Raw genomic sequence first — 57,671 nt, 5'->3', positions numbered from 1 at the left:
GTCAGCGGCGTGCGCAGCTCGTGGGCGACGGTGGCCAGGCCCGCGCCCAGCCCGGCCAGCTTTTCCTGCGCCAGCACATTGCGGCTGATCTTGGCCGCCGACAGCACCGCGATGGTGAACCAGTGCACCGGCAGTTGCTGCAGCACCGGCTTGCTGAGCAGGGTGGCGGTTTCACCGAGCGCGACGGCGGCGGCGCAGGCCAGCGCGGTACCGATCACATAGGCCCGCAGCGCCAGGCTGGTATCGAAGTGGAACAGCACAACCAGGCCGATCAGCAACGACTCCCCCCACACGCCCGAGGCGTGGTTCATCACGAACATGAAGGTGAAGAAGAACGGAAAGATGTAGCTCAGCGCGACCAACAGGTACAGGTCGAGCATGCGGCGGGTGAACTGGCGCGCGAACAGGCCCAGCGCGCACAGCAGGATGCCGACCATGCGCAGCGGCAGGCTTTCATATTCCTGTGGAAAAAAATGCTGCCAGATCACGTAGTACAGCGGCATGCCGACCGTGCCGATGCAGGCGAGCAGCAGCACGCGCACGGTCGCATGGTCCTCACGACCATGATAAAGCAGCAGCGACTGGACCAGTCCGTGTTGCCAACGTTTCCAGCGTGCTTGCAGGGGATGCTTCATGGCCGATGTGACGTGTATCAAGTTTGCATCATCGCCTGAAATTGAACCGTGCTTAGCCATATCAAATCACAAGTTGATCTGTATCAATCTCCGACTCTTTAATTGCTGCAAGGTGCGACATGAGATTCACAAATAGCAACCTTTCAACTTCTAAGGAGATAACAAGATGTCAACCGCTATTGCTGATAATTCCATCCGTGGTAATTCCGCCGTGCTCTCCCATGGCTCGGCCATGTCCGCCGAGCAGGCGATGCCGGACTATGTCAACGCCCGCATGGACGAGCATTACGTCACCCGCATCGCGCAGTTGCTGGGCGGCGAGCATCCGCATGCCTGGCAGCCGACGCCGCGCGGCGCCGTCTTTTTGGCCGGCAACGACTACCTGTGCCTGGGCGGCGAGCCGGCGCTGGTGCGCGCGCAGATCGCCGCGCTGCGCGACAGCCAGGGGGAAATGCTGATGTCGGCCGTGTATTTGCAGGAGGGCAGCGCCCAGCATCGGCTGGAGCGCAAGTTCGCCACGCTGATGGGGGCGCAGGACGGCATCCTGGCCCAATCGGGCTGGGCCGCCAATGTCGGCCTGGTGCAGACCCTGGCCGCGCCAGGCATTCCGGTGTACCTGGACATGCAGGCCCATGCGTCGCTGTGGGAGGGCGTGCAGTCGGCCGGGGCGACGCCGGTGTCCTTCCTGCACAATGACATGCAGCATCTGCGCAAGCAGCTCGCGCGCCATGGACGCGGGTTGATCGCCGTCGATGCGCTCTACAGCACCAACGGCAGCCTGGCGCCGCTGCGGGAGCTGGTGGAGATCGCGGAAGCGCACGGCTGCCTGCTGATCGTCGACGAATCGCATTCGCTGGGCACGCACGGTCCGCGCGGCGCCGGGCTGGTGGCGGCGCAGGGGCTGAGCGGACGCGTCCATTTCCGCACGGCGTCGCTGGCCAAGGCGTTCGCCGGGCGCGCCGGCTTCATCACCTGTTCGAGCAAGTTCAAAGGGTACTTCCTGTCCGAATCGCGACCGGCCATTTTCAGCTCCTGCCTGCTGGGCCACGAGCTGGCGTGGTTCGACGCCGCCATCGATTTTGTGGCGGCGGCCGACGACCGCCGCGCCGCGCTGCACGCGATCTCGCTGGAGTTGCGCGAGGATTTGGGCGCGCTCGGCTACAACGTCGGCGAGGGCAGCGAGCAGATCATCGCGCTGGAGCCGGGGCCCGAGCCGAAGACGCTGGCGCTGCGCAAGTTGCTGGAGACGCACGGCATCTACGGCGCCATGTTCTGCGCGCCTGCGACGGCCAAGAACCGCTCGCTGGTGCGGTTGACGCTCAATTCGGGTTTGGACGGTTCGCAGCTGGCGCGCATCGTCCAGGCGTGCGAGGATATCCGCTCGCAGGTCGATCTGGAGAGCTGGTCGTCGACGCGGCGCCTTAACCGGCTGGCGCTGGTGTAGGGCACGCCGGTCCGCGTCTCCGCACGGGCGGCGCGGTGCGGCAACGTACGCTATGGTGCGTTATCATGACGGCTATGACTGAACCACAAACCCTCTACGAAGTAATCGGCGGCGAATCGCGCGTGCGCGACATGGTCGACCGATTTTATGATCTGATGGAACTCGAGCCCGAGTTCGCGCTGCTGCGCGCGGCCCATCCGCCGACCCTGGACAACGCGCGCGAGCGCCTGTTCATGTTCCTCAGCGGCTGGATGGGCGGGCCGGACCTGTACATCGAAGCGCACGGCCATCCGCGCCTGCGGATGCGGCATATGCCGTTCGCCATCGGCACCCAGGAGCGCGACCAGTGGCTGCGCGCGATGGCGTGGGCGATGGAGGACGTCGGCATCGACGAGGCGCTGCGGGTGCGGCTGATGGAGTCGTTCTACCAGACCGCCGACTGGATGCGCAACAAGCCGGATTGACGCCATGACCCAGACCGAATTTTTTGTCCTGCTGGCGGCGCTGGCGATGGTGTTGGTGCTGCAGGTCGTGGCGCTGCTGCGCGGGCGCGCCGGCGGCGCCCAGGCCGACGCCGGCCTGGCCGAGCGTATCGAGCGGGTCGAGCGCGAGGTGCGGATGCAGTTGCAAACGACCGCCCAAACCACGCACGCGGCCACAGTGCAGCAGTTCGAGGACATGCGCCGCCAGCTGCAGGCGCAAGGCCTGGTCGGGCGCGAGGAGCAGAGCCGGGGCCTGAAGCAGTTCGCCGACAGCATGAACCAGGCGCTGGCCCGGCTGACCGAGTCGAACGCGGCGCGCATGCAGGAGGTGCGCGCGACCTTGGAGGCCAAGATCAAGGATCTGCAGGCCGACAACGGCGCCCGTCTCGAAGAAATGCGCAAGACCGTCGACGAGAAGCTGCACGCGACGCTGGAGACGCGCCTGACCGCCTCGTTCCAGCAGGTGTCGGAGCGGCTCGAACGGGTCCACCAGGGCTTGGGCGAGATGCAGCAGCTGGCGCTGGGCGTCGGCGATTTGAAGCGGGTGCTGACCAACGTCAAAACGCGCGGCACATGGGGCGAGGTGCAGCTGGAGATGCTGCTCGAGCAGGTGCTCACGCCGGAGCAGTACGCGAAGAACGTCGAGACCATCGCCGGCAGCGGCGCGCGCGTCGAATTCGCGCTCAAGCTGCCGGGCCAGGTGGAGGGCGGGGCGCCGGTGTGGATGCCGATCGACGCCAAGTTCCCCAAGGAGCAGTACGAACGCCTGCTGGACGCCGCCGACCGCGCGGACGCCGAGGGTGTGGCGCTGGCCGGGCGCGAGCTGGAGCGGGCGGTGCGCGGCGAGGCCAAGACGATCTCGGAAAAATACGTGTCGCCGCCGCACACCACCGACTTCGCCATCCTGTTCCTGCCGACCGAGGGGCTGTACGCGGAAGTGATGCGCCGTCCGGGGCTGGCCGATGAACTGCAGCGTATCCACCGCATCAGCATCGCCGGGCCGTCGACCTTGTCGGCGCTGCTCAACAGCCTGCAGATGGGCTTCCGCACGCTGGCGCTGGAGAAGCGCTCGTCGGAAGTGTGGCAGGTGCTGGGCGCGGTGAAGACGGAGTTCGCCAAGTTCGGCGATGTGCTGGCCGCGACCAAGTTGACCCTGGAGCGCGCCGCCAAGAACATCGAATCGGCCGAAACCCGTAGCCGCCAGATGGCGCGCAAGCTCAAGACGGTGGAGGCGCTGCCGAGCGAGGCGGCGCAGTTGCTGCTGGGCCCCGAATTAGATAAAACCGATCCTGAAACGGACTAAAAAACGGAGGCGATCATGCCAGGACGTAGCCTTGATTTTTCCACCGTCGGCATGCCGGCCGTCCAGCGCAACAAGATCGTCAGCGCGGCCGACGCGGTCGGCCTGATACGCGACGGCGACACCATCGCCACCGGCGGGTTTGTCGGCGTCGGCTTCGCCGAGAATATCGCGGTGGCGCTGGAGCGGCGCTTCCTGGCGCCGGCGTCCGATGGCGGCGGCCACCCGCGCGACCTGACCCTGGTCTACGCGGCCGGCCAGGGCGACGGCAAGGATCGCGGCCTCAATCACCTGGCGCACGAGGGCATGCTCAAACGGGTGGTCGGCGGCCACTGGAGCCTGGTGCCCAAGCTGCAGCAACTGGCCATCGGCGGCAAGATCGAAGCGTACAACCTGCCGCAAGGCGTCATCAGCCAGCTGTTTCGCGACACCGCCGCCGGCAAGCCGGGATTGCTGACGCACGTCGGCCTCGGCACGTTTGTCGATCCGCGCCACGGCGGCGGCAAGATCAACGACCGCACCACCGAGGAGCTGGTGGAGGTGGCGACCATGGGCGGCAATGAGTACCTGTTCTACAAGGCGCAGCCGTTGCACGTGGGGATCATCCGCGGCACGACGGCCGACGCCAACGGCAACGTCACCATGGAGCGCGAGGCGCTGACGCTGGAAGCGCTGGCGATCGCGATGGCGGCGCACAATTCCGGCGGCATCGTCATCGTGCAGGTCGAGCGGATCGCCGAGCGCGGCACGCTCAATCCGCGCCAGGTCAAGATACCGGGCATCCTGGTCGACTGCGTGGTGGTGGCGGAAAAGCCCGAGTATCACATGCAGACGTTCGCCGAGCCTTACAACCCGGCCTTCGCCGGCGAACTGCGCGTGGCCTTGTCGGCGATGGCGCCGATGCCGCTGTCGGAGCGAAAAATCATCGCGCGCCGCGCCCTGATGGAACTGCGGCCGAACAACGTCGTCAATCTCGGCATCGGCATGCCGGAGGGCGTGGCCAATGTCGCGGCGGAGGAGAAGCTGCTCGACCTGGTGACCTTGACGGCGGAACCGGGCGTCATCGGAGGCCTGCCCGCCGGCGGCTTGAATTTCGGCGCGGCCACCAACGCGGACGCCGTCATCGACCAGCCCTACCAGTTCGATTTCTACGACGGCGGCGGGCTCGATGTGGCTTTCCTCGGCTTGGCGCAGGCCGACCGTCACGGCAACCTGAACGTCAGCAAATTCGGCAGCAAGCTGGCCGGCGCCGGAGGTTTCATCAATATCAGCCAGAACGCGCGCAAGGTGGTGTTTGTCGGTACCTTCACCGCCGACAAGGGGCGCACGCGCAAATTCATCGACGAAGTGGAGCACCGCACCTACAGCGGCGAGTATGCCGCGCGGCGCGGCCAGGAAGCCTTGTTCGTCACCGAGCGTTGCGTGTTCAAGCTGGTGATGGAGGGCGGTATGTCGGGGCTGGAGCTGATCGAGATCGCGCCCGGCGTCGACCTGGAGCGCGATATCCTGGCGCAGATGGATTTCAAGCCTTCGATCAGCGCGGAGCTGAAGTTGATGGACGCGCGGATTTTCGGGCCGTTGCCGATGAACTGGCGGGTCGACTTCCTCGCGCAGCCGCTGGAGCGGCGGCTGGTGTACGACGCGCAGCAGGAGCTGTTCTTTGTGAACTTCGAAGGTTTCGAGGTGAGCGACGCGGCGACCATCGAGCGCATTTGCGGGATGGTGGCGGAGCGCCTGGCGCCGTTGGGACGCAAGGTGCCGGCGGTGATCAACTACGACAATTTCTCGATCGCGCCTGACTTGATGGACCAGTATGTGGAAGCGGTCAACCAGCTGGCGGAGCGCTATTACAGCAAGGTCACGCGCTACGCGCACAGCACCTTCATGCGCGCAAGCTTGGGACGGGCGTTCCGCCGCATCGAGAGGGACGCGGCGTTGTTCGCCAACTCGGCGGAGGCATTGTTGCGGTTGCGGCAGGACGACGATACAGGGGATGCCCACGCGTGATGGCCTGCTGGGGCTATCGGCGTTAAATCAAACCATCGAACAGAATGATGTCGACCGTGTCACCTACGGCGACGTTGGTCTGCTCATGCCCCAACACGACAATGCAATTCGCCTCCGTCATGGAACTAAGTATGCCCGAACCCTGCGCCCCGGTGAGCCGCACCCGGGCCTCGCCATCGGCGCCGGTCGTCACGATACCGCGCTGATATTCGGTGCGGCCGGGACGCTTGCGGATCGCCTCCGTGGTCCGCGCCCGCATCGTTTGCGGCGCCGCCTGCGTCTCGCCCACGCCCATCATGCGCAGCAGCGCGGGACGCGCGAACATATAAAACGACACCATCACCGCCACCGGATTGCCCGGCAATCCGAACAGCCACGCGGCGCCGTCGTCCGTCCGCACCTCGCCGAAGGCGAGCGGACGGCCCGGCCGCATCGCCAGCTTCCAGAAGGCGACGTCGCCGAGCAGCGCCATGATGTCGCGCGTGTAATCGGCCGCGCCCTCGGACACGCCACCGGAGGTGATGATGGCGTCCGCATCCCTGCACGCCGCGCGCAGCGCCGCTTGCAGCGCCGCCGGATCGTCGCGCACGATGCCCAAATCGACAACCTCGCAGCCCAGGCGCGTCAGCATCCCGAACAAGGTGTAGCGGTTGCTGTCGTAGACACAGCCGGTATCGAGCGGGTCGCCCAGTGAGCGAAGTTCGTCGCCGGTGGAGAAGAACGCCACGCGCAGGCGGCGCCGCACCGTCACCTCGGCGATGCCGAGCGAGGCCACCAGACCCAGGTCGGCGGGCCGCAGGATTTTACCCTGCGCCAGCGCGACGCCGCCGGCTTTCAAGTCCTCGCCCGCGAAGCGGCGATTGGCGCCGGGGCGGATCGTGCCGTGCGTGATGGTGATACTCGATTCGCCGATCGCGGCCGCCAGTTCCTGCGGCAGCACGCTGTCGCAACCGGGCGGCATGGCGGCGCCGGTCATGATGCGGACGCATTCGCCGGCGGCCGCCGTTTGCTCGAACGGGCGGCCGGCGTAGGCGGCGCCGATGACCCTCAGGGTGACCGGTCCCGAACCCGCGTCGAGCGGCAAGTCGGCGCCGCGCAGCGCGTAGCCGTCCATCGCCGAGTTGTCGTAGGCGGGGACGTTGATCGGCGAGATGATGTCTTCCGCTAGAACGCGGTCCAGCGCGGCGCATAAAGCGACTTTTTCGGCCGCCGCCACCGGGGTTATGCGCTGCGCGATCAGGCGCCGCGCCTCGTCGACGGGCAGGGCGTCCGGGTCGCCAGCCATGCCCGCATTGAAGGCGGCGGGGGCGGGCGTCGCGGCGGGCGTGGCTGGTTCGGGCTCGTGCCGCTTCAGCTCTTCCAGCGTATTGATATTGCGGAAAGCGGAGGCGTCGTCGAACATCACCTCGGCCACGCGCAGCGACTTGTGCCAGCCCTCCACGCGGCGCGCGCCGGTGGCGAGGTAGGCCTCCAATTGCGGCAGCAGGCTGGCCTTGAGCAGGCTGAATACGGGATGCGGCTGGCGATAGGGGGCGCCGCCTTCCTGCTCGTCCGTTTCCATGGTCACGGCGACGGCCAGGTCGGCGTCTTCGCTTTCCAGCGCGGCGTACAGGCGCGCGGCCAGGTCGGCCGGCAGGAAGGGCGAGTCGCAAGGCGTCGTCAGCAGCAGCTCGGTGGCGCAGTAATGCAAGCCCGCTTGCAGGCCGGCCAGCGGGCCTTCGAAGCCGCTCATCCGATCGGGCATGACGACGGTGTCTGCGCCGGCGGCGGCCTGGTACTGCGGCAAATTGCGGTTGGCGTTGATGGCGACGGTGTCGACCTGTGGCGCCAGGCGTTGCAGCACATGGGCGATCATGGTCGTGCCGCGGAACGGTTGCAAGCCCTTGTCGACGCGGCCCATGCGGGTGCCGCGCCCCCCCGCCAGTATCAGCCCGGTGATCTTGCTCTTCACAGACCCTATCCTCCGATGTAAGACATTTCGACCTTGTTGGCGCTGCGTGGCAGGCCGTCGGTATTGTTGGTGCGCAGTTCGGAATAGCGGTCGCCGCGCGCGCGCCACAGGTGCGCCAGCACGGTGCTGATTTCCTCGTCGCTGCGGCCCTCGCGCAGCAGCGCGCGCAGATCGTGGCCGCTGGTGGCGAACAGGCAGGTGTAGAGCTTGCCCTCGGTCGACAGGCGCGCGCGCGAGCAGTCCGCGCAGAATGCCTGCGTGACGCTGGAGATCAGGCCGATTTCGCCGCCGCCGTCGCTGTAGCGCCAGCGCGCGGCCGTTTCGCCGGCGTAGTTGGCGGCGACCGGCTCGAGCGCCATCTCGGCCTGGATGCGGCGCACCACCTCGGCCGACGGAATCACCTCGTCCATCTTCCAGCCGTTGGAGGCGCCGACATCCATGTATTCGATGAAGCGCAGGATGTAGGGCGTGTTCCGGAAGTGGCGCGCCATCGGCAGGATCTGGTCGTCGTTCATGCCGCCCTTGACCACCATGTTGATCTTGATCGGTCCCAGCCCCACCTGGTGCGCCATGTCTATGCCCTTGAGCACGTCGTCGACCGCGAAGTCGACATCGTTCATGCGCTGGAAGGTGGCGTTGTCGAGCGCGTCGAGCGAGACGGTCACGCGTTGCAGGCCGGCGTCCTTGAGCGACTGCGCCTTGCGCGCCAACAGCGAGGCGTTGGTGGTGAGCGTAAGGTCGAGCGGCTTGCCGTGGATGGTCTTGAGTTCGGCGAGCATGCCGATCAGGCGCTCGAGGTTTTTGCGCAGCAGCGGCTCGCCGCCGGTCAGGCGGATCTTCTCGACGCCGTGGGCGATGAACGTTTTGGCCAGCCGCGTGATCTCCTCGAACGACAGCAGGGAGGTGTGCGGCAGGTACTGGTAATCGTTGTCGAACACCGCCTTCGGCATGCAATAGACGCAGCGGAAGTTGCAACGGTCGGTCACGGAGATGCGCAGGTCGTGCAGCGGCCGGGCCAACTGATCGCTCAGCAGGCCGGTTGGCGCTTCCAGGATCGCGGGAATGGCGGGCGCGTCGCGGCGCTGCGCGGCCATCATGATGATTTTTTCTGCCATGACTCTACAATATTGCTGTTAAGGAAATTCGCTTACCACCGAAGGAGCTACGATAGCACGATGGCGCCGACCGGGTTTAGCGGCCATATCAAACAACTCCGGGGTCAGGTCCACCAATGCTACACGGGCTGGACCGTATCGGCCGCCGGGTGGTGCTTATTCCGCCTGCACAGCCGGGGCCGTGTAGAAATGGTGGACCTGACCCCGGATGAAAAAAGGGAAGCGCGCGGCTTCCCTTTTTTGTTCGCTACCTGACCGGGTTAGCGGCGGGTGTCGACTTGAACCAGCGGTTCGTCAGCTTGCGGTGGCAGTGGCTTGCGTTCGCGTGGAACGCGCACCGGGGCCGCGACCTTGGCGGCGGCTTCCTGTGCAGCGCGCAGCTTGGCCGGATCGGTGGCTGCCAGGGTCAGGCCGGCGGAGCCGAGCACTGCTTGCAGGTCGATCGGCGCGGCTGGCGCGGCGGCTACCGGGGCTGGCGCAGGGGCCGGCGCTGCCACCGGTGCCGGGGCGGGCACGGGTGCGGGCGCGGCGGCGACTGGCTCGGCAACGACTGGTGCCTCGACAACCGGCGCTTCAACCGGAGCTTCGACCTTGGCTTCAACCGGGGCGACCTCGGCTGCCACTGGCGCGGCGGCTTCGGCAACCACTGCCGGGACCAGCGTTGGCTCGGCGGCCGGGGCCGCGAAGGCGTCCTCGGTTTGAACCGGCGTCGCCGCTTCGACAGGCGCTTGGGCTTGCATGACCACGGTGCCGTCGAGCGAGGCCGCGGCCGGCTCGGCCACTGGTGCCGTTTCGATCACTGGAGCAGGAGCGGGGACTGGCGCAGGAGCAGCAGCCGCCTCAACCACCGGCGCCGGTTCGGCCGCTGCAACTTTCGCGGCAACCGGCTCGGCGGTAACGGACGCTTCGACCGGCGCCGGGGCGGCGTCGGCGATCGTTGCCACGGCAGCCGCCTCGGCAACCGGAGCGACGTTGAAGCTCGGCGCTTTGTGCTCGCCGTGCTCGCCAGCTACTTCGGTTTCTTGGCCGTCAACACCTTCGACGCCCTCGCCGCCTTCGCGGTCGCGGCGATTGCGGTTGCGACCGCCACGACGGCGGCGGCGGCGCGGTTCTTCGCCGTCGGCCGTCACTTCGTTCTCATCGCCCTCGGGACCGGCGTTCGGCGCGGTCTTGAGGATGCTGGTGGCGGCGTCGACACCGGTCAGCGGGCCGGACGATGCCAGACCCGCGTTCAATGCCAGCTCTTCCACTTTGGCTTCGACCGGGGCCTTGTCGGCGCGCGGTTCGCGTGGCGGACGCGGGGCGCGCTCTGCACGTTCCGGACGCTCGCCGCGTTCAGGACGCTCGGCGCGCTCGCGCGGCGCCTGGCCTTCGGCGGCGCCGATGGCTTCACGCGGCTCGCGCGGTTCGCGCGGCGGACGTGGCGGACGGGCAGGGCGGCCGGTGGCGTCGACCGGTTTGGCTTCGTCCGCTGCCGGACGGGCCGCGCCCGGTTCGCGCTCCTCGCGCTCGCCACGGGTGCCCTTGCCGTTACGGCTGCGGCCGCGCGGGCCGCGGGCGTTGCGGTCGCCACGGTCCGGCGACGGCGCCTTGACGACGATGGTTGGTTGTTGCGGCTGCGCGACCGGGGCCGGTTTCGGGCTCAGGAAGCTGAACAGCTTGGCGAAGAAGCCTTGCTCGGCCGGAGCCGGCACGGGGGCCGGCGCCGGCGTGATGACGGTTTCGGCCGGCTTGCGCTCGACCAGCGGGGCCGGCTGGTCAGGGGTGATGGTCTTGACCATGGCTTCCTGGCGCGGCTTGGCTTCTTCCTTCTGGCGCTTGCTGTAGGCCATGTCGGTTTCGGCGGTCTCGGCCAGGGTGTAGCTGGCCTGGCTGTCTTCCAGACGCGGATCGTCGTGCTTGATGCGCTCGAGCTTGTAGTGCGGCGTGTCCAGATGCTTGTTCGGGATCAGGATCACGGCGATGCGGTGGCGGTTTTCGATCTTCAGCACTTCGCCGCGCTTTTCGTTCAGCAGGAAGGCGGCGACGTCCACGGGCACCTGCACGTGGATGGTGGCCGAGTTTTCCTTCATCGCCTCTTCCTGGATGATGCGCAGCACTTGCAGGGCCGACGATTCGGTGTCGCGGATGTGGCCGGTGCCGGAGCAGCGCGGGCACGTCACGTGCGAGCCTTCCGACAGCGACGGGCGCAGGCGCTGACGCGACAGTTCCATCAGGCCGAAGCGGGAAATCTTGCCCATTTGAACGCGTGCGCGGTCGTGGTGCAGCGCGTCTTTCAAACGCTGTTCCACTTCGCGTTGGTTCTTGGCCACTTCCATGTCGATGAAGTCGATCACGATCAGGCCGCCCAGGTCGCGCAGGCGCAGCTGGCGGGCCACTTCCTCGGCCGCTTCGCAGTTGGTGTTGAAGGCGGTCGTCTCGATGTCCGAGCCGCGTGTGGCGCGGGCCGAGTTGACGTCGACCGAGACCAGCGCCTCGGTGTGGTCGATGACGATGGCGCCGCCCGACGGCAGCGGCACGGTGCGCGAGTACGCCGTTTCAATCTGGTGTTCGATCTGGAAACGCGAGAACAGCGGCACGTCGTCGCTGTAACGCTTCACGCGGTGCACCATGTCGGGCATCACGTGGCTCATGAACTGGTGCGCTTGTTCGTAGATATCGTCGGTATCGATCAGGATCTCGCCGATATCGGGCTGGAAGTAGTCGCGGATGGCGCGGATCACCAGCGACGATTCCTGGTAGATCAGGAACGCGCCGGAGGCCGACTTGCCGGCGCCTTCGATCGCGCGCCACAGTTGCATCAGGTAATTCAAGTCCCACTGCAGCTCGTCGACGTTGCGGCCGATGCCGGCGGTGCGGGCGATGACCGACATGCCTGGCGGCAAGTCCAGCTTGTCCATGGTTTCGCGCAATTCCTGGCGCTCTTCACCTTCGACACGGCGGGACACACCACCACCGCGCGGGTTGTTCGGCATCAAGACCAGATAGCGGCCGGCCAGCGAGACGAAGGAGGTCAGGGCGGCGCCTTTGTTGCCGCGCTCTTCCTTTTCGACTTGGACCATGATTTCCTGGCCTTCGCGCAGCGCTTCCTTGACGGAGGCGGTACGGACGTCGACACCTTCGCGGAAATAAGTGCGGGCTACTTCTTTGAAAGGGAGGAAACCGTGGCGATCTTCGCCGTAACTGACGAAGCACGCTTCCAGCGACGGCTCGATGCGGGTGATCACGCCTTTGTAGATGTTGGACTTGCGCTGTTCGCGTCCGGCGGTTTCGATGTCGATATCGATCAGTTTCTGACCGTCGACAATCGCTACGCGCAGCTCTTCTTGCTGCGTAGCATTAAACAACATGCGTTTCATTTTTATTAACTCCGCGACCCGTGGGCCATCTCTATGCCGTTCGCCCTGAAGCGGAACGGCGAGGTACAGGGATATACGCGAGAATTAAGACGATTGCGGTGGGTATGCCCATCCTGTGCGGCGCAGCGACGCGGAGGCGTCACGGCCGCAACTGGGCGCATGAGGTCGATCGACATGCCGAGTGCTCGCATCACCTGCAACTCTTCCATGCGGCCCGTAAGGGAGGCAGAGAAATGCAGGCGGTGAGCAGCGTCGTTGAAAGCCAAATCCTGACCAGGCTTACGTACTACAAGTATTACAACTTCGATATTTACAACTTCGCGAAGTTGCAATGTAACCAGGCTGGTTTTAGCCTTCCGTCGCTTGCAGCAAAGCATGGGGTCTGGCGAAAACGGCAAGCGTTATCAACTTCATCAACCGGCCAGCCTGGCTCGAAGCCAGGCTGGCCGGACTTTATCCTTACAATCCAATCATTTTAATTCTGCATCCATGCCGGCATCCGATTACAACAACGGTGCAACCTTGATTCCCGCATGGCTGGTGCGTATACATATTTTCCTCTGAATTTGCAATTTGGCGAGGCCAGTGGAGACGCCCCTGTGTAAAATGTGCTTTTATTCTTACACTTGCCGCAGTTCGAACCGCAGCGAAACAATTATATATTCAAAATGAAGGACTTAGAGAGATTTCTGGGAAGACAGAGCAAATGAAGATGCAAAATGATGTTGTTCCCCCTTCAACACCGCTGCCGCTGCAAGCACAATTCGTCACCATCACTGAAGAAGAAGCCGGTCAACGCATCGACAACTACTTGTTGCGTATTTGCAAAGGAGTGCCGAAAAGCCACGTTTACCGCATCCTGCGCTCGGGCGAAGTGCGCGTCAACAAGGGCCGTATCGACCAGTTGTACCGCCTGGTGCAGGGCGACGTGGTGCGCATTCCGCCGGTGCGCATCGCGGAAAAAGCCGACACCACGCACGTCCCGGCGGCCGAATTCAAGGTGATTTTCGAAGACAGCCACTTATTAGTCATCGACAAGCCGGCCGGCGTGGCCGTCCACGGCGGCTCGGGCGTGTCGTTCGGCGTCATCGAACAGCTGCGCGCCTCGCGTCCGGACGCCAAGTTCCTCGAGCTGGTGCACCGGCTCGACCGCGACACGTCCGGGTTGCTGTTGTTGGCCAAGAAACGTTCGGCGCTGACCAACCTGCACGAGCAGATGCGCGACGGCCATACCGACAAACGCTATTTGACGATGGTGGCCGGCGACTGGAAAAACGCGCGTCAGCACGTCAAGCTGCCGCTGCACAAGTACACCACGGCCGACGGCGAGCGCCGCGTGGCGGTGCAGGCCGACGGCCTGCCGTCGCACACGGTGTTTTCGCTGCTGAAGAAATTCAAGGATTTCGCGCTGCTGGAGGCCGAGCTGAAGACGGGACGCACGCACCAGATCCGTGTTCATCTATCATCGTCCGGCTTCGCCATCCTTGGTGACGACAAATACGGCGATTTCGCCTTGAACCGGGTTCTGCTGAAGGCCGACGCCACGCGTGGCGCGCTCAAGCGGATGTTCCTTCACGCCCATCAAATTACGTTCACCCACCCTGATTCCGGAAAAATCATGACGTTGAACGCGCCGTTGGCCGCCGAATGTGAACGATTCTTGGTAAGCTTGGGAAAACCTCTTAACTAATCGCAAATATTCTAAGGAGCCGGCCGCGTCCAGCGGCCGGAAAACATGGCAAGAAAGCAATTTGACCTGATCGTCTTCGATTGGGATGGAACCTTGATGGATTCCACCTCAACGATCGTGAAGTGTATCCAGGCGGCGGCGCGGGACCTGTCCCTGCCGATCCCGCGCGATGATGTGGCCGCCCATGTCATTGGCCTCGGCCTGCACGAGGCGATGCAGGCGGTGCTGCCGGAGATCGACCCGTCGTACTATCCGCGCATGGTGGAGCGCTACCGCTACCATTTCCTGTCGCGCGACCACGAGTTGGTGCTGTTCCCCGGCGTGCAGGATATGCTGGTGGACCTGTCGCAGAGCGGCTATTTCCTGGCCGTGGCCACCGGTAAAAGCCGGGTCGGCTTGAACCGTGCGATGAACGACGTTAAGCTGTTGTCGATGTTCGATGCCACCCGTTGTGCCGACGAAACGTTCTCCAAGCCGCACCCGGCCATGCTGCAGGAGCTGACGCGGGAGTTGGGCCAGGATATGCGCCGCACCGTGATGATCGGTGACACATCGCACGACTTGCTGATGGCAAATAACGCCGGCGCGTCCGGGATCGCGGTGCAATATGGCGCCCACCCGGTCGAGCAGTTGGCTGCCTGTAATCCGCTGTATTCTGCGGCGACCGTGGCCGAATTGCATCAATGGTTGAGCGAGCACGCTTGATGAACGAAGAAATACTGGTTTGCGCGTCGGACGCAGTGCTGGAGGGCGGCAAGGGCGTGCGTTTCGCCGTCACCGCCGGCGGCGCCGACGGTACCGGCTTCGTGGTCCGCTACGGCGGCAAGCCGTACGCCTACCTCAACCGCTGCGCCCACGTGCCGATCGAACTCGATTGGGCGGAAGGCGAGTTTTTCGAGTCCAGCGGCTTGTATCTGATGTGTTCCACCCATGGCGCGATCTATGTGCCGGAAAGCGGCTTGTGCGCCGGCGGCCCCTGCCGGGGCGGACGCCTGCGGCCGATTGGCGTGGTCGAACACGACGAGCGGATCTTCTGGCAACCCGACGACTATGTACGCCCATTTGTCCCCAAAACGCCTGAAAACCTCCAACCAAAGTAATCCATGAGCGATAACATCAACAGCCAAAACATCCCCCCGACGCCGGCGCAGCCGGTCACCCCTAGCGTGCCCGCGTCCAATTGGGAACGCGAGGTGCTGGAAAAATTGGTGTTCGCCACGTTGAAAGAACAAAAGTCGTCGCGCCGCTGGGGGATCTTTTTCAAGTTCGCGACCTTGTTGGTGATCATCGTCGCGCTGAGCACCTACTTCGATTTCAACTGGACCGGTTCCGAGGAGACGCTGGGGCGTCACACGGCGCTGATCGAAATCGACGGCGCCATCGAATCAGAAGGCAGCGGCGCCGCCTCGGTGGTGATCCCGGCGCTGAACAAGGCGTTTTCCGATTCCGGTTCGGTCGCCATCGTCATGCATATCAACAGCCCGGGCGGCAGTCCGGTCCAGGCCGGCATGATCGTCGACGAGATGAACCGCTTGCGCAAGGGCTATCCTGGCAAGCCGCTGTACGTGGTGGTCGATGAGATCTGCGCGTCCGGCTGCTATTACATCGCCGCCGGCGCCGACCGCATCTATGTTAACAAGGCTAGCATCGTCGGCTCCATCGGCGTGCTGATGGACGGTTTCGGCTTCACCGGCTTCATGGACAAGGTCGGCGTCGAGCGTCGCCTGCTGACGGCCGGCGAGAACAAGGGTTTCATGGACCCGTTCACGCCGCTGACGGACAAGCATCGGCAATATGCGCAGGCGATGCTCGACGAGATCCACCAGCAGTTCATCCAGGTGGTGCGCAACGGCCGCGGCAAGCGGCTCAAGGAAAGCCCGGAAATGTTTTCGGGCCTGTTCTGGACCGGCGCCAAGTCGATCGACATGGGCCTGGCCGACGCCCTGGGCACGGTCGACAGCGTCGCGCGCGACGTCATCCGCGCCGAAGACATCGTCGACTATACCCAGCATGAAGGCCTGCCCGAGCGCGTGCTGAAGAAATTCGGCGCGGCGATGGGCGCCGGCGCCATGAAGTCGGCGGTGGAGACGGTCAAGCCCAGCCTGCGTTGACGCGTTAGCCGCCATGGACGTATTTCTGGCGAGGCGATAAACATTAACAATCCGGTCTTATTTCGGCTTGCATATCCACCTTGGTGGACTATAGTAAGGGGGTAGTTCTTTCCAAGGGAGGCCGATATAAACAGTTTATCTCGTTGTCAGCAGATCTTGATACAGTGTGATTGAACTACTTAAACCGCATCATGGATGCGGATTTGAGAGAATTTCGATTCCTCGTCAGAGTCCCTTCATGGGACTGAAAACAGCGGCGCAATGCCGCTGTTTTCTATTGGGCGCAGCATCGCCGGGTCGGCGTCGGCGTGCGGATCCGCCGCCGGGCCGCCGTCGCGCAGCGCGTGTGCGGCCCGCTCCCGCTCCGGCTGATGGCGCTCCGGATCGGATTGCGCGAAGCCGCCGGCTTCGAGCCAGGCGAGAAAATGGGCCTGGCGCTGCTCATGCCAGCGGGACAGGGGGCCTGCCGCCAGTGCGCGGGGAAGGGTACAGTTGCGGCAGCGCGCCAGCAGCAGTTCGGTTCGGTGCATGGCGGCCTGCTCCTGTGCCGCCGGGTTGACGTTGCGTACGGTAGTCATGTTGTCGTCCTGCTGAGTATTTCCTAGTCCACTAGGCGGATTCCTAATGAGGTTTTGAGTCTACCGATTCAATCTCCGAAGCACTTGATGTGGATCAATAAATGGAGTGTCCTGGACATTGCACTGTGGCGCGGACGCTACCTTCCCGCTATCTGGCGCATCCTGTAAAATCCGGCCCATGAGTAAACTATCCCTGGACCGCATCCTGCAATCGCAGGGTTATGGCACCCGCAAGTACTGCCGCTCCCTCATCGAGGATGGCGAAGTGAGCATCAACGGCGTCGTGCACGACAACTATAAAGCCAGCATCGAGACCGATGGCCTGGTGTTGACCATCTTCGATGAAGAGTGGGTATACCGCGAGCATTTATACATCGCCCTGCATAAGCCGGCCAATTTCGAGTGTTCGCGCAAGCCCAGCCACCACCCCGGCGTGCTGACCTTGCTGCCCGAGCAATTCACCTGGCGCGACGTGCAGCCGGTCGGCAGGCTCGACCACGACACCACCGGCATGTTGCTGATGTCCGACGATGGCCCGTTTATCCATGCACAATCGTCGCCGAAGCGGCATGTTCCCAAGATTTACCAAGCCACCACACAAGACCCGGTCAGCGACGAACTGGTGGCGCAATTGCTGGCCGGCGTGCAATTGCACGACGAGCCGGCGCCGCTGGCGGCGCAAACCTGCGTCCGCCGCGGCGAGCATCTGCTCGAGATCGTGCTCGAGCAGGGTAAATACCATCAGGTCAAGCGCATGCTGGCCGCCGCCGGCAACCATTGCAGCGCGCTGCACCGTTCGGCCATCGGCGGCCTGACCCTGGAATCGCTCGGCATCGCAGAAGGCGAGTGGTGCTATCTGACGGCCGAACAGCTGGCGCTGTTGGCGCCTTCGCCGGCCCCCGCCGCCACGCCCGCGTCGGCGCCATGAAGCTCGCCACCTTGAAGGACGGCACCCGCGACGGCCAACTGGCCGTCGTTTCGCGCGACCTCAAAACGGCGCAGCTGGCCGATGGCGTGGCGCGCAGCCTGCAGCGCGCGCTCGACGACTGGACCTTCATCGCCCCGCAACTGGAGGCGATCTACCAGGATCTGAACCAGGGACGCGCCCGCCGCGCCTTCGAGTTCGAGCCGGCCAACTGCATGGCGCCGCTGCCGCGCGCCTTCCAGTGGGCCGACGGCTCGGCCTACGTCAATCATGTCGAGCTGGTACGCAAGGCGCGCGGTGCCGAGATGCCGGCCTCGTTCTGGGACGAGCCATTGATGTACCAGGGCGGCAGCGACGACCTGCTCGGTCCGACCGACGACATCGAACTGTTCCACGAGCAGTGGGGCATCGATTTCGAAGCGGAAGTGGCCGTGATCACCGACGATGTGCCCATGGGGGCGACACCGGACCAGGCGCACCAGCGTATCCGGCTGCTGATGCTGGCCAACGACGTGTCGTTGCGCAACCTGATTCCGGAGGAACTGGCCAAGGGTTTCGGCTTTTTGCAAAGCAAGCCGGCCACCAGCTTTTCGCCGGTGGCGGTCACGCCGGACGAGCTCGACGACGCCTGGAAGGGCGGCAAGGTGCACTTGCCGCTGCGCTCGACGTGGAACGGCAAGCTGGTCGGCCAGCCGCACGCCGGCGTCGACATGGTGTTCAACTTCCCGAAACTGATCGCCCACCTGGCGGCGACGCGCAATGTGCGGGCCGGTACCATCGTCGGCTCGGGCACGGTGTCCAACAAGGACGCCAAGCGCGGCTATTCCTGCATCGCCGAGCAGCGCGCGCTGGAAATGATCGCCGGCGGCGGGCCTGTCACGCCGTTCATGGCCTTCGGCGACACCATCCGCATCGAGATGCTCGACCGCGACGGCAAGTCGGTGTTCGGCGCCATCGACCAGAAGCTCGTCCAGAAAGCAAGCTAGCCAATCTGATAATTGCCGTGCGGAATCAGTGAGCAAGCACTGAAATACCGCCGTATTCCACCGATGGTCTTGTCCTGCCGCACTCGATAATGGCAACATCGAAATGAACCACGCGGCAGACGACCATGTCAGAAGATAGCGACGCAGAAAAGACCGAACCCGCGTCAGCGAAGCGCCTCGAGCAGGCGCGCGAGGAAGGCGACGTTCCCCGATCGCGGGAAGTGGCCACGTTTACGGTGCTGATGGCCGCCGGCGCCGGCCTGTGGCTGACCGGCGACGGTCTGATACGACAACTCAATTCCGCCCTGGTGTCCGGGCTGACCCTGAGCCAGGAGCAAATCTTCGACCCCGATGTGCTGATCAACCGCATCCTGGTCGACGTGGTGCGGGTGATGATCGCCTGCCTGCCGCTGGGCGTGGCCGTGATGATCGTCGCGCTGGCCTCGCCGCTGCTGGTGGGCGGCTGGCTGTTCAGCGGCAAGGCCTTCATGCCCAAGTTCAGCAAGCTCAACCCCATCACCGGCATCGGCAACATGTTCTCCAAGAACGCGCTGGTCGAACTGTTCAAGGCCATCGCCAAGGCGCTGGTGGTCGGCGTGGTCGCGTATATGGTGGTGATGAAGCAGAAGGACGCGGTGATCGGCCTGGCGGTCGAGCCGCTCAAGCTGGGGACCGTCCACTTGATCAATATGCTCGGCAGCAGCTTCCTGTTCATCGTCGGCGCGCTCGGCCTGATCGCCGCCATCGACGGGCCCTACCAGATGTGGCATTACGCCAACAAGCTGAAGATGACCCGCCAGGAAATGATCCAGGAATCGAAGGAGTCCGACGGCAACCCGCAAATCAAGGCCAAGATCCGCCAGTTGCAGCGCGAGATGGCCAAGCGCCGCATGATGGCCGACGTGCCGACCGCCGACGTGGTGGTGACCAACCCGACCCACTACGCGGTCGCGCTCAAGTACAGCGACGGCATGCGCGGCGCGCCGAAGGTGGTGGCCAAGGGCACCGACGAGGTGGCCGCCAAGATCCGCGAGATCGCCAAGGACAGCAAGGTCACCTTGCTGGAGGCGCCGGCGCTGGCGCGCGCGCTGTACAAGCACACCGAGATCGGCGACGAGATTCCCGAGCAGCTGTACGCGGCCGTGGCCGAGGTGCTGGCCTACGTCTTCCAGCTGCGCCTGTTCAGCAAGGGCGGCGGCAACCGTCCGGACGTGCCGAAGACGCTGGACGTGCCGCCCGAGCTCGATCCGCTGAACCCGGCCTACATCCCCAAGCACGGCAAGAAACCAGATTCGAATAACGGAGTTTCCGCATGAACGCACTGAGCAACATCAACCTGCCGCCATGGTTGCAGGGCATCGCCAACAGCAAGAACAAGTCGAGCCTGGCCGCGCCTATCCTGATCATCATGCTGCTGGGGATGATGGTGCTGCCGCTGCCGGCGTTCGTGCTCGACATCTTCTTCAGCTTCAACATCGCGCTGGCGGTGATCGTGCTGCTGACCAGCCTGTACACGGTCAAGCCGCTCGACTTCATGGCCTTCCCGACCGTCCTGCTGGTGTCGACCATGTTGCGGCTGTCGCTGAACGTGGCCTCGACCCGCGTGGTGCTGACCGAGGGCCACACCGGCCCCGACGCGGCCGGCAAGGTGATCGAGGCTTTCGGCCACTTCCTGATCGGCGGTAACTACACGGTCGGCCTGGTGGTGTTCATCATCCTGACCATTATCAACTTCACCGTCGTGACCAAGGGCGCCGGCCGTATCGCCGAAGTGGGCGCCCGTTTCGCGCTCGACGCGATGCCGGGCAAGCAGATGGCGATCGACGCCGACCTCAACGCCGGCCTGATCGGCGAGGCCGACGCGCGCAAGCGCCGCAGCGAAGTGTCGCAGGAGGCCGAGTTCTACGGCGCGATGGACGGCGCCAGCAAGTATGTGCGCGGCGATGCGATCGCCGGTATCCTGGTCACGGTGATCAACGTGATCGGCGGCCTGCTGGTCGGCGTGATCCAGCACGAGCTCGCGTTCGGCGAGGCGATCAAGCTCTACACCCTGCTGGCCATCGGCGACGGCCTGGTGGCGCAGATCCCGTCGCTGATCATCTCGGTGGCGGCCGGTATCGTGGTCTCGCGCGTGGCCAGCGACGAGGACATCGGCACCCAGATGGTGGGCCAGCTGTTCGCCAAGCCGCAGGTGCTGTACATCACCGCCGCCATCATCGGCGGCATGGGCATCATTCCGGGCATGCCGAACCTGGTGTTCCTGCTGCTGGCCGGCGTGCTGGCCGGCTCGGCCTACCTGATGAGCAAGCGCGCCAAGGCCGGCGGCGGGGCTGCCGCCGAGGCCGCCGCAGCCGAGGCCGCGGCGCCCGCCGCCGCGCCCGAGCAGGAAGAAGCCAGCTGGCAGGACATCATGCCGGTCGATACATTGGGCCTGGAAGTGGGCTACCGCCTGATTCCGCTGGTGGACAAGACCCAGGGCGGCGAGCTGCTCAAGCGCATCAAGGGCATCCGCAAGAAGTTCGCGCAGGAGGTCGGTTTCCTGGCGCCGCCGGTGCACATCCGCGACAACCTGGAACTCAAGCCGTCGGCCTACCGCATCACGCTCAAGGGCGTGGAGGTCGGCGCGGGCGAGGCCTTCAACGGCCAGTTCCTGGCGATCAATCCCGGCATGGCCAGCGGTACCCTGCAGGGGCTGGTGACCACCGATCCGGCCTTCGGCCTGCCGGCCACGTGGATCGACGCCGGCCTGCGCGACCAGGCGCAGGGCATGGGTTATACGGTGGTCGACGCCGGCACCGTCGTGGCCACCCATCTGAACCATTTGATCACGACCCATGCGTCCGAGTTGCTGGGCCGCGCCGAGGTGCAGTCGCTGCTCGACCACCTGGGCAAGGAGGCGCCCAAGCTGGTGGAGGACCTGGTGCCGAAGATGGTGTCGCTGTCGACCCTGCAGAAGGTGCTGCAGAACCTGCTGATGGAAGGCGTGCACATCCGTGACATGCGCTCGGTGATCGAGACCTTGGCCGAGCACGCCGTGCACACGCAGGACCCGAACGATTTGACGGCGCTGGTGCGCATCTCGCTGGGCCGGGCCATCGTGCAGCAGTTGTTCCCGGGCGCGTCCGAGCTGTCGGTGATGACCTTGGATAACCGCCTGGAACGCTTGCTGATGCAGGCGCTGGCGGCCAGCGGGCCGGATGGCGCGGGCATCGAGCCGGGCCTGGCCGACACCATCGCCCAGCAGGCCCAGCAGGCGGCGCAGCAGCAGGAGGCGCTGGGGCTGACGCCGGTGCTGCTGGTGCCGGGGCCGCTGCGGGCCTTGCTGTCGCGTTTCCTGCGCCGCGCCTTGCCGCAGTTGAAGGTGCTGTCGCATGCGGAGATTCCGGAAACTAAAACCATCCGCGTGACGGCGTTGGTGGGGCAGCAGTGATCTCAACCTGAGAGACCCCGCGCCGGATTGATCCCGTCGCGGTCGCGTCGATGCGGGCGGCCTAGACTGGCCGCATGGACGACGATTTCGACACGCCGTGGAAGGAAGTGGTCACGCACCACTTCCCCGAGTTCATGGCCTTCTATTTTCCGCAAGCGCACGCCGCGATCGACTGGTCGCGGCCGCACGATTTTCTCGACCAGGAATTCGCCGCGCTGACCCGCGATGCCGAGCTCGGCAGACGCGTGCTGGACAAGCTGGTGCGCGTTCATTTGCATACCGGTGGTGAGCAATGGGTATTGGTCCATCTGGAAGTGCAGGGGCGCCGCGGCAAGGATTTCGCCGAGCGCATTTTCGTCTACAACTATCGCGTCTACGACCGTTACCGGCGGCCGGTGGCCAGCCTGGCGCTGCTAACGGATGCCAGCCGCCGCTGGCGCCCCTGCGCCTTCGCTTACAAGCTGTTCGGTTGCGAGATGCGCATCGATTTCCCTATCGTCAAGCTCCAGGATTACGCCGACCGCGTGGACGAATTGCTCGAGCTGGATAACCCGTTCGCGCTGGTCACTGTTGCGCATTTGCTTACGCAGAAAACCAAGGGCAACGCGCACCGACGACGCATCGCCAAATGGCGCTTGACCAAACAACTGTATCAGCGAAACTGGGATCGCCAGCGTATTATTAACCTGTATCGCGTGATCGATTGGATCATGTCGTTGCCGAAGGAATTGGATGCCCGATTGCATGAGGGCATAGTGCAATGGGAAAGGAGGAATGCCATGACTTATCTGTCTTCGATAGAACGCATCGGTATGGAAATCGGCATGAAAAAAGGCGAGGAGTTGGGATGGCGGAAGGGACTCGAAGAAGGACGGCAAAAAGGGCGGCAAGAAGGACGGCAAGAAGGACGGCAAGAAGGACGGCAAGAAGGGCGCCGAGAAGCGCTGCTTGAATTGCTGACGATTTTGCTAACCGAGCGCTTCGGTAAGCTCGACGCGATGAGCAACGCCATCCTCACAGTGGCCGATGTCGACCAGCTTACGGCGTGGAGCAAAAACGTGCTCGGTGCCCACAGCTTGTCCGAGGTATTTGCTGATAAATAGGCAATCCCCGCAGCCGGGGTGAAATGCGGCCCCTTTCCGCCCTTGTTCAGCGGATCGTTTCCTAAGTGCATCGTCAATAATGGCACTGTCCGAGTAGAAAAGCGTCTCGTCCGGAAGGCGCGCTACTCAAGCTACAGGAGTCGATGATGGCCACACTAACCTCGCAAGCACGCGCCACCCAGTCCCCGGGGAGCCAGCCATGAACGTCAAAAAATTCAGCGCGCCGACCTCCCGCGAGGCGCTGCGCAAGGTGCGCGAATCGCTCGGCCCGGATGCCGTGATTCTGTCGAACCGCCAGTCCGACGGCGGCGTCGAAATCCTCGCGCTGGCCAACGACGACGCCGCGTCGCTGTCGTCGCCGGCGCCGCATTCGCCGATGGCCGAGCCGGCGCCGTCGCTGGACCTGGGCCTGGGCCTGCCGCCCGGCCGCGTCGAGCAGCGCATGGAACCACGCTTTGAAAACATGGCCGCCGAGATGCCCGCGCAACCGGTGCGCCGCGTCGTCGCCTCGCCCTCGTCATACGCCAGCAAGACCGCCGCCGCGGCCGCCGCGCCATCGGCGCCGGCCCAGCCCCGTGCCGCGTCGCTCGACGTCGACCAGATCACCGCGATGGTCGCCTCGGCCGTCGCCAGCGCCAAACAGAACGCCGCGGCCGAGATGCAAGTGATGATGGGCGAGATCCGCGCCATGCGCGGCATGATGGAAACCCAGCTGGCCGAAATCGCCTGGGGCAGCACGCAAGCGCGCGAACCGCAGAAGGCCGCCGTGCTGCGCGAAATGCTGGCCGCCGGCTTCTCGGCCAGCCTGGCGCGCTACCTGATCGAAAAACTGCCGGCCGACCGCGACGCCGCCGACAGCATGCGCTGGATTAAAACGGTCCTGACCCGCAACCTGTCGGCGATGGCCAACGAGGACGCGTTGATCGACCAGGGCGGCGTGTTCGCGCTGGTCGGCCCGACCGGCGTCGGCAAGACCACCAGCACCGCCAAGCTGGCCGCGCGCTGCGTGATGCGCCACGGCCCGGACAAGCTGGCCCTGATCACCACCGACGCCTATCGTATCGGCGCCCACGAACAGCTGCGCATCTACGGCAAGATCCTCGGCGTGATGGTGCACTCGGTGAAGGACGAAGCCGACCTGCGCATCGCCCTCAAGGAACTGCGCAACAAGCACACCGTGTTGATCGACACCGTCGGCGTGAGCCAGCGCGACCAGATGGTCACCGAGCAGGTCTCGATGCTGCAGGGCGCCGGCTCCGACGTCAAGCGCCTGCTGTGCCTCAACGCCACCGCCACCCAGGAGACGCTCAACGAAGTGGTGCGCGCCTACCAGGGCAGCGGCCTGGCCGGCTGCATCATGACCAAACTCGATGAGGCGGCGGCGATCGGCAACGTGCTCGATGTCGTCATCCGCCAGAAGCTCAACCTGTTCTACGTTTCGAACGGCCAGCGCGTGCCGGAAGACCTGCACCTGGCCGATCCGGCCTACCTGATCGACCGGGCTTTCAAATTGAAACGCGACGCCGTCAACACCCAATACCTCGATGCCGAGTTGCCGATGCTGATGTCCAACGCCACCAACGACCAGTCCATGCGCGAGGTGCACCTTGGCTAATTTCGATTTCGACCAGGCGGAGGGACTGCGCCGCATGCTGGCGGGGCCCAAGCCCCGCATCGTCACCTTCCTGTCGGCCACGCCGCAGGACGACAAGGGCGCCATGCTGGTCAACCTGGGCGCCTCGCTGGCCCGCGCCGGCAACGACGTGTTGATCATGGATGCTTGCGCCAGCGCGCACGGCGTGGCCACGCGCCTCGGCGTCGATGGCGGCGCCAGCCTGCTCAATGTGGCGCGCCAGGAGTGCGCGCTCAATCAGGTGATCCACCAGGTGCCCCAGGGTTTTGCTGTGGCGTCGATGACACGCGGCGCCATGCGCAGCGGTCCGGACGAAACGCGCCGCCTGGCCAAGGCTTTCGATGTGCTGGTCAAGCAGACCGGCATCGTCATCGTCGACGGTGAATTCGACGGCGAGGCTTTCCCGGTGCCGGTCATGGCCAGTTCAGAGATCGTGGTGCAGGTGTCGAACAGCGCCACCTCGATCAAGGCCGCCTACAGCATGATCAAGCGCCTGAACCAGGAACTGGGCCGCCGCCCGTTTGGAATTCTGGTCACCGGGGCTTCCGAATCGGAAGCAAAAGTGGTATACGATAATATGGCGCAAGCGGCAAGCCGCTATCTGGCCGTGAACCTGGTCTCGATGGGATCGGTGCCGGCCGATGAATACCTGCAGCGCGCCGCGCGCCTGGGTCGCGCGGTGGTCGACGCCTTTCCGCTGGCCGGCGCGTCGGTCGCGTTCCGCCAACTGGCGGGGCGCTTCGCGCTGGCCGGTTCGCCTTCGGTCGCACGTTCATTGTGAGCGGGAAGGGGCGGAAGGAGCGGCGTGGCGAAGATCTTGGCGCATAGCTAACTATCAATGAACTATAAATAAGAATACAAACATCAGGCTATGTACACGGTCAAAGGGAAAGCGGACAAGAATTCTTTGCTGACGGAGCATATGCCGTTGGTCAAGCGCCTTGCCCATCACATGAAGGCGAAACTGCCGCCCAGCGTCGAAGTCGACGATCTGGTGCAAGCCGGGATGATCGGCCTGCTCGACGCCATCAGCCGCTATGAGGAAACCCATGGCGCCCAGTTCGAGACCTATGCCGTGCTGCGCATCCGCGGCGCCATGCTCGATGAACTGCGCAACAGCGACTGGCTGCCGCGTTCCATGCGCCAGAACATGCGCAAGATCGAGACGGCGATGAGCACCCTGCAGCAGCGCCTGGGCCATCCGCCGACCGAGTCGGAGGTGGCCAAGATGCTCAAGCTGTCGCTGGCCGACTACCAGGAGATGCTGTCCGACGGCGGCGGCCACCAGCTGGTGTACTACGAGGATTTCCACGACGACGACGGCAACGACAGCTTCCTCGACCGCTACTGCTCGGACGAGGAGAGCGACCCACTGCGCTCGCTGCTCGACGGCGACTTCCGCCAGGCCGTGATCGACGCCATCGACGCGCTGCCGCCGCGCGAGAAAATGCTGATGGGGCTTTACTATGAAGAGGAGCTCAACTTGAAAGAAATCGGCGCCGTGATGGGCGTGTCGGAATCGCGCGTATCGCAATTGCATACGCAGGCCGTCGCGCGCCTGCGCGCCTCGCTCAGGGAGAAGTCGTGGACTGGGCCAGTGTAATCGGGGTGCTGCTGGCGCTGGCCGGCATCGCCGTCGGCCAGACGATCGAGGGCGGCAAGCTCTCGTCGCTGCTGCAGCCGGCCGCCTTCGCGATCGTCGTCATCGGCACCTTCGGCGCCGTGCTGCTGCAGACCAAATTCCGCACCTTCGTGCGCGGCGTGAAGATGCTGCGGCTGGTGTTCGCGCCACCCAAGGACACGCGCGCCGCGCTGGCGCGCGACATCAACGCCTGGAACCTGGCCGCGCGCCGCGACGGCCTGCTGTCGCTGGAGCGCTACATGCTCGCCTCCAAGGACAAATTCAACACCAAGGGCCTGCGGCTGATCGTCGACGGCATCAATCCGGACAAGCTGCGCCAGCTGCTCGACACCGAGATCACCGCCTACGAGACCGAGGAGCGCCAGGCGGTGCGGATCTGGGAGTCGGCGGCCGGCTACTCGCCGACGATCGGCATCCTGGGCGCCGTCCTGGGCCTGATCCACGTGATGGAAAACCTCACCGACCCGAGCAAGCTTGGCGCGGGCATCGCCGTGGCCTTCGTCTCGACCATTTATGGGGTCGGGCTGGCCAACCTGTTCTTCTACCCGGTGGCCAACAAACTCAAGGCCATCGTCACGCAAGCCGTGCACCAGCAGGAGATCGCCGCCGCCGTGTTCTACGACATCGCCACCGGCGACCACACGCGCGTCATCGACGAGCGCATCGCCACCTTGCTGCGGGAGCACTGACATGCAATACCGGTACCGGCGCGCGCGCAGGAAGTTCGACGAGGAAGTGGAGAACCACGAGCGATGGCTGATTTCCTACTCCGACTTCATCACGCTGCTGTTTGCGTTCTTCGTCGTGATGTACGCGATCTCCTCGGTCAATATCGGCAAGTACAAGGTTTTCTCCGACGCCTTGGGCGACGCCTTCGGCGGCGCCGGCTCGGCCGAACCGATTAACACGCAGGTGCAAAACCTCCCCATCCCCAATCCGGGCCTGAAGCGCCGCACCGAAATGCTGCGCAAGGAAAAAGAGCAGATGACCAAGCTGGCGCAGGACTTGTTGTCCACCTTGGCGCCGCTGGTCAAGGAGGGCAAGGTGCGGGTGACGCAGAACAGCCGCGGCGTCAGCGTCGAGATCAACGCCAGCGTGCTGTTCGATCCGGCCGAGGCGCGCTTGACGGCCGACTCGGTCGAGGCGCTGCGCGCGGTCGCCGCGCTGCTCAAGGACGACAGCCACAACGTGCAGGTCGAGGGCCACACCGACAATCTGCCGATCAGCACTTCGCTCTATCCATCGAACTGGGAATTGTCGGCGGTGCGCGCCAGCAGCGTGGTGCGCCTGTTCATCGACTCGGGCGTGGCGCCGACGCGGCTCACGGCCGTCGGCTTCAGCTCGAATGTACCGGTGGCGCCCAACGACAATCCGATCGGCCGCGCGCGCAATCGCCGCGTGGCCGTCACCATCCTGTCGGGCATTCCCGACACGGTCACCGAACTGCCAACGACACCAGTTCCGGCTCCGGCCCCGGCGCAATAATCAAAAACACTCTAAAACACGTAGGGCGGATTAGCGAAGCGTAATCGGCCATGCCCGCGTCCACGCGGCGCAGGCGGAAAGCGCGCCGCAAGAAAACCGTACTAAAAAGGGAAGGAGGTCAGCCGGCCAAAAAGCCGCGGCTACGCGGAATCGTGCTCGACATCCCGCTGGCGCTATAGAAATTATTCGCGCCGGAAGACAGGGGCTGCAGCGCCTGAAGCGCGCCCTGGGTATGGCCCATCTGCTTGTTGATCAACATGCCGTTGATGCGGTTCAGTTCCTTGGCCTCGCGCGTGTGCTCGAGCAGCAGTTTCCACGACTGGGCGATCTGGTCGTCGGCGCTGGCGGCGATCCAGTCCTCCATGCCCGACTCCTGCGCCGGAAAACCGGCCTTGCCCAGGGCGCGGTGGCGCTGGGCCGACAACAAGGTCATCTGCGCGATGAGCGCGGTTTTTTTCGCCGTGACGGCCGGCAGGCCGTCGATCTCCGCCGTCACCAGCAATTGCTGCTCCTGTTTGAGCAGCTCCAGCAGCGTAGCCATGATCTGCGCTTCTTCGCGCAGATTGTTGAGCGGGGTGACGGTTGACATGACTATCCTATCGTTTTCTTGAGTGCAGCAGATCCTTGACTGTATCCAGCAAGCCATCCGCTACTTTTTCCGAGTTGACCTGGAACTGGCCGTCGGCGATGGCCAGCTTGATGCGCTCGACTTTTTTGGTGTCGAACACGCCGCTGCCGGCGCCGGCAGCGCTGGCCGCCATGGCCTGGCCCTGGGGCGACAGGCGCACACTTTCCGAGCTGGTCGCGGTCGGCGCCGGCGCAGCCTTGTCCGCGCCGCGCGCGGTCGGAGCTGGAGCTGCGTTCGACGCCGGCAAGCCGGTCGTGTTCTTTAATGTATCGTTGATTTTCACAGCATCATCCTTCTCTGGTTGGGGCATAAAGCCCCGGGATCTGAGTAATTAACGGCGCCGGCTGTGAAAACTTTAGCCTTGCGCGTCATCAGAACCCGGCGTTCGCTCAAAACGCCACCTCCACCAGTCCGCCTGCCTTGGCGATTCCGGTGATTTGTTGCCCACCGGAAGTTTTAACTTGTACCACCTGGCCGTCACCGGCCGTGCCCATGGCGCGCGCCTCGGCCGACACGCTGAAACCGGAGCCGCTCGACACCAGCCGCACCAGCTGTCCGGACTGCACCACCGGCTTGGTGCGCAGGGTGTCGATCCGCATCGGCGTGCCCGGCGGCAGTGAACTATTGCTGCTGCGGCCGACCACCTGGCCGATGTCTGTGGCTATACCTGCTGGCAACATTGTCAAATCGCCCTTGAGCATCACCAACTGGCCCGCCTCGATGGCCTGGCCCTGGGCCAGCGGCGCGGCGCTGGCGACGTACTCGCCGATGACGGTCACGCTGGCTTGAATATATACCGTCCAGGCCGACGGTGTCGCACAGCGCACGCCGACGGTGGTCTTGCCCCAGGCGCGCGCGCCTGGCATGAAGAAGGCTTGCGGCGCGGGGCAGGGGGCCAGGCTCATGCGCGGGTCGATGGCGCCCACGGCAACCGTCACCTGGCCCGGCAGGCCGCCGGTCTGCACCTGCAGGAACTCTTCCACGGTGCGCTTGAGGGCGGCGCGGTCGTGGTAGGCGGCCTGGCGCGGCTGGGCTTGTTGACCGGCCTGCTGAGTCTGTTGGGCCTGCGCGGACGCCGCCGTCGCCGACAGCAGGGCGATGGCGGCGAACCGGGCGGCGGATTGTATGGGTTGGATCAGGCGTGATGTCATGGCGTAGGTTTCCCCTTCAATGTTGCCATCATAGTCCGGCGGGCCCGACTTGAAAGCTTGAATAGCGCGGAAAAGCGGGTGCTTCTCTGTCGATGGTTCACTGAGGCAACTACGTATGATGAATCCTGTCATAACAAGTTCGTCCACTGTTTGGGCGGTATCCGGAGGTTGTCATGCTTGGTAAACTCGACGATTACATGCGCTTTAACGAAGCCGCGCTGAGCCTGCGCTCGCAGCGGCAGACGGTGTTGGCGTCCAACATCGCCAACGCCGATACGCCCAATTACAAGGCCCGCGACGTCGATTTCGGCAGCGCGCTCAAGGCCGCGCTGGACAAGGCCAGCCCGAGCGCGAACGCCACGCTCAAGACCACGGCCACCAAGCATTTCCCCAACCCCCAGCAAACCGGTGGAACACTGGCCGACGGCACGCCGTTGTTGTACCGCGGCGTGGTGCAGGGCGCCGTCGACGGCAACACGGTCGACATGGACGTCGAGCGCAACCAGTTCGCCGACAACGCCATCCGTTACGAGGCCGGCGTCACCATGATCAACGCCCAGATCAAAGGGATGATGGCGGCGATCCAGTCAGGGAACTAATCATGTCACTATTTAAAATCTTCGATGTCTCCGGTTCGGCCATGAGCGCGCAGGCGCAGCGCCTCAACGTGGTCGCCTCCAACCTGGCCAATGCCGACAGCGCCACCAGCGCCAGCGGCGAAGCCTACCGCGCCCGCCAGGTGGTGTTCGAGGCCACGCCGACGGCCGCCGGCGATTCGACCGGTGTGCGCGTGCGCAAGGTGGTCGAGGACCAGTCGCCGATGAAACAGATGTACGACCCCAAGCATCCGATGGCCGACGACAAGGGCTACGTCACCATGCCCAACGTCAACGTGGTCGACGAGATGGTCAACATGCTGTCGGCGTCGCGCTCGTACCAGACCAACGTCGAGACGATGAACGCGGCCAAGTCGCTGCTGGCGAAAACGCTGACCATCGGTCAGAACTAATAACAAGTAACAAGCACACGCACAGAGAGCCCAACCATGGCCACCACCAGCGGCATCATCGACACGCCCAAGGCGTCGACCTTCAACACCACCAACACCGCCAGCAGTAGCACGGCGGCGAACAACGACATCGGCGCGGACCAGGACAAGTTCATGAAGCTGCTGATCACGCAGCTCAAGAACCAGGACCCGCTCAACCCGATGGACAACGCGGCCATGACCAGCCAGCTGGCCCAGCTGTCGACGGTGACCGGCATCAACAAGGTCAACGCCACGCTGGAGTCCTTGCGCACCGACCAGGCCAGCGCGCAGTCGATGAACGCGGTCAGCCTGATCGGCAAGGGCGTGCTGGTGGCCGGCAAGGGCATCGAACTGAGCACCAGCACCGACGCGGCCGGCGTCAAGACCAGCAGCAGCGTGTTCGGCATCGACCTGGCCTCGCCGGCCGAGACCGTGGACATCAGCATCATGGACAAGACCGGCAAGGTGGTGCGCAGCATGGCGATGAAAAACGCCGACGTCGGCACCTACCCGATCACCTGGGACGGCACCATGGACGACAAGACCGCCGCGCCGGCGGGCAGCTACACCTTCAGCGTCAAGGCCGTCTCGAACGGCAAGACGCTCACCGACGCCAGCCAGTTGCAGTTGGCGGCGGTCGCCAGCGTGTCGACCGGCGCGGCCGGCGTCAAACTGAATACCTCGCTCGGCCATTTCACGATGGCTGAAATCAAGGAAGTTTTGTAAGTCTTCACACCATAGGGGAATACCATGTTCCAACAAGGACTGAGCGGCCTGAACGCCGCATCCAAATCGCTGGATGTCATCGGCAACAACATCGCCAACGCCAGCACGGTGGGCTTCAAGAGTTCGCAAGCCCAGTTTGCGGACCTGTACGCCAACTCGCTCAACGGCGTCTCCGGCAACAACGCCGGTATCGGTGTGACGACTTCCAAGATCGCCCAGCAATTCACCCAGGGGAACATCGAGAGCAGCAACAACCCGCTGGACGTGTCGATCAATGGCGGCGGCTTCTTCCGCCTGGTGGTCAACGGCGCGGTGCAGTACTCGCGCAACGGCCAGTTCCACGAAGATAACACCCACACCCTGGTCAACGCCCAGGGCGCGCAGCTGACCGGTTACCTGGCGAACACGGCCGGCGTGATCCAGCTCGGCGCCCCGGTGCCGCTGACCCTGGACAAGTCCGACCTGAAGCCAGTGCAGACCACCACCGCCAACTTCTCGCTGAACTTGAGTTCCAAAGAATTGATGCCGACTAAGAACCCGTTCAACGCCGCCGATCCTGAAACCTACAACAAGCAGACCGTGCTCCCCGTCTACGACAGCCTGGGCACGCCGCACGTCATGACCACGTACTATGTCAAGACCGGCGCCAATACATGGGATGTCTACGCCGGCGCCGACAACAAGGAAGTGGTGACGGCCGGCGTGGTCGCCTCGGTCAACACCAATCCAGGCGCGATCGCAGCGCGCGATGCGTACCTTGAGGCCGTGCGCACCGTGCCGCCGGATCCTACTGCCATTGCCGCCGCCGCAGGCGCTTATGCGGTTGCCGCGCGCGACGCCATGATCGAGGCCGCCAATACCGATCCGGCCGCCGCTACGCCGGAGCAAGTCGCGGCAATTCAAGCCGCTGCCGACAAGCTGGATGCCAATAGCGATGGCGAGATCTACGATATGACCCCCGACCAGATCAACGAAAAACTGGCCGCGGCCGTCCTGGTGCCGGCCGTCAAGGCCACAACCCTGATCTTCGACAGGAACGGGGCACTTAGCCCTACCGCCATGGCAGCGCTGAACCCGCCGCAAACCCTGCCTGTGTCGATCAAACTGCCGATCTTCCCGGACACCGGCGCCGAGCAGCCGATGGAGGTACAAACCACGTTCGACAAGATGACCCAGTACAGCAGCCTTACGAACGACCAGGGCTCGACCCAGAACGGCTATTCGGCCGGCACCTGGCAGCGTTACGCGATCGACGAGAACGGCGTGATCCTGGGCCAGTACAGCAACGGCAAGTCGCGCGCCATGGGTCAGATCGCGATGGCCAACTTCGCCAGCGTCGACGGCCTGACTCCATTGGGCAACAACACTTGGGCGGAAAGTTCGAACTCGGGTCCTCCACAAGTGGGCGTGCCCAACGCCGGTTCGATGGGTTCGCTGCGCGCCAGCTCGGTGGAAACCTCGAACGTCGACCTGACGGCCGAACTGGTCAACATGATCACCGCGCAGCGCGTCTACCAGGCCAATGCGCAGACGATCAAGACCCAGGACGGCATCATGCAGACCCTGGTCAATCTGCGTTAATGCTGAGGCGATAAGGGGAGCGAGCCATGGACCGTCTGATCTACACCGCGATGACCGGGGCGCGGCACGTGCTGGAGCAGCAAGCCACCACGTCCAACAACCTGGCCAACGTCAACACCACCGGCTTTCGCGCGCAGCTCGACAGCTTCCGCGCCGTGCCGGTGGTGTCGGAGGGCTTGCAAACGCGCGCCTTCGTGGTCGATTCGACGGTCGGCGCCGACATGCGCGCCGGGCCGATCCAGACCACCGGCCGCCCGCTCGACATCGCCATCCGCGACCAGGGCTGGATCGCCGTGCAGGCGCCGGACGGTTCCGAGGCCTACACCCGCAACGGCAGCCTCAAGGTGAGCGAAAACGGCCTGCTGCAGACCGCCGGCGGCCAGACGCTGATCGGCGACGGCGGCCCGATCGCCATTCCGCCGGACGTGACGGTGATGATCGCCGGCGACGGCACCGTCAGCACCGTCTCGACCGACTACCAGCCGGGCCCGTCCAACACCTTGGGCCGCATCAAGCTGGTCAATCCGGACCCCAAGGGCCTGGTGCGCGGCAACGACGGCCTGTTCCGCCAGAAGGATGGCACGCCGGCGCAGAACGATCCGCTGGTGCGCGTGGTCGACGGCGCGGTCGAGGGCAGCAACGTCAATCCGGTCGATTCCATGGTCAATATGATCAGTCTGGCAAGGCAGTTCGAGATGCAAATGAGCCTCTTGAAGAACGCCGAGAATAACGCCGCAAAAGCCACCCAGATCCTCGCTTTGGGTTGATCGCCTCTCCCGCATAATGGTGGTGTGGGATGAGTAGCTGTCGCTTCTGGCCGCTCCCATCCATGCTACGGGAGAAGGAAAATGATACGTTCACTTTGGATCGCCAAGACGGGCATGGAGGCGCAGCAGACCGCGCTCGACGTCACATCCAACAATCTGGCCAACGTCAGCACCAACGGTTTCAAGAAGTCGCGCGCCGTCTTCGAAGACCTGCTGTACCAGAACATCCGCCAGCCCGGCGGCCAATCGTCGCAACAGACCAATCTCCCATCCGGCATGCAGCTCGGTACCGGTGTGCGTCCCGTCGCGATCGAGCGCGTCCACACCCAGGGCAATCCCCAGTCGACCGGCAATGACAAGGACCTGATGGTCAACGGCAACGGCTTCTTCAACGTGCTGCTGCCCGACGGCACCACCGCCTACACCCGCGACGGCTCCTTCCAGCGCGACAACAACGGCCAGATGGTCACTTCCAGCGGCTTCGTGCTGCAGCCGGCCATCACCATCCCGATCACCGCGCAAAGCATCACCGTCGGCCGCGACGGCACCGTCTCGGTCACGCTGCCGGGCCAGGTGGCGCCGCAGCAGATCGGCAGCATCCAGTTGTCGACCTTCATCAACCCGACCGGGCTGGAATCGAAGGGCGAGAACCTGTACGTCGAGACCGGCGCGTCGGGCAATCCTCAAACCAACACCCCGGGCACCAACGGCACCGGCGTGATCCTGCAGGGCTTTGTCGAAACGTCCAACGTCAACGTGGTCGAGGAGATGGTCAACATGATCCAGAACCAGCGCGCCTACGAAATCAATTCCAAGGCCATCACCACGTCCGACCAGATGCTGGCCAAGCTGGCGCAGCTGTAAGGGGCAGACCATGAAACACGCCATCTCCATCCTCGTTATCGCCGCCGCCCTGAGCGGCTGCATGAGCACGCCGACGTCGATCGTCAGCATGCCGATGTCCGCCCGCCCGCTCAACAGCGAGCAACTGGCCGCCAAGCCGAACAACGGCGCCATTTACCAGGGCTCGGCCTTCCGGCCGATCTTCGAGGACCGCCGCGCGCGCCAGGTGGGCGACGTGCTGACCCTGGTCATCACCGAACGCACCACCGCCAACAAGGCCGGCACCAGCTCGGGCAACAAATCCGGCAGCGTCGGCATCGCCTTGCCCAAACCGCTGCAATCGACCTTCGGCAATCCGCTGGCCGTCAGCAACGACACCAAATACGCCGACGGCGACAACCAGACCGCCAGCAACGCCTTCACCGGCACCATGGGCGTGACCGTGGTCGAGGTGCTGTCGAACGGCAACCTGATCGTGGCCGGCGAAAAACAGGTCGCCATGAACAAGGGCGTCGAATTCATCCGTTTCTCCGGCATGATCAATCCCGACAACATCGCCACCGGCAACACCGTGGCCTCGACCGCCGTCGCCGACGCCAAGGTCGAATACCGTACCAGCAGCCAGGTCGACCGCGCGGAAATGGCCTCGATGGCCTCGCGCTTCTTCCAAAGCCTGCTGCCGTTCTGAGGCGAAAATGAGCTCCCCTGTGAACACTTCCGACCTGATTTACGGCCCGCGCCGCCTCGCCAAAGTGTGCAAGCTGGTGGTGATCGTGCTGGCCTTCATCCTGCTGGCGTCGCTGGTGCAGACGGCCCAGGCCGAGCGCCTGCGCGACCTGGCCAGCATCGCCGGCGTGCGCCAGAATCAGCTGATCGGCTACGGCCTCGTCGTCGGCCTCGACGGCAGCGGCGACCAGACCACGCAGACCCCGTTCACCGTGCAAAGCGTGGTGTCGATGCTGCAGCAGCTGGGCGTGAACCTGCCGCAGGGCACCCAGCTGCAATTGAAGAACGTCGCCGCCGTCATGGTCACCGCCTCCTTGCCGCCGTTCGCGCAGCCGGGCCAGACGCTGGACATCACGGTCTCGTCGATGGGCAACGCCAAGAGCCTGCGCGGCGGCACCCTGTTGATGACGCCGTTGAAGGGCGCCGACGGCCAGGTCTACGGCATGGCCCAGGGTAACGTGCTGGTGGGCGGCGTCGGCGTCGCCGCCGGCGGCGCCGGCGGCAGCTCGCTGACCGTCAACCACCTTAGCGTGGGCAAGATTTCCGCCGGTGCAACGGTCGAGCGCGCCGTCGCCTCCAACCTGGGCGAGGGCAACCAGATCAAGCTGGAACTGAACACCGCCGACTTCGCCACCGCCAGCCGCGTGGTCGAGGCCATCAACGAAAAATACGGCGCCGGCATCGCCTACGCGCTCGACAGCCGCGTGATCCGCGTGCAGTCGCCCAGCGGCAGCGACCAGCGCGTCAGTTTCATCGGCACCTTGCAGGACATGCAAGTCAATCCGGCCGAGCAGCCGGCCAAGGTGATCATGAACGCGCGCACCGGCTCGGTGGTGATGAACCGCGCCGTGACGCTCGAAACGTGCGCCATTTCCCACGGGAATATGTCAGTCTCGGTTACCGCCGATCCGCAGGTGAGCCAGCCCAACGCGCTGGCCGGCGGCCGCACCGTCGTCACGCCCAACCAGACCGTCGATATCAAGAAGGATGGCGGCAAGGTCATGATGGTCAAGGGCGGCGCCTCGCTGGCCGAGGTGGTCAAGGCCCTCAACGCCATCGGCGCCACGCCGCAGGACCTGCTGTCGATCCTGCAGGCCATGAAAGCCGCCGGCTCGTTGCGCGCCGAGCTGGAAATTATTTAAGCGGAGCCCGCCATGACCAGTCCCAAGACATCCAATGATCTGAGCAGCAAGTTCGCCCTCGACGTCAAGGACATGGGCGCGCTGCGCCAGTCGGCCAAGGCCGGCGGCGCCGAGTCGCTGAAAACCGCGTCCACGCAGTTCGAGGCGATGTTCGTCAACATGATGATGAAGAGCATGCGCGACGCCTCGCCGCAGGACGGCATGATGAACAGCGAGCAGACCAAGATGTTCACCACCATGCTCGACCAGCAGACCAGCCAGAACATCGCCAAGAAGGGCATCGGCCTGTCCGACGTGCTGATCCGCCAGTTGACCAAGACCGCCGACGCCAAGGCGCTGGCCATCGGCGGCGCCGGCGACAACGCCAGCGGCGCCAACGCGGGCAGCTTCAGCGGCGTGGCCAGTCTGATGGACGCCAAGTTGCAAAAGGCCATCGCGGCTGCCGGCGGCGCCGGCGCGGCCAACGTCATCCCTAAAACGGGTTCGGTTGACGACAACAGCGCCGTGCCGGCGACCGTGATCGGCAACCGCGGCTCGCAGGCGCCGCACGTGCGCAGCTTCCAGGAAAAACTGTCGTCGCACGCCGAGGAGGCCAGCCTGGCCACCGGCATCCCGGCCAAGTTCATGCTGGGCCAGGCGGCGCTCGAGAGCGGCTGGGGCAAGCGCGAGATCAAGGCCCGCGACGGCACCAACAGCCACAACCTGTTCGGCATCAAGGCCGGCGGCGACTGGAAGGGCAAGACGGTCGACGCCACCACCACCGAATACGTCAACGGCAAGGCCCAGACCCGGGTCGAGAAATTCCGCGCCTACGACAGCTACGCCGACAGCTTCAAGGATTACGCGAAATTGTTGTCGAACAACCCACGCTACGAGAAGGTGCTCGCCAGCGGCGGCGACGCCAGCAGTTTCGCCCGGGGGCTGCAACAGGCGGGCTACGCCACCGATCCGCAGTACGCGGCCAAATTGACCAGCATTATCACGCGCTCGCTGGCCGGCTGACCGGTGGCGGCCCGGCGCGCTCAAGCGGCCTATTCAAGTTTTCCGGCGCGCCGCCGTTACCAATAATAACTAAGAGTAAAACATCATGAGTCTTCTGAGCATCGGCAAAAGCGGTCTGTTGGCAGCGCAGGTGGGGTTGGCGACCACCGGCAACAACATCACCAACGCCGGCGTGACCGGTTACAGCCGCCAGGTGGCGATCCAGGTCGATACGCCGACGCAGGACAAGGGCTTCGGGTTCGTCGGCACCGGCACCGAGGTGGCGGCCGTGCGCCGGTACTACGACAACTTCCTCGCCACGCAGCTGCGCAACGCCGAGTCGAACCAGGCCTCGCTCGACGTGTATAACAAGCAGATCAGCCAGATCGACAACCTGTTGGCCGATCCGACCGCCGGGCTGTCGCCGGCGATGCAGGACTTCTTCAACGGCGTCCAGGACGCCACGTCCAATCCTGCCTCGGCGGCGTCGCGCCAGGCCATGCTGTCGAGCGCCGAGTCGCTGGCGGCGCGCTTCCAGGGCATGAGCGCTCGCCTGTCGGAGATCTCCTCGGGGGTCAACGGCCAGATCGTCTCCAACGTCGGCGAGATCAATTCCTTCGCCCGCCAGATCGCCGAACTCAACAATACCATCGCGGGGCTGACCACCGATGGCAAGGCGCCCAACGACCTGCTGGACCACCGCGACGCGCTGCTGACCGAACTGAACAAGCTGGTCAAGACCAGCGTCATCCCGGGCGACAACAACACGTTGACCGTGCAGATGGGCACGGGCCAGCCGCTGGTGGTCGGCAACAAGGCCTTCACCCTGGGCACCTCGACCTCGCCGACCGACGTCTCGCGCGTGACGGTGGGCTACGTGACCGACAACGGCAACTTCAGCCCGCTGCCGGACCGGGTGCTGACCGGCGGCCAGCTGGGCGGCCTGCTGGAGTTCCGCAACGGCGCCATGGACCGCGCGCAAAATTCGCTGGGCCAGGTGGCCGCCGCCATCGCCGTCAGCTTCAACGCCCAGCACCAGCTGGGCCAGGACCAGAACGGGGCCCTCGGCACCGCCTTCTTCGGCCCGATCAACGCCTACGTCGGCTCCAATACGAACAACCTGCCGACCAGCACCGCCAACGTCACCGCCGTGGTGAAGGACGCCAGCGCCTTGACGGCGAGCGACTACAGCGTCGATTTCGACGGCACCAATTTCAGCGTCAAGCGCCTGAGCGACGGTCAGGTCACGCAGATCAACCCGTTCCCGCAGACCGAGCCGCAGGTGATCGACGGCGTGGCCTACACCATCACCGGCACGCCGGCCACCAACGACAACTTCCTGGTGCGCCCGACCTACAACGCCGCCAAGGATTTCGCCGTCGTCATCGACGACCGCACCAAGATCGCGCTGGCCGCGCCGATCTCGACCGCCGCGCCGACCACCAACGCCGGCAACGCCAAGATCACGGCCGGCACCGTCGACGCCAACTACCTGACGCCGGGCAACGCGCTGACGGCGCCGGTGACCTTGACCTTCGACAAGGCCAGCAATTCGCTGTCGGGCTTCCCGGCCGGACAGGACGTGACGGTGACGGTCAACGGCGTGGCCACCGTGTATCCGGCCGGCACGCCGAGCATACCGTACACGGACGGCGCGTCGATCAGCTTCGGCGGCGTCAACCTGGCCATCAGCGGCACGCCGGCCAACCTGGACAAATTCACGGTCGGCCCCAACACCAGCGGCGTGGGCGACAGCCGCAACGGCGCCCTGCTGGCGGCGCTGCAGACCAAGAACACGATGGACAACGGCAACGCCAACTTCCAGACCACCTACGCGCAGATGGTCAACTATGTCGGCAATAAGGCGCGCGAGGCGCAGATCGGCGGCGCCGCCGCCGACGCCGCCGTGGCCCAGGCCACCAACGCCCAGCAGAGCGTGTCCGGCGTGAACCTGGATGAGGAGGCGGCGAATCTGTTACGCTACCAGCAGGCCTATCAGGCGTCGGGCAAGGTGATGCAGGTGGCCAGCCAGTTGTTCGACACGTTGCTCAGTTTGGGCAATTAATATAGACGAGGTAGCATCATGATCATGCGCATCAGTTCCAAGACCATCTACGACGTCGGCGTCGGGCAGATCAGCTCGCTGCAGTCGGCGCTCGCGCGTACCCAGTCGCAGTTGTCGACCGGGCGCAAGAACCTGACCGCCGCCGACGATCCGATCGCCACCGCGCGCGCTCTGGAAGTGACGCAATCGCAAGGCATCAACACCCAACTGGTGACCAACCGTTCCAACGCCAAGAGCATGTTGTCGCTGGAAACGGTGGCTCTGCACAGCTCGGGCACGATCATGCAGGACATCAAGACCCTGCTGGTCAACGCCGGCAACGGCAGCATGGCCCAAAAGGACCGCGAATCGCTGGCCGTGGAGCTCGAGGGCAGGCTGCAGGATTTGCTGGGCCAGGCCAACAGCTCGGACGGCGTCGGCGGCTATGTTTTCTCCGGCTACAAATCGACCACGTTGCCGTTCACGCAAACGGCCACCGGCGCCGCCTACCAGGGCGACCAGGGACAGCGCTCGCTGCAGGTGGGCTCGACGCGCACCCTGCCGATCAGCGATTCGGGCGCGTCCGTGTATGAGAACAACGCCACCGGCAACGGCACTTTCGTCACCGGCGCCGCGCCCGGCAATTTCGACCGCGGCGGCAGCGGCATCATCAGCGGCGGCTCGGTCAAGGACGCCACGCAGCTGACCGGCAACCGCTACCAGATCGATTTCCAGGTGGTGCCGGCCACGCCGGGCGTGCCGAAGGTGACCACCTACACCGTCACCGACCTGACATTGAACCAGCCGGTGCCGGCCACGCCGGTGCCGGCCGTGCCGCAGCCCTACGTCAGCGGCCAGAACATCACCTTTGACGGCTTGCAGTTCGATATCAAGGGCGATCCGGCCGACCTCGACAGCTTCAGCGTCGAGCCCAGCACCAAGCAGTCGGTGTTCACCACCATCACCGACATCATTTCCGCGCTGCGCGCGCCCGGCGACGGCCCGGCCGGCCAGGCCAGCCTGAGCAACAAGCTCAACCAGGCGCACCTGAACATCGACAACGCCTACGACAATATGCTGTCGATCGAGTCGGCGGTCGGCTCGCGCCTCAAGGAGCTCGACTACCTCGACAGCTCCGGCGACGACCTGAACCTGCAATACGCGACCACTTTGTCCGGCCTGCAGGACGTCGACGTGGTCAAGGCGATCTCGTTGTTCACGCAGCAGCAGACCAACCTGGACGCGGCGCAGAAGTCGTTCAAGACCCTGTCCGGCCTGTCGCTGTTCAACTACATCAGCTAAGCGGCCGGCTCAATATCCCAGATCCGCGACCGGCACCGCCAGCGGCGCCGACGGCGGGCGGCCCAGCACCCGGTTGATGGTGCGCCCGAGCACGCGGATATCGTTGTCGAAGCCGCCGTGGCTGGCCTGCTCGGTGCGCGTGGCCGACACCCTGATCCGGTCGCTCGTCACCTCGCACGCGGCGGCGCCGTCGGCCTGCGGCGGCAGCGCCGCCACCCACGCGCGCCACGCCTTCACTTGCGGCCAGTCGGCCGGCTTCCACAGATCGTCGTCGTGCTGGTTGGCGTTCCGGTATAGCAGGCGCTGCAGGCCCGCCAGCGGCGTCTTGCGTACGTTTTCAAAGCCCCGGCTCACCAGATACAGCAAGGACTTGCCGTACGGCCCGACCGTGTCGGCGCGCTCGCTCACGTCCGACAGCAGGTGCAGCCAGAAGCGGTCGGCGGCGAGGAATTTGTCGGCCACCCTGGCCTGGTAGTGGCGCGCGGCGAAGTCGAGCGAACAGGCCGGCGCGTACAGCGTCACCGACGCGATCGGCACGCCGGCGGCCTGGCACAGGTCCAGCAGGTGGCCGTGCACGAAGGCGCCGGCCGAATGGCCCACCAGGTGCAGCTCCAGCCCGGGGTGGGCGGCGCGCAGCCGCCCCAGCACGGCGGCCAGCAGGTGCAGCGCACCGCCGTCCAGCGCGGCCTCGGCGGCGTTGGCCTTCATCTCGTTCCACAACCACTTGATGTTGTGGGCGGCCGCCTCCAGCAGCTTGTCCCGGGCCTCGGCGACCAGGCCCCCGACCAGGGCCCGGGGTGCGATGCCGAGCGCGTCGTCCAGCGAGCCGGCCAGGGTGTCGAGGATGCCGGTGCGCCAAGTGTAGAACAGCGGATAGACGCCGTTGGCCATGAAGTAGGGTCCCATGACGCGGATGCGCCGGATGGACTCTTCCTCCTTGTTGAGGCCGCCGTGGGCGTAGATCACCACTTTCCCGCTGGCGGCGCCGTCGCCGCGCAGCCAGCGGCCGATGTTGTCCAGCGCCACCCGCTCGACCAGGTCGCCGGCGCGGCCGATGTCGGGCCGGCCGATGCGCACCGCGCCGTTGTTGCCGGCCACCAGCGCGTGCTCGTAGGCGGCCTCGGTGGTCCACGGGTGGGCCGCCGTGGCCGGAGCGATGTGCGGGCCACTGTGCGGACGGACTTCGCCCGACACCAGCGAGTTGCCGATGCGCCGCGCGCGCGATGGCGGCAGCGCCTGTTCCACCTGCGGCACGCCCAGCGCGGCGACCCAGGCGTCGGTGCCGTTGGCGATCCAGTCCGGATAGCTCAGCACGGCAAAGCCGCCCGCGCCCCAGTCCGTCCCCCAGGAGTTCTGCACCACGAAGCCGCGCTCGTTGTAGCCGACCAGCGCGAAGGCGTGGCCGCCGGTCGCCGCGGCGCCATCGCGCCAGGCGATGGCCGGCAGGCCGTCGTGGCCGCCGGCGGACGCCTGCGGCGGGCTGGCCTCGAGCGCCCAGCCGTCGTGCACGGCGGCCGATACGTAGATGGCGCCGATCTCGTGGATGGCCGCCTGCATGTCGGACACCGATGCGCTGTCGACCCGGTAATAGGTGCCCAGCGGGCGCGCCAGCGCGTCGCGCGCCCAGTCGGCGGCGGGGCGGTAGGCCCTGGCGCCGGCCGCGTGCACGCTGCGGGTCCACAGCGCGCCGGCGCAGCTGCCGTGCTTGTTCCAGCCCTTCATCGCGCCGCGGCAGCTCGAGCCGTCGTAATCCTCGCCCGGCCATTCGTCGTAGAAGCGCGCCAGGTCGTACAGCATGTGCGGGCTGACGCCGGTGAAATCCTTTTTGTTTTTCGCAGTCTTCCACAACAGGAAATTGACGGTGGCCGCCAGTCCGTAGCCGGTGCAGGCGCCGTCTTTTTTCTGGTCCAGCACCAGGCCCTGTTCGATGTACGGCGGCAGCAGCTTGCGCAGCGCGGCGTCGTCGGGCCAGCGCGGCGGCAGCGAGGCGATCGGCGGCGCGTAGGGACGGTCGCGCAGGTCGAGCCGGTCCGGGCGCGCGTCCAGCTGGACGGTTTTGGCGCCGATCTTGATTTTTCGCGTGGGCATGCTGGTCGGCCGGTGGAGGTATCGACGCTAGTCTACGAAGGAATCAACGTTGTGTAAATTGCAAAGTGCAAACGGACGGCGCAAAAAAAACGGCAAGCGGGCGCTTGCCGTTTCGTTGACCGCGCCCGTCTTACTTGGCGGCCAGCATGCCCGTTGGCGCCGGCTTGCGGAACCACTCGTCGGCGTGCGCCGCCGCGCCGCCGCTCAAGCCGGTGCTCGCCTGGTATTGCCTGATCTGCTCGCCCAGCGCGGCGACGCTGCCGCCCAGCGCGCTCTGCGCGGCGCCCATGCCGGCCGAAGCCGCCGTGAGCGCCGGCATCGTCAACTGGCCGCCCGCCGTGTCCATCGCGGCCTGCGCCTGCGCGTAGCCGCCCAGCGCTTGCGCCAGCGCGCTCACCTGGGTGCCCACCGGAGTCGAACGTTCGGCCCGGAACCAGACGTCGGCCACCTGGTGGACGCCGCCGTCGGTGGTGGTGTAGCTGGACCGCAGCCCGATCCAGTTGCCGTTGTCCAGTTCGCTGGTGCCGGTGGCGCCGACGCTCATGCTGGCGATGCCCAGCGCGTCCAGCGTGCGCAGCTCGCCGCTCTGGCTGACGCCGTCCGCGTTGGCGTCCACCCACACGCGCAGGTCGCCGAACTGCGCGTCCTGGCGGTCGACGACGCCGTCGCCGTTGGCGTCGATGTCGGCCAGCGCCGCGAAGCCGTCGCGCGCCTTGCCGCCGGCGGTGGCGGTCGATGTGCCGAACAGCTCGCCGCCGTCGTTGATCGTGCCGTCATGGTTGCGGTCCAGCGCGAGCAGGCCGTCCCCCCGGCCGACCCAGCCGGTGGCGACCTGCTGGCCGTCGGCGTGCAGGTCGAAGCGCACGCCGGCCTCCAGCGCCAGGGTGCGCACGCCGTTGCCGTCGAGATCGAGGATCAAAGGACTGGTCAGCAACGCCGCGCGCTGCTCGTCGCTCAGCGCGGCCAGCTGGTCGGCGCTGAACGCGCCGGCCTGCACCATCGTGAAGGCCGACAGCTCGGCCACCGTCAGCGCGGCGATCTGGTCGGACGTGAGCGCGGCGATCTGGGTGGCCTTGAGCGAGCGCACCTGCGCCGTGGTGAACGCGGCGACCTGGTTGGCGCTCAGGTTGGCGATGGTGCCGGCCGACAGCGCGCTCACCTGGGAGGTCTTGAGCGCGACGATGTCGTTGGCGTCGAGCATCTGGATCTGGTCCGAGTTCAGCGCGTTGAACACCGACGCGTTCAACGCCACGACCTGCGGCGCCTCCAGCGTCGCCATCTGGGCGGTGGTCAGGCCAAGCGCCTGCGCCGCGCCCAGCGCGGCCAATTGGTTGGTGCGCAGGTTGCCGATCATTTCGGCGCCCAGGCCGGCGATCTGGGCCGACGTGAAGCCGGACATCTGTCCGGCGGTGAAGGTGTTCAGCGAGCTCAGCGAGCCGAGCTGGGCGGTGGTCAGGCCGCGGATCTTCGTCACGTCCAGCCCGGCCAGGGCGCGCGTCGCCAGCGCCCCGAATTGTTCGATCGTGAGCGCGCCCAACTGGCTGGTTTTCAGCGAACTCAGTTGCGCCGAGGTCAGGCCGGTGACGGCCGCCACGTTCAGCGCGCCGATTTGAATCGTGCTCAGCGCGGTCAGGTTCAGGCCGGGCAGTTGCCGGGTGCTCAGCGCGCCGAGCTGGCCGGCGGTCAGTTGGGCCACCTGGCTTACGCTCAGTCCGTTGAGCTGCGTCGAGCGCAGGGTGGCGAAGTGGTCGCCGTCGATGGCGCCCAATTGCTGCGTGGTCAGCGCCGCCACCTGGCCGGCGTTGAGCGCGCTCAAGGTGCGCAGGCTGTTGATCTGGCCGGCCGACAGCGCGCCGATGTCGGCCACGCTGATGGCCTCGATCTGCGAGGTGTTCAGGATGGCGACCTGATCTAGCGTGAGCGCCGCGATCTGCGGCCGGGTCAGGGCGTCGACCTGGGCGTCGCTGAGCGCGCCGATGTCCTGCAGCTCGATGCTGGCGATCTGGTCGCTGCTGAGCCCGGCCAAGGCGGCCAGGTTGATGGCGCGCACCTGGGCCGTGCTTAGCGCCACCAGCTGGTCGGTGCTGATGGCGCGCATCTGCGCGAGCGTCAGCGCGGCGACCTGGGCCGAGCGCAATGTGGCGAGCTGGTCCAATCCAAGCGCGACCACCTGGTCCGTGGTCAGCGCGGCGACCTGGGTGCTGGTGAAGGCCGACAAGGTCGTCAGGCCGGCCAGTTGTTCGTTCGACACCGCCTTCATCTGGGCCGCCGTCAGCGACGCCAGTTCGGCCGTCGACAGCACGCCGAACTGCTCGACGCTCAACTGGGAAATCTGCAAGGTCGACAGGGCCGCGAACTGGCTGGCGCGCAGGCCGGACAAATCCTCGATCTCCATTGCGGCGATCTGCTCGCTCGACAGGCCGCGCAGCGCGGCGGTGCCCAGCGCGCGCCATTGGTCGGCCGACAGCGCCTGGATCTGGTGGGTGGTCAGCGCCTGCACCTGTTTGCTGGTGAGCGCGCCCACCTGCCTGCTGCTCAGCGCGGCCAGCTGGGTGTCGCTGAGCGCCTGGATGCGTTCGGTGCTCAGCGCGGCCACCTGGGCGGTGCTGAACGAGCCGATCACGTCGAGCAGCGCGAACTGCTCCGGCGTCAGATAGCCCAGTTGCGCGGCGCTGAGCGCGGCCACCTGGGCCGCCGTCAGCGCCAGCAGCTGGCTGGTGGTCATGCCGCTGATCTCCGCCGAGGTCAGCGCGCGGATCTGGGCGGTCTTCAGCGCGGCCAGGTCGCCAGGCTCGAGCGCGGCGAACTGGTCGGCGCTGAGCGTGGCGATGCTGCGGGTCGACAGCGCGGCCGCCTGCGTCGGGCTCAGGTTGATGATCTGGTCGGCGCTCAGCGCGCGCACCTGGTTGGCCGTCAGCGCGCCGATCGCGCCGGTGGAGAGGGAGGCGATCTGGTCGTTGGTCAGCGCGACGATCTGGTCGGTCGTCAGCGACATCAGCTGTGTCGAGCGCAGCGCGGCGATGTCGCCCAGCTCGATCGCGGCGATCTGCTCGGCGGTGAGCGCGGCCAGCGCGCGCGTGCTCAGCGCCAGCAGTTCGGCGGTGGTCAGCGCGACGATCTGGTCGGTCGTCAGCAGGGCGGCCTGGGTGTTGCTCAGCGCGGCGATCTGGGCGGTGCGCAGCGCGGCGATCTGGTCGGGCAGCAGCGCCTGCAGCTGGTCGCCGGTCAGCGCCCGCACCTGCGCGGTGGTCAGCGCGCGGATGTTGGTCAGCGCGTGCAGCTGGTCGGCGCTCAGCACGCTGACCTGTTGCGGCTTGAGGCTGGCCACTTCCTGGCTGGTCAGCGCGCCGATCTGGTCGACGGTGAACGCCAGCAACTGGTCGGTCGACAGCGCCTGGATCTGCGTCGTTTTCAGGCCGGGGATGTCGGCCGCCTCGATGGCGGCGATCTGAGCGACGGTCAGCGCGCGCAGCGCCGGCAGGCTCAACGCGCCGACCTGGGCCGCGCTCAGCGCGACCAGCTGCTCGGCGCTGAACACGGCGATCTGCTCGGTCTGCAGCGCGCCGATCTGGCGCGAGTTCAGCAGTTCGATGTCGGACGCCGTCAGCGCGGCGATGCGCGCCAGCGACATGGCGGCGATCTGCGCGGTGGTGTAGTCGGCCAGGTTGCCCAGCGCGGCGGCCTGCTCGGGCGTCATCGCGCCCAGCTGGGTCTGCGAGAAGGCGGCGATGTCGGCGCTGCTGAGCGCGTGCAGCTGGTCCAAGGTCAACGCGACGACCTGGTCGGTGGTGAGCGAGCGCAGCTGCGCGGTGGTGAACGCGGCCAGGTCCTCGACCTCGATCTGGGCGATCAGGGTCGGGTCCAGGCGCGACAGCAGGGCGGTGGCGATGGCGCGGATCTGCCCGGTCGACAAGGTGATCAGCTGGGCGGCGGTCAGGCCGCCGGCCTGGTTCTTGGTCAACGCGGCCAGCTGGCGCGTGCCCAGCGTGGCGAAGCGGTCGGCCGCCATCGCGCCGATCTGGTCGGTGCTGAGGGCGGCGATCTGCACGCTCGTCAGCGGTTTCAGGCTCGACAGCGCTGCCAGCTGGGCCGCCGTCAGGTAGCCGATCTGGCTGGTCGTCAGCGCGGCGATCTCGACGCTGGTGAGGGCGTTGTACTGGTCGGCCGACAGCGCCGCCAGCTGGTCGCTGTTCAGCACCACGAGCTGGCTGGTCTTGAGCGCGGCCAGGTCGTCGCCGGCCAGCGCGGCGATCTGGTCGGTGGTCAGCGACGCGATCGCCGCGTTCGACAGCGCGCGCACTTGCGCGGTGGTCAGCGCCGGGATCTGGTCGGTGGTGAAGAACTGGACCTGGGCGGTCGTGAACGCGGCGATCTGGGCGGTGCGCAGCGCGGCGAACTGGTCCGGCGTAAGCGCGAGGATCTGGTCGCTCGACAGGCCGGCGATCTGGCGCGTGCTCAGGCTGGCCAGGCTGCCCAGCGCGGCGAACTGCGCGTTGCTCAGCGCGGCGATCTGGCGGGTGGTCAGCGCGCCGACCTCCTGGCTGGTCATGCTGGCCAGTTGCACCAGGGTCAGCGCGGACACCTGGTCGGTCGTCAGCGAGGCGACCTGGTCGGTCCGCAGCACGACGATGTCGGCCAGTTCGATCGCGGCGATCTGGTCGGTCGTCAAGGCCGCCAGCGCCGCCGTCGACAGGCCGCGCACCTGGCGCGTCTCGAGCGCGACGATCTGGTTGGTGTTGAGCGCCTGCAGCTGGGCGCTGGCCAGCGCGTTGAGCTGGCGCGTGTTCAGGGTGGTGATCTGGCCCAGGCCCAGGCTGTCGATCTGGGTGCCGGTCAGGGCCCGGATCTGCAGCGTGGTCAACGGCGCCAGCGAGGCCAGGCTACCCAGCTGGGCGGTCGAGAGCGCGGCGATCTGCACGCTCGTCAGGCTGGCCATGGCGCGCGTGCTCAGCGCGGCGAACTGGCCGGCGGTGAGCGCGGCCAGCTGGTCGCTGGTGAGGGTGGTGATCTGGTTGGTGCCCAGCGCGGCGATGTCGACCGCCTCGATCGCGGCCACCTGGTCGGTCGACAGCGCGGCCAGGGTGGCGGCGTTGAGGCTGCGCACCTGCGCGGTGCTCAGCGCGACGATCTGGTTGGTCGTCAGCGCCCCCACCTGGATGCTGGTCAGGCCGGCGATCTGGTTGGTGCGCAGCGTGGCGATCTTGTCCAGCGCCAGGCTGGCGATCTGGTCGGTGGTGAGGGCGGCGATCTGGCGGCTCGTCAGCGGCGCCAGGTTGGCGAAGCTGGCCACCTGGCTGGTCGTGAGCGCGGCGATCTGGCCCGTGGTCAAGGCGGCGATGTGCTGCGTGCTCAAGGTCGCGAACTGGGCGTTGGTCAGCCGGCCCAGCTGGTCGGTGGTGAGCGCCGCGATTTGCCGCGTCGACAGCGCCAGCACGTCGACCAGCTCGATGGCGGGCACCTGGTCGGAGGTCAGCGCGGCGATCTGGGCCGAACCCAGCGCGCGGATCTGCGCGGTGGTCAGCGCGACCACGGCGTTGGTGCTCAGGGCGCCGATCTGGTCGGTGGTGAGGGCGGCGATCTGGCGCGTCGTCAGGCTGGCCAGGATGCCCAGCGACAGCGAGGCGATCTGGTTGGTGGTGAGCGCGGCGATGGCGGCCGTCGAGAAGCTCGCCAGCGACGACAGCGCGCCGAGCTGGTCGCTGGTGAGGGCGGCCTTCTGCTCGGGCGTCAGCGCGGCGATCTCCTGCGTGGTCAGCACGGTGATCTGGTTGGTCGTCAAGGACGCCACCTGGTCGGTCGACAGCGCCGCCACTTGCCGGGTCGACAGGCTGGCCAGCACCGTGTAGCTCAGCGCGACGATCTGGTCGGTGGTCAACAGGCCGATGTTGGCGGTCGATACGCCGCGCACTTGCGCGGTGGCCAGGCCGGCGATCTGGTCGGTGGTCAGCGCGATCAGCTGGTCGCTGCCCAGGGCGGCGATCTGGTTCGAGCGCAGGCTCGCCAGGTCGGCCAGGTTCAGGTGCGACAGCTGGTCGGTGCTGAACGCGCCCAGCTGCCGGGTGGTCAGCGCGCTCAACGTGGCCAGCGCGTCGATCTGGGCGTCGTCCAGGCTGGCGATCTGGGCCGCCGTCAGCGCGGCCACCTCGGCCGTCGTCAGCGCGCGCAATTGCCGGGTGCTCAGCGCGTCGAGCTGGTCGCTGCCGAGCGCGGTGATCTGGCGCGTGCTCAGCGCCATGATCTCGTCGAGGCGCAGCGCGGCGATGCGGTCCGTGCCGAGCGCGGCGATGCGGTCGGTGCCCAGCGCGCGCACCTGCGCGGTCGACATGGCCTGCACCTGGTCGCTGGTCATGGCGGCGGCTTGTTCGACGCTGAGCGCGGCGATCTGGCTGGTCTGCAGCGAGGCGAAGTCGGCCGTGCCCATCTGGGCGATCTGGTCGGTCGTCAACGACGCCATCTGGCGCGAGGTCAGCGGCGTGAGCGCGCTCAGCGCGGCGATCTGGTCGCTGTTGAGCGCGGCCAGCTGCTCGGCGTTGAGCGCGCGGATGCCCGCCGTGCCCAGCACGGCCAATTGGGCGGTGGTCAGCGCGGCGATCTGTTCGGTGCCCAGGCGCGCCAGTTGCGCCGTGCGCAGCGCCCTGAAGTCGCGCGTTTCGATGGCGGCGATGGCGTCGGTGGTCAGCGCGGCGACGGCCTCGTTGCTCAGCGCCACCAGCTGGGCGCTGTTGAGCGCGACGACCTGGTCGGTCGTGAGCGCGGCCAGCTGGCCGTTGTCGAAGGCGCCGAACTGGCGGGTGGCCAGCGCGCTGAAGTCGGCGGTCGTGATGCTGGCGACCTGGGCGGTCGTCAGCGCCCGCACCTGGCGCGTCGACAGGGCGTCGATGAAGCGCAGCGCGTCGATCTGGTCGGTGCTGAGCACGACGATCTGGTCGGTGGTCAGGGCGACGGTGCCGGCGGTGCCGAGCGCGGCGACTTGGGCGGTGCCGAGCGCGGCGATCTGGTCGCTGGTGAGCTGGCTGATCTGGATGGTGTCGAGGCCGGCGATGTCGCGCGTTTCGATGGCGGCGACCTGGTCGGTCGAGAGCGCGGCGATGGTCGCCGAGCCCAGGCCGCGCAATTGCGCCGCGCTCAGCGCTACGATCTGGTCGGTCGTCAGCGATTGCGCCTGTTCCAGCGACAGCGCGCGCAGCTGGCCGCTGGTGAGCGTGCCGAGGTTGCGCGTCGTCAGCGAGGCCAGCTGTCCGGTGGTGATGCCGGCGATCTGGACGCTCGACAGCATGGCCAGGGTCGACAGCGCGTTGACCTGGTCGCTCGTGAGCACGCCGATCTGGTCGGTGTCGAGGGCGGCGACGGCGGCGCTCGCCAGCGCGCCGAACTGGTCGCTGTTGAGGGCGACGATCTGGTCGGTCGACAGGCGCGCCACCTGCGCCGATTGCAGCGCGGCGATGTCGCGCGTTTCGATCTGGCCGATCTGGGCGCTGGTGAGCGCGTTGAGCATGGCGGTGCCCAGGCCGCGGTACTGGGCGGCGGTCAGGTCGATGATCTGGGTCGCCGTCAGCGCCTGCACCTGCTCGACGGTCAGCGCCGCCAGCTGCGTGCTGGTCAGGTTGACCAGGTCGCGCGTTTCCAGCGAGACGATCTGGTCGGTCGTGAGCGCCGCCATCTGCAGCGTGCCCAGCGGCGCCAGGCTCTTGAGCGCGGCGATCTGGTCGGTGCTGAGCGCGGCCAGCTGTTCGGGCAGCAGCGCGGCCAGGTTGTCGCTGCTGAGCGCGACCATCTGGTCGGTGGTCAGCGCCGCCAACTGGCTGGTGTTGAGCACGCGGATCTGCGCGCTGGTCAGCCGGGCCAGGTCGCGCGTCTCGAGCGCGGCCACCTGGTCGGTGGTCAACTGCCCGACCATGGCGGTGGTCAGCGCCGCCACCTGGGCCGTGCCCAGGCCGGCGATCTGGTCGGTGGTGAGCGCCTGCACCTGCTCGGGCAGCAGCGCGGCCAGCTGCGCGCTGCCGAGCGCGGCGACGGTCGCGGTCGTCAGGGAGGCGATCTGGCCCGTGGTGAGCGCGGCCATCTGCGCCGAGTTGAGCGGGGCCAGCGACGCCAGCGCGGCGATCTGGTCGGTCGTCAGCACCGGCAACTGGTCGATGGTGAGCGCGGCGATGGCGTTGCTGCGCAGCGCATGCACCTGGTCGGTGCTCAGGCCGGCGAGCTGGTCGCCGTTGAGCAGGGCGATCTGGGCCGGGCTCATCGCGATCAGGTCGCGCGTTTCGATCGCGGCGATCTGGTCGCTGGTGAGCACGGCCAGCGAGGCCGTGGCCAGCGCGCCGATCTGCAGGGTGGACAGGCCGGCGATCTGGTCGGTCGACACCAGCGCCAGCTGTTCGGCCGTCAAGGCGTTGATCTGCTGCGTGGCCAGGCGCGCCAAGGCGGCCGTCGCCAGCGAGGTCAACTGGTCGGCGCCCAGCGCCCGGATCGCGCCCGTGCTCAGCGCGACCAGCTGGCGCGTGGCCAGCGCGTTGAGCTGGTCGGTGGTCAGCGAGGCGACCTGGTCCGAGCCGAGCGTGGCGATCTGCAGCGTTTGCAGCGCGCGCAGGTCGTCGGTCTCGAGGGCGGCCACTTGCAGGTGGTTGAGGGCGTTGAGCTGGCGGCTGCCGAGGGCGGTCATCTCGCGGGTGCTCAGCGCGACCAGCTGGTCGGTGCTCAGCAGGGCGATCTGGAGGGTGGTCAGCGCGGCCACCTGGGGCAGCGTCAGCGCCGGCACCTGGTCGGTGGTCAGGCCGGCGAGGCCGTCGGCGGTCAGGAAGCCCAGCTGGCGGGTGCCGATGGCGCGCAATTGCGCCGTGCTCAGCACGGAAAACTGGTCGGAACTGAAGGCTTGCAAGTCTTCGGTCGACAGGCTCGCGATCATCGCCGTCGATAGGCTGGTGATCTGGTCTGTGGTAAAGCCTGTGATGATCGAAGTCATTGCTGTGTCTCCCGGGGAACTCCCATGATACGCATTAAATTGCCGCATGGAAATCAAATACTACCGGAAGGCGATTGAACTTCGCTATGACGCCGGGCCCGGTTGTCGCTCCGGCAAGCTTGCCGGGACGACGGGAGGGGGCCGCTGGGACCAGGTGCGCGGCATCAGCCGCGCCCGTTCAATGCCATCCAAAAACAGGTTCTGTACCGGCGTCGCCAGGTACGGCAGTGTCATGGCGACCACCAGCAAACCCACACCTAAAGTGATCGGAAAACCGATCCCGAACAAATTCAAAGCCGGCGCCGCGCGCGTCAAAATCCCGAGCGCGACGTTGGTGATCAACAACGCCGCCACGATCGGCAGCGACAGCTGGACACCGGTGCTGAAGATCCGTCCGCCCCAGTCGGCCAGCTGCTTGAAGCCGCCGCTGTAGATCGGCGTGGCCGACACCGGCAACGACGAAAAACTCTCCACCAGCGCCGACAGCAGCACCAGATGGGCGTTAACGGACAGGAAACCGAGGGTCGCCACCAGCGCCAGGAACTGGCTGATCGCCGACGAGCGCCCCTGCGTGTTCGGATCGAAGAACGTCGCGAAGCCCAGGCCCATCGTCAGGCTGGCGATTTCCCCCGCCATTTCCACGGCGGCGAAGATGATGCGGATGCTGAAGCCCATCGCCAGCCCGATCAGCATCTCTTGCGCCAGGATCAGCAGTCCGGCCAGCGACATCGGATCGGTGGCCGGCAGCGCCGGCACGGCCGGCGCCACGATCGCCGCCAGCATCACCCCCAGCATCACCTTGACGCTGGCCGGCACCGCCTTGTTGCCGAACAGCGGGGCGGCCGCCAGCAGGCCGAGGATGCGCGTGAGCGGCCACAGCAATCCTGCGATCCACATGTTGATATCGGCACTGGAGACGGTAATCATGAGGGTTTGTTACCCACAGTTACATTTCTCTGCGGAACTAATAACATTTAGCCAACCAGGTTGGGAATGCCGCCGAACACTTCGCGCATATAGTCGAGCATGACCGACAACATCCACGGGCCGGCGACCACCAGCGCGACGAAGATGCCGACCAGCTTGGGGATGAACGACAGCGTCGCCTCGTTGATCTGCGTGGCCGCCTGGAAGATGCTGACGATCAGGCCGATGATCAGCGCCACCAGCAGCATCGGCGCGGCGATCATCAGGGTGACCTCCATCGCGTGGCGGCCCATTGTCATGACGCTTTCGGGTGTCATCGCGGCCTCCTAGTAGAAACTCTGCGCCAGCGAGCCCAGCAGCAGCTGCCAGCCGTCGACCAGCACGAACAGCATCAGCTTGAACGGCAGCGAGATGACCGCCGGCGACATCATCATCATCCCCATCGACATCAGCACCGACGCCACCACCATGTCGATGATCAGGAAGGGGATGAAGATGGCGAAGCCGATCTGGAACGCGGTTTTCAGCTCGCTGGTGACGAACGCCGGCACCAGGATGCGCAGCGGCACGTCCTCCGGCCCCTGCAAGGCCGGGCTGCGCGAGAGCTTGACGAACAGCGCCAGGTCGGCCTGGCGGGTCTGTTTCATCATGAACGTCTTGAGCGGGGCGGCGCCCTTGTCCATCGCCTCGGTCATGCTGATCCTGTTTTCCTGCAGCGGCAGGTAGGCCTCGTTGTAGATCCGGTCGAAGGTCGGTCCCATGACGAACAGCGTCAGGAACAGCGCCAGGCCGACGATGACCTGGTTCGGCGGCGCCGACTGCGTGCCCAGCGCCTGGCGCAGCAGCGACAGCACGATGATGATGCGGGTGAAACAAGTCATCAACAGCAACGCCGCCGGGATGAACGACAGCGCCGTCATCAGCAGCATGGTCTGCAGCGGCAGCGTGTAGTTGGTGCCGCCGCCCGGCGCCGGCGTCGCGTTCAGCGCCGGGATGCCGATGTTGGACTGGGCGGCCGCCAGCAGCGGCAGCGCCAGCGCGCCCATCAGCAGCAGCGATGGGAGCGCGCGCGGCATGGCGCGCGGCGTGTTGCCCCGCTGGTTATTTCGCATTGCGCTTGTCGATCGTTTGTTTGAACCACTCGGCGAAGTTGGCCGTCTGCAGGGTGGCGGGGACCGCCGCTTCGCTGTTTTCCTGGCGCGGCATGGTCGCCAGCGCGTTCATGCGGCCCGGCGAGGCGCCGACGACGATCCATTGCTCGCCCACCTCGACCACCAGGATGCGCTCGCGCGTGCCCAGGCTCAGCGAGCCGACCAGCTTGACGGTGCCGCCGGCGCCGCCCAGGTTCCTGGGGCCGAAGCGCTTGAGGAACCAGGCGCCGCCCACCAGCAGCGCCAGCACGAACAGCAGCGCCAACGTGGTCTGCATCAGGCTGCCCGCGCCCGGGGCCGCCGGCGGCGGCGTCGGGATGGTCATCGCCAGCGGGCCGGGCGGGGTGGCCGCCGGCGCCGCCGGGGTGGTGGCGGGCGTGGCGGCTTCGGCGGCGGCCGGAACGACCGGCGTCGCCGTGGCCGGCGCGGAAGTCGCCGCCGCCTTGTCGGCGGCCGGCGCGGTGGACTGGGCGATCGCGGGCGCGGCGGCCAGGGCCGCCGCGAGGATCAGGGAAAGGGTCGGTCCGTGCTTCATTTATTCAGTTTTCGGATGCGTTCGGATGGCGTGATGATGTCGGTCAGGCGGATACCGAACTTGTCGTTGACCACCACCACCTCGCCCTGGGCGATCAGGCAGCCGTTGACCAGCACGTCCATCGGCTCGCCGGCCATGCCGTCGAGTTCGACCACCGAGCCCTGCGCCAGTTGCAGCAGGTTCTTGATGGCGATCTTGGTGCGGCCCAGTTCGACCGTCAGCTGGACCGGGATGTCGAGGATGAAGTCGATATCGTTGTGGGTCTCGGTCTTGCTCGGCGTGCCGGAGAAGTCCTTGAAGACGGCCGCGCTGGCGGCCTGCTGCGCTTGCTGCGCCTGCAGCGCCTCCGCCTCGGCCTGGGCTTGCTCGGCGATCGCGGCGCCCCAAGGGTCGTCCATGCTTTGATCGTCGTCTTGATTATCCGACATGTTTCTCTCCTGTGTTGCGGTTACCGGCGGCCAACGCCGCGGTCTTATTTAAGGTTATCGGCATTGGCGAGCAATTTCTCGACCTTCAACGCGTATTGTCCGTTCATCACGCCGTAGCTGCAGTCCATCACCGGCACGCCGTCGACGGTGGCCGAGATCATTTCCGGGATCGTCAGCGGGATGATGTCGCCCACCCGCATGTTGAGGATCTCGTCGAAATTGACCTTGGCCGTGCCCAGCGAGGCGACGATCTCGACCTCGGCGATCTGGATTTGCTGCGTCATCAGGCGGATCCAGCGCTTGTCGACCTCGAGCGCCTCGCCCTGCAGGCTCGACGTCAGCGAATCGCGGATCGGCTCGATCATCGAGTACGGCATGCAGAAGTGGATCTGGCCCGACACCGAGCCCAGCTCCACCGTGAAGGTCGACGCCACCACCACCTCGTTCGGCGTGGCGATGTTGGCGAACTGCGTGTTCATCTCCGAGCGGATGTACTCGAACTCGACCGGATAGACCGGCTCCCACGACTTGGTGTAGGCCTCGAACACGATATCGAGGATGCGCAGGATGATGCGCTGCTCGGTCTGGGTGAAGTCGCGCCCTTCGACGCGGGTGTGGAAGCGGCCGTCGCCGCCGAACAGGTTGTCCACCAGCAGGAACACCAGGCCCGGATCGAACACCATCAGCGCCGTGCCGCGCAGCGGCTTCATGTGCACCAGGTTGAGGTTGGTCGGCACCACCAGGTTACGGATGAATTCGCTGTACTTGGACACCCGCACCGAGCCGACCGAGACCTCGGCGCTGCGGCGCAGGAAGTTGAACAGGCCCACGCGCAGCAGGCGCGCGAAACGCTCGTTGATGATCTCCAGGGTCGGCATCCGGCCGCGGACGATGCGTTCCTGCGTGGCCAGGTTGTAGGTCCGTACGCCGGCGACGTCCTCTTGCTGCTGGGCGTCGTCCTGGTCGCCGTTGACGCCCTTCAGGAGGGCATCGACTTCTTCCTGGGAGAGAAAATTATCGGCCATGGTGGATTACTTACCTGTCAACTGCTGCTTACTGGATGATAAACGACGTGAACAGCACATCGATGATGTCCTGCTTGTCGCCGCGATGTTCGAACGGTTCCGACAACTGCTCGGTGATTTCCTTGGACAGCTGGACCTTGCCCTCGGGCGTGTTGATGTCGGCGGCTTTTTTGCTCGACAACAGCAGCAGCACGCGGTTGCGCACCTTGGCCATGTTCTTCTTGACGTTGTCCGCCTCTTCCAGGCTGCCCACTTCCAGGGTGAACGCCAGTTGCAGGTACTGGTCGCCGCCGGCCTCGCCCGGCTGCAGGTTGACGGTGAACGGCTCGACCGGGATGTACTCCGACGGCCCGGCCTTCTTGGCCGATTTTTTCTTGGCCGGCTTGTCTTCTTCCTCGTGCGCCTCGTCCTTGCCGTGCATGAAGAACCAGGCCGCGCCGCCGCCGGCCGCGCCGAGCAACAGCACCACCGCGACGATGATGATGATCAGCTTTTTGCTGCCGCCGCCCGCGGGCGCTTCAACTTTCTGATCAGCTTTCACTTTTGGATTCGCTTTCAAAATTACCCTTGCCTTTGCCCGTCTGGGACGAATGGATCATTTCGCCATTATGTCATTATCGGTTGTGCCTGCGCGGTTGGAAATGCCGAAAAGAACGGTGATCCAGTGGCTGCTTGACGCTTCCATAGTTGAACCGACAACAAAACCGGGAGGGCCGCGCCGCCGTTCCCGGTCCGTCCGTAGCCGTCCCGCGCCGCTCAGGCGAAGGTGTCGACCGCGCCGGCCGGCGCGCGCCGCGCCGGGGCGTTGGCGCGCGCGGCGTTGCCGCCATCGTCGCCGTCGCCGCGACCGGCAAGACCGGCGCCTCCGGCACGGCCGCCGCGCTGGCTTGCGCTATCGTTTTGCATGGAAGCGGCTTGCTGATTGAAACCGTTGTTCTGGTCCGACATTCCGGCCGATACCGTCGCGCTGCCGAGCTGGATGCCGGCCTCGCTCATCATCTCGCGCAGCTTCGGCAGCGCCGCCTCGAGCGCCTGGCGCACTTCCGGCTGGGCCGAGCTGAAGGCGGCGGTGGCCTGGTCCTTGTTCACGCTCAGCACGACCTGCAGCGGGCCCAGATCCGGCGGATTGAGTTCCATGGTAGCGCTCTGTTCGCCGCCGGCGGCCATGAAGATGACTTTCTGGCCCAGTTGCTGGTCCCAGGCCTGGGTGCCGACACGGCTGGTGAGCTTGTCCGCCGGCGCGGCGGCGGCCGCCTTGGCGGTCTCCAGCGCCGCTTGCGCGGTCGGCGCGATGGCGGCGGCGCTGTCCTTCAGCACCGGCAATGTCTCGGCGCTGGCGGCGCCGGCGCGCGGCGCGGCGGCGGCCAGCGCGGCGTCGGACTGATGCTGCTGTGCTTGCTCTGACCGGGTCAGTTGCTGCTGGAAGTCGGCGGCCGGCGCGGCCTTGCCGGTGGTCGCGGCGTCGGCCGTGGCGGCCGCGTCCTTCAACACGGCGGCGGCGCCGGCCTTGTCGTCGGGGCCGACCGCGCCGGCGTCGGCGTCGGTGCTGGCGGCGACGTTGCGCGCGGCGCTGGACGGTATCGGTATCAGCTTGCCTGCGGCGTTGGCGGCATCGGCGGCGGCCTTGGCCCCCGCAGCGGCCGCGGCGGCATCGGCCGCGGCCTGCGCCGTGGCGCCGGCGTTGGTCAGCGCGGCCTTGAAGTCGTCGGCGGCGTCGGCGCTGGCGCCGGCCTTGGCGGTCAGCAGCGCGGCGTCGTCGAGCGC

The 57,671-nt window shown here is 66.0% G+C and carries 48 protein-coding genes (1 of these 48 running past the window's edge); 30 read left to right on the top strand and 18 right to left on the bottom strand.

The genetic code is table 11. The annotated features are described in order from the left end of the window. A protein-coding gene (locus tag MRBLMU1_RS11340; protein WP_363501122.1) for a sensor histidine kinase crosses the window boundary here: on the bottom strand, nucleotides 1-635 show its start. Its footprint begins 646 nt before the window's first position; the window shows 635 of its 1,281 coding nt (coding positions 1-635); it begins with the start codon at nucleotides 633-635; the stop codon falls past the left edge of the window. 166 nt (nucleotides 636-801) lie between these two features. On the opposite strand from MRBLMU1_RS11340, the gene cqsA reads away from it, so the two are divergent. The 4 genes from cqsA (at nucleotide 802) to MRBLMU1_RS11320 (ending at nucleotide 5,868) form a co-directional block, all read left to right on the top strand. Continuing rightward, complete coding sequence (cqsA, locus tag MRBLMU1_RS11335) at nucleotides 802-2,079, top strand: alpha-hydroxyketone-type quorum-sensing autoinducer synthase (protein ID WP_363501119.1); 1,278 nt, start codon at nucleotides 802-804, stop codon at nucleotides 2,077-2,079. 65 nt (nucleotides 2,080-2,144) lie between these two features. After that, complete coding sequence (locus MRBLMU1_RS11330) at nucleotides 2,145-2,543, top strand: group II truncated hemoglobin (protein ID WP_363501116.1); 399 nt, start codon at nucleotides 2,145-2,147, stop codon at nucleotides 2,541-2,543. A 4-nt stretch (nucleotides 2,544-2,547) separates the two neighbouring features. After that, complete coding sequence (gene rmuC, locus MRBLMU1_RS11325) at nucleotides 2,548-3,864, top strand: DNA recombination protein RmuC (protein WP_363501113.1); 1,317 nt, start codon at nucleotides 2,548-2,550, stop codon at nucleotides 3,862-3,864. A gap of 15 nt (nucleotides 3,865-3,879) precedes the next feature. Further along, entirely contained in the window at nucleotides 3,880-5,868 is a 1,989-nt protein-coding gene (locus MRBLMU1_RS11320; RefSeq protein WP_363501110.1) for an acyl CoA:acetate/3-ketoacid CoA transferase, read from the top strand. Nucleotides 5,869-5,890: 22 nt separating this feature from the next. Here MRBLMU1_RS11320 and glp read toward each other — a convergent pair whose 3' ends face one another. From glp to MRBLMU1_RS11305, 3 genes are all read right to left on the bottom strand, one after another. After that, nucleotides 5,891-7,819, bottom strand: a complete 1,929-nt coding sequence (glp, locus tag MRBLMU1_RS11315; protein WP_363501107.1) for a gephyrin-like molybdotransferase Glp — start codon at nucleotides 7,817-7,819, stop codon at nucleotides 5,891-5,893. A gap of 5 nt (nucleotides 7,820-7,824) precedes the next feature. Then, nucleotides 7,825-8,934, bottom strand: coding sequence for a GTP 3',8-cyclase MoaA (gene moaA, locus MRBLMU1_RS11310; RefSeq protein ID WP_363501104.1), 1,110 nt, complete (start codon nucleotides 8,932-8,934; stop codon nucleotides 7,825-7,827). A 260-nt stretch (nucleotides 8,935-9,194) separates the two neighbouring features. Beyond that, a complete protein-coding gene (locus tag MRBLMU1_RS11305) occupies nucleotides 9,195-12,293 on the bottom strand; it encodes an Rne/Rng family ribonuclease (RefSeq protein WP_363501101.1) in 3,099 nt (1,032 codons plus the stop codon). Nucleotides 12,294-12,397: 104 nt separating this feature from the next. On the opposite strand from MRBLMU1_RS11305, the gene MRBLMU1_RS11300 reads away from it, so the two are divergent. The 5 genes from MRBLMU1_RS11300 to MRBLMU1_RS11280 all read left to right on the top strand — a co-directional run bounded on the left by MRBLMU1_RS11300 (nucleotide 12,398) and on the right by MRBLMU1_RS11280 (nucleotide 16,094). Further along, entirely contained in the window at nucleotides 12,398-12,772 is a 375-nt protein-coding gene (locus tag MRBLMU1_RS11300; protein WP_363501098.1) for a hypothetical protein, read from the top strand. A 227-nt stretch (nucleotides 12,773-12,999) separates the two neighbouring features. Beyond that, the gene (locus MRBLMU1_RS11295) at nucleotides 13,000-13,983 is read left to right on the top strand and encodes an RluA family pseudouridine synthase (RefSeq protein ID WP_315218711.1); all 984 of its coding nucleotides are present in this window, start codon (nucleotides 13,000-13,002) and stop codon (nucleotides 13,981-13,983) included. Between the two features lie 45 nt (nucleotides 13,984-14,028). After that, nucleotides 14,029-14,688, top strand: a complete 660-nt coding sequence (locus MRBLMU1_RS11290) for an HAD-IIIA family hydrolase (protein ID WP_363501094.1) — start codon at nucleotides 14,029-14,031, stop codon at nucleotides 14,686-14,688. Next, nucleotides 14,688-15,083, top strand: coding sequence for a Rieske (2Fe-2S) protein (locus tag MRBLMU1_RS11285; protein ID WP_363501091.1), 396 nt, complete (start codon nucleotides 14,688-14,690; stop codon nucleotides 15,081-15,083). Before MRBLMU1_RS11290 ends, MRBLMU1_RS11285 begins: the two co-directional genes overlap by 1 nt. A 3-nt stretch (nucleotides 15,084-15,086) precedes the next feature. Next, nucleotides 15,087-16,094 carry a S49 family peptidase gene (locus MRBLMU1_RS11280; protein WP_363501088.1) on the top strand — a complete coding sequence of 336 codons (1,008 nt, stop codon included), beginning with the start codon at nucleotides 15,087-15,089 and terminating at the stop codon, nucleotides 16,092-16,094. Nucleotides 16,095-16,330: 236 nt separating this feature from the next. Here MRBLMU1_RS11280 and MRBLMU1_RS11275 read toward each other — a convergent pair whose 3' ends face one another. Continuing rightward, nucleotides 16,331-16,672, bottom strand: a complete 342-nt coding sequence (locus tag MRBLMU1_RS11275; RefSeq protein ID WP_363501085.1) for a hypothetical protein — start codon at nucleotides 16,670-16,672, stop codon at nucleotides 16,331-16,333. Nucleotides 16,673-16,850: 178 nt separating this feature from the next. Between MRBLMU1_RS11275 and MRBLMU1_RS11270 the strand changes: the two genes are divergently transcribed. The 10 genes from MRBLMU1_RS11270 (at nucleotide 16,851) to motD (ending at nucleotide 27,876) form a co-directional block, all read left to right on the top strand. After that, nucleotides 16,851-17,600: a pseudouridine synthase gene (locus MRBLMU1_RS11270; RefSeq protein ID WP_363501082.1), complete on the top strand. Its 750-nt coding sequence runs from the start codon at nucleotides 16,851-16,853 to the stop codon at nucleotides 17,598-17,600. Next, a complete protein-coding gene (locus MRBLMU1_RS11265) occupies nucleotides 17,597-18,583 on the top strand; it encodes a fumarylacetoacetate hydrolase family protein (protein WP_363501079.1) in 987 nt (328 codons plus the stop codon). The genes MRBLMU1_RS11270 and MRBLMU1_RS11265 overlap by 4 nt, the downstream gene beginning before the upstream one ends. Before the next feature lie 125 nt (nucleotides 18,584-18,708). Next, nucleotides 18,709-19,899, top strand: a complete 1,191-nt coding sequence (gene flhB / locus MRBLMU1_RS11260; protein ID WP_363501076.1) for a flagellar biosynthesis protein FlhB — start codon at nucleotides 18,709-18,711, stop codon at nucleotides 19,897-19,899. Next, a complete protein-coding gene (flhA, locus tag MRBLMU1_RS11255) occupies nucleotides 19,896-22,013 on the top strand; it encodes a flagellar biosynthesis protein FlhA (RefSeq protein WP_363501073.1) in 2,118 nt (705 codons plus the stop codon). The genes flhB and flhA overlap by 4 nt, the downstream gene beginning before the upstream one ends. Nucleotides 22,014-22,087: 74 nt before the next feature. Beyond that, nucleotides 22,088-23,116: a DUF4351 domain-containing protein gene (locus tag MRBLMU1_RS11250; protein ID WP_363501070.1), complete on the top strand. Its 1,029-nt coding sequence runs from the start codon at nucleotides 22,088-22,090 to the stop codon at nucleotides 23,114-23,116. A gap of 199 nt (nucleotides 23,117-23,315) precedes the next feature. Next, nucleotides 23,316-24,731: a flagellar biosynthesis protein FlhF gene (gene flhF / locus MRBLMU1_RS11245; RefSeq protein ID WP_363501067.1), complete on the top strand. Its 1,416-nt coding sequence runs from the start codon at nucleotides 23,316-23,318 to the stop codon at nucleotides 24,729-24,731. After that, the gene (locus MRBLMU1_RS11240; RefSeq protein WP_363501064.1) at nucleotides 24,724-25,530 is read left to right on the top strand and encodes a MinD/ParA family ATP-binding protein; all 807 of its coding nucleotides are present in this window, start codon (nucleotides 24,724-24,726) and stop codon (nucleotides 25,528-25,530) included. Before flhF ends, MRBLMU1_RS11240 begins: the two co-directional genes overlap by 8 nt. A gap of 90 nt (nucleotides 25,531-25,620) precedes the next feature. After that, entirely contained in the window at nucleotides 25,621-26,352 is a 732-nt protein-coding gene (locus tag MRBLMU1_RS11235) for an RNA polymerase sigma factor FliA (RefSeq protein WP_315218699.1), read from the top strand. Next, a complete protein-coding gene (locus MRBLMU1_RS11230; protein WP_363501060.1) occupies nucleotides 26,334-27,080 on the top strand; it encodes a flagellar motor protein in 747 nt (248 codons plus the stop codon). The genes MRBLMU1_RS11235 and MRBLMU1_RS11230 overlap by 19 nt, the downstream gene beginning before the upstream one ends. A 1-nt stretch (nucleotide 27,081) precedes the next feature. Beyond that, nucleotides 27,082-27,876, top strand: a complete 795-nt coding sequence (gene motD, locus MRBLMU1_RS11225) for a flagellar motor protein MotD (RefSeq protein ID WP_363501057.1) — start codon at nucleotides 27,082-27,084, stop codon at nucleotides 27,874-27,876. Nucleotides 27,877-27,994: 118 nt separating this feature from the next. Here the strand turns inward: motD and MRBLMU1_RS11220 are convergent, their stop codons facing one another. The 3 genes from MRBLMU1_RS11220 to flgA all read right to left on the bottom strand — a co-directional run bounded on the left by MRBLMU1_RS11220 (nucleotide 27,995) and on the right by flgA (nucleotide 29,655). Then, a complete protein-coding gene (locus MRBLMU1_RS11220) occupies nucleotides 27,995-28,465 on the bottom strand; it encodes a flagella synthesis protein FlgN (RefSeq protein WP_363501054.1) in 471 nt (156 codons plus the stop codon). Nucleotides 28,466-28,472: 7 nt separating this feature from the next. Further along, on the bottom strand, nucleotides 28,473-28,787 hold the full coding sequence (flgM, locus tag MRBLMU1_RS11215) for a flagellar biosynthesis anti-sigma factor FlgM (protein ID WP_363501051.1): 315 nt from the start codon (nucleotides 28,785-28,787) through the stop codon (nucleotides 28,473-28,475). A gap of 106 nt (nucleotides 28,788-28,893) precedes the next feature. Then, nucleotides 28,894-29,655 carry a flagellar basal body P-ring formation chaperone FlgA gene (gene flgA / locus MRBLMU1_RS11210; RefSeq protein ID WP_363501048.1) on the bottom strand — a complete coding sequence of 254 codons (762 nt, stop codon included), beginning with the start codon at nucleotides 29,653-29,655 and terminating at the stop codon, nucleotides 28,894-28,896. A 173-nt stretch (nucleotides 29,656-29,828) separates the two neighbouring features. On the opposite strand from flgA, the gene flgB reads away from it, so the two are divergent. The 11 genes from flgB to flgL all read left to right on the top strand — a co-directional run bounded on the left by flgB (nucleotide 29,829) and on the right by flgL (nucleotide 40,797). Then, nucleotides 29,829-30,254, top strand: coding sequence for a flagellar basal body rod protein FlgB (gene flgB / locus MRBLMU1_RS11205; RefSeq protein WP_363501045.1), 426 nt, complete (start codon nucleotides 29,829-29,831; stop codon nucleotides 30,252-30,254). A 2-nt stretch (nucleotides 30,255-30,256) separates the two neighbouring features. Further along, the gene (gene flgC / locus MRBLMU1_RS11200; protein WP_363501042.1) at nucleotides 30,257-30,664 is read left to right on the top strand and encodes a flagellar basal body rod protein FlgC; all 408 of its coding nucleotides are present in this window, start codon (nucleotides 30,257-30,259) and stop codon (nucleotides 30,662-30,664) included. A gap of 36 nt (nucleotides 30,665-30,700) precedes the next feature. Next, complete coding sequence (locus MRBLMU1_RS11195) at nucleotides 30,701-31,411, top strand: flagellar hook assembly protein FlgD (RefSeq protein WP_363501039.1); 711 nt, start codon at nucleotides 30,701-30,703, stop codon at nucleotides 31,409-31,411. A gap of 24 nt (nucleotides 31,412-31,435) precedes the next feature. Next, the gene (locus MRBLMU1_RS11190) at nucleotides 31,436-32,992 is read left to right on the top strand and encodes a flagellar hook protein FlgE (RefSeq protein WP_363501035.1); all 1,557 of its coding nucleotides are present in this window, start codon (nucleotides 31,436-31,438) and stop codon (nucleotides 32,990-32,992) included. A gap of 26 nt (nucleotides 32,993-33,018) precedes the next feature. Beyond that, nucleotides 33,019-33,759 carry a flagellar basal-body rod protein FlgF gene (flgF, locus tag MRBLMU1_RS11185; RefSeq protein WP_363501032.1) on the top strand — a complete coding sequence of 247 codons (741 nt, stop codon included), beginning with the start codon at nucleotides 33,019-33,021 and terminating at the stop codon, nucleotides 33,757-33,759. 81 nt (nucleotides 33,760-33,840) lie between these two features. Then, on the top strand, nucleotides 33,841-34,623 hold the full coding sequence (gene flgG, locus MRBLMU1_RS11180; RefSeq protein WP_090322427.1) for a flagellar basal-body rod protein FlgG: 783 nt from the start codon (nucleotides 33,841-33,843) through the stop codon (nucleotides 34,621-34,623). Between the two features lie 10 nt (nucleotides 34,624-34,633). Next, nucleotides 34,634-35,290: a flagellar basal body L-ring protein FlgH gene (locus MRBLMU1_RS11175; protein WP_363501027.1), complete on the top strand. Its 657-nt coding sequence runs from the start codon at nucleotides 34,634-34,636 to the stop codon at nucleotides 35,288-35,290. A gap of 7 nt (nucleotides 35,291-35,297) precedes the next feature. Next, complete coding sequence (locus MRBLMU1_RS11170) at nucleotides 35,298-36,470, top strand: flagellar basal body P-ring protein FlgI (protein ID WP_363501024.1); 1,173 nt, start codon at nucleotides 35,298-35,300, stop codon at nucleotides 36,468-36,470. Between the two features lie 12 nt (nucleotides 36,471-36,482). Then, nucleotides 36,483-37,472, top strand: a complete 990-nt coding sequence (flgJ, locus tag MRBLMU1_RS11165; RefSeq protein WP_363501021.1) for a flagellar assembly peptidoglycan hydrolase FlgJ — start codon at nucleotides 36,483-36,485, stop codon at nucleotides 37,470-37,472. Nucleotides 37,473-37,557: 85 nt separating this feature from the next. Further along, complete coding sequence (flgK, locus tag MRBLMU1_RS11160; RefSeq protein ID WP_363501018.1) at nucleotides 37,558-39,516, top strand: flagellar hook-associated protein FlgK; 1,959 nt, start codon at nucleotides 37,558-37,560, stop codon at nucleotides 39,514-39,516. An 18-nt stretch (nucleotides 39,517-39,534) separates the two neighbouring features. Continuing rightward, nucleotides 39,535-40,797 (top strand): flagellar hook-associated protein FlgL, encoded by a 1,263-nt coding sequence (gene flgL / locus MRBLMU1_RS11155; protein WP_363501015.1) that lies wholly within the window; start codon nucleotides 39,535-39,537, stop codon nucleotides 40,795-40,797. Between the two features lie 9 nt (nucleotides 40,798-40,806). Here flgL and MRBLMU1_RS11150 read toward each other — a convergent pair whose 3' ends face one another. The 10 genes from MRBLMU1_RS11150 to MRBLMU1_RS11105 form a co-directional block, all read right to left on the bottom strand. Next, nucleotides 40,807-42,885 carry a C1 family peptidase gene (locus MRBLMU1_RS11150; RefSeq protein WP_363501012.1) on the bottom strand — a complete coding sequence of 693 codons (2,079 nt, stop codon included), beginning with the start codon at nucleotides 42,883-42,885 and terminating at the stop codon, nucleotides 40,807-40,809. A gap of 130 nt (nucleotides 42,886-43,015) precedes the next feature. Further along, nucleotides 43,016-51,841, bottom strand: coding sequence for a beta strand repeat-containing protein (locus MRBLMU1_RS11145; protein WP_363501009.1), 8,826 nt, complete (start codon nucleotides 51,839-51,841; stop codon nucleotides 43,016-43,018). Between the two features lie 84 nt (nucleotides 51,842-51,925). Continuing rightward, nucleotides 51,926-52,768: a flagellar biosynthetic protein FliR gene (gene fliR / locus MRBLMU1_RS11140; protein ID WP_363501006.1), complete on the bottom strand. Its 843-nt coding sequence runs from the start codon at nucleotides 52,766-52,768 to the stop codon at nucleotides 51,926-51,928. A 47-nt stretch (nucleotides 52,769-52,815) separates the two neighbouring features. Next, a complete protein-coding gene (fliQ, locus tag MRBLMU1_RS11135; RefSeq protein ID WP_363501003.1) occupies nucleotides 52,816-53,085 on the bottom strand; it encodes a flagellar biosynthesis protein FliQ in 270 nt (89 codons plus the stop codon). A 9-nt stretch (nucleotides 53,086-53,094) separates the two neighbouring features. Then, nucleotides 53,095-53,880, bottom strand: a complete 786-nt coding sequence (gene fliP, locus MRBLMU1_RS11130) for a flagellar type III secretion system pore protein FliP (RefSeq protein ID WP_363501000.1) — start codon at nucleotides 53,878-53,880, stop codon at nucleotides 53,095-53,097. After that, a complete protein-coding gene (gene fliO, locus MRBLMU1_RS11125; protein WP_363500997.1) occupies nucleotides 53,870-54,454 on the bottom strand; it encodes a flagellar biosynthetic protein FliO in 585 nt (194 codons plus the stop codon). The genes fliP and fliO overlap by 11 nt, the downstream gene beginning before the upstream one ends. Continuing rightward, nucleotides 54,451-54,882 (bottom strand): flagellar motor switch protein FliN, encoded by a 432-nt coding sequence (fliN, locus tag MRBLMU1_RS11120; protein ID WP_090322382.1) that lies wholly within the window; start codon nucleotides 54,880-54,882, stop codon nucleotides 54,451-54,453. Before fliN ends, fliO begins: the two co-directional genes overlap by 4 nt. A 44-nt stretch (nucleotides 54,883-54,926) precedes the next feature. Continuing rightward, the gene (fliM, locus tag MRBLMU1_RS11115; RefSeq protein ID WP_363500994.1) at nucleotides 54,927-55,907 is read right to left on the bottom strand and encodes a flagellar motor switch protein FliM; all 981 of its coding nucleotides are present in this window, start codon (nucleotides 55,905-55,907) and stop codon (nucleotides 54,927-54,929) included. Nucleotides 55,908-55,935: 28 nt separating this feature from the next. After that, nucleotides 55,936-56,448 carry a flagellar basal body-associated protein FliL gene (fliL, locus tag MRBLMU1_RS11110; protein ID WP_363500991.1) on the bottom strand — a complete coding sequence of 171 codons (513 nt, stop codon included), beginning with the start codon at nucleotides 56,446-56,448 and terminating at the stop codon, nucleotides 55,936-55,938. A 215-nt stretch (nucleotides 56,449-56,663) separates the two neighbouring features. Then, nucleotides 56,664-57,671 (bottom strand): flagellar hook-length control protein FliK (locus MRBLMU1_RS11105; protein WP_363500988.1); only part of this gene is annotated, 1,008 nt, incomplete at its 5' end.

Source organism: Burkholderia sp. LMU1-1-1.1 (assembly GCF_040675865.1).
Lineage (GTDB): Bacteria > Pseudomonadota > Gammaproteobacteria > Burkholderiales > Burkholderiaceae_D > Rugamonas.
This window is presented reverse-complemented; position numbering and strand designations above follow the sequence as displayed.

Bases quoted from the DNA above. Each gene is read 5' to 3' on its own strand.
- flhA (WP_363501073.1), top strand. From the start codon at position 19,896: ATGAACGCACTGAGCAACATCAACCTGCCGCCATGGTTGCAGGGCATC.
- flgL (WP_363501015.1), top strand. From the start codon at position 39,535: ATGATCATGCGCATCAGTTCCAAGACCATCTACGACGTCGGCGTCGGG.
- flgF (WP_363501032.1), top strand. From the start codon at position 33,019: ATGGACCGTCTGATCTACACCGCGATGACCGGGGCGCGGCACGTGCTG.
- flgC (WP_363501042.1), top strand. From the start codon at position 30,257: ATGTCACTATTTAAAATCTTCGATGTCTCCGGTTCGGCCATGAGCGCG.
- MRBLMU1_RS11265 (WP_363501079.1), top strand. From the start codon at position 17,597: ATGAAGCTCGCCACCTTGAAGGACGGCACCCGCGACGGCCAACTGGCC.
- MRBLMU1_RS11170 (WP_363501024.1), top strand. From the start codon at position 35,298: ATGAGCTCCCCTGTGAACACTTCCGACCTGATTTACGGCCCGCGCCGC.
- MRBLMU1_RS11175 (WP_363501027.1), top strand. From the start codon at position 34,634: ATGAAACACGCCATCTCCATCCTCGTTATCGCCGCCGCCCTGAGCGGC.
- motD (WP_363501057.1), top strand. From the start codon at position 27,082: ATGCAATACCGGTACCGGCGCGCGCGCAGGAAGTTCGACGAGGAAGTG.
- MRBLMU1_RS11190 (WP_363501035.1), top strand. From the start codon at position 31,436: ATGTTCCAACAAGGACTGAGCGGCCTGAACGCCGCATCCAAATCGCTG.
- MRBLMU1_RS11250 (WP_363501070.1), top strand. From the start codon at position 22,088: ATGGACGACGATTTCGACACGCCGTGGAAGGAAGTGGTCACGCACCAC.
- flgG (WP_090322427.1), top strand. From the start codon at position 33,841: ATGATACGTTCACTTTGGATCGCCAAGACGGGCATGGAGGCGCAGCAG.
- fliM (WP_363500994.1), bottom strand. From the start codon at position 55,907: ATGGCCGATAATTTTCTCTCCCAGGAAGAAGTCGATGCCCTCCTGAAG.
- MRBLMU1_RS11290 (WP_363501094.1), top strand. From the start codon at position 14,029: ATGGCAAGAAAGCAATTTGACCTGATCGTCTTCGATTGGGATGGAACC.
- fliQ (WP_363501003.1), bottom strand. From the start codon at position 53,085: ATGACACCCGAAAGCGTCATGACAATGGGCCGCCACGCGATGGAGGTC.
- MRBLMU1_RS11305 (WP_363501101.1), bottom strand. From the start codon at position 12,293: ATGAAACGCATGTTGTTTAATGCTACGCAGCAAGAAGAGCTGCGCGTA.
- flgK (WP_363501018.1), top strand. From the start codon at position 37,558: ATGAGTCTTCTGAGCATCGGCAAAAGCGGTCTGTTGGCAGCGCAGGTG.
- MRBLMU1_RS11330 (WP_363501116.1), top strand. From the start codon at position 2,145: ATGACGGCTATGACTGAACCACAAACCCTCTACGAAGTAATCGGCGGC.
- flgA (WP_363501048.1), bottom strand. From the start codon at position 29,655: ATGACATCACGCCTGATCCAACCCATACAATCCGCCGCCCGGTTCGCC.
- fliP (WP_363501000.1), bottom strand. From the start codon at position 53,880: ATGCGAAATAACCAGCGGGGCAACACGCCGCGCGCCATGCCGCGCGCG.
- MRBLMU1_RS11280 (WP_363501088.1), top strand. From the start codon at position 15,087: ATGAGCGATAACATCAACAGCCAAAACATCCCCCCGACGCCGGCGCAG.
- flhB (WP_363501076.1), top strand. From the start codon at position 18,709: ATGTCAGAAGATAGCGACGCAGAAAAGACCGAACCCGCGTCAGCGAAG.
- MRBLMU1_RS11300 (WP_363501098.1), top strand. From the start codon at position 12,398: ATGCCCATCCTGTGCGGCGCAGCGACGCGGAGGCGTCACGGCCGCAAC.
- moaA (WP_363501104.1), bottom strand. From the start codon at position 8,934: ATGGCAGAAAAAATCATCATGATGGCCGCGCAGCGCCGCGACGCGCCC.
- MRBLMU1_RS11320 (WP_363501110.1), top strand. From the start codon at position 3,880: ATGCCAGGACGTAGCCTTGATTTTTCCACCGTCGGCATGCCGGCCGTC.
- fliO (WP_363500997.1), bottom strand. From the start codon at position 54,454: ATGAAGCACGGACCGACCCTTTCCCTGATCCTCGCGGCGGCCCTGGCC.
- MRBLMU1_RS11275 (WP_363501085.1), bottom strand. From the start codon at position 16,672: ATGACTACCGTACGCAACGTCAACCCGGCGGCACAGGAGCAGGCCGCC.
- MRBLMU1_RS11150 (WP_363501012.1), bottom strand. From the start codon at position 42,885: ATGCCCACGCGAAAAATCAAGATCGGCGCCAAAACCGTCCAGCTGGAC.
- MRBLMU1_RS11285 (WP_363501091.1), top strand. From the start codon at position 14,688: ATGAACGAAGAAATACTGGTTTGCGCGTCGGACGCAGTGCTGGAGGGC.
- fliR (WP_363501006.1), bottom strand. From the start codon at position 52,768: ATGATTACCGTCTCCAGTGCCGATATCAACATGTGGATCGCAGGATTG.
- cqsA (WP_363501119.1), top strand. From the start codon at position 802: ATGTCAACCGCTATTGCTGATAATTCCATCCGTGGTAATTCCGCCGTG.
- MRBLMU1_RS11145 (WP_363501009.1), bottom strand. From the start codon at position 51,841: ATGACTTCGATCATCACAGGCTTTACCACAGACCAGATCACCAGCCTA.
- MRBLMU1_RS11220 (WP_363501054.1), bottom strand. From the start codon at position 28,465: ATGTCAACCGTCACCCCGCTCAACAATCTGCGCGAAGAAGCGCAGATC.
- MRBLMU1_RS11295 (WP_315218711.1), top strand. From the start codon at position 13,000: ATGAAGATGCAAAATGATGTTGTTCCCCCTTCAACACCGCTGCCGCTG.
- flgB (WP_363501045.1), top strand. From the start codon at position 29,829: ATGCTTGGTAAACTCGACGATTACATGCGCTTTAACGAAGCCGCGCTG.
- flgJ (WP_363501021.1), top strand. From the start codon at position 36,483: ATGACCAGTCCCAAGACATCCAATGATCTGAGCAGCAAGTTCGCCCTC.
- MRBLMU1_RS11235 (WP_315218699.1), top strand. From the start codon at position 25,621: ATGTACACGGTCAAAGGGAAAGCGGACAAGAATTCTTTGCTGACGGAG.
- flhF (WP_363501067.1), top strand. From the start codon at position 23,316: ATGAACGTCAAAAAATTCAGCGCGCCGACCTCCCGCGAGGCGCTGCGC.
- MRBLMU1_RS11270 (WP_363501082.1), top strand. From the start codon at position 16,851: ATGAGTAAACTATCCCTGGACCGCATCCTGCAATCGCAGGGTTATGGC.
- fliN (WP_090322382.1), bottom strand. From the start codon at position 54,882: ATGTCGGATAATCAAGACGACGATCAAAGCATGGACGACCCTTGGGGC.
- MRBLMU1_RS11195 (WP_363501039.1), top strand. From the start codon at position 30,701: ATGGCCACCACCAGCGGCATCATCGACACGCCCAAGGCGTCGACCTTC.
- rmuC (WP_363501113.1), top strand. From the start codon at position 2,548: ATGACCCAGACCGAATTTTTTGTCCTGCTGGCGGCGCTGGCGATGGTG.